Annotated in this window: 48 protein-coding genes and 1 pseudogene (1 of these 49 cut by a window edge); 33 read left to right on the forward strand and 16 right to left on the reverse strand. The window is 67.4% G+C overall.

Going from position 1 to position 57,523, the window contains the following annotated elements; all coding sequences use genetic code 11:
* The first annotated feature begins 259 nt into the window (after nt 1–259).
* The 7 genes and pseudogenes from DFQ59_RS17895 to DFQ59_RS17925 all read left to right on the forward strand — a co-directional run bounded on the left by DFQ59_RS17895 (nt 260) and on the right by DFQ59_RS17925 (nt 6,393).
* Nucleotides 260–886, forward strand: a complete 627-nt coding sequence (locus DFQ59_RS17895; protein ID WP_114281106.1) for an L-threonylcarbamoyladenylate synthase — start codon at nt 260–262, stop codon at nt 884–886.
* 51 nt (nt 887–937) lie between these two features.
* On the forward strand, nt 938–1,636 hold the full coding sequence (locus DFQ59_RS17900) for a site-2 protease family protein (protein ID WP_114281107.1): 699 nt from the start codon (nt 938–940) through the stop codon (nt 1,634–1,636).
* 16 nt (nt 1,637–1,652) lie between these two features.
* Nucleotides 1,653–2,882 (forward strand): tryptophan--tRNA ligase, encoded by a 1,230-nt coding sequence (locus DFQ59_RS17905; protein ID WP_425451047.1) that lies wholly within the window; start codon nt 1,653–1,655, stop codon nt 2,880–2,882.
* 284 nt (nt 2,883–3,166) lie between these two features.
* A complete protein-coding gene (locus DFQ59_RS17910; RefSeq protein ID WP_114281108.1) occupies nt 3,167–3,982 on the forward strand; it encodes a segregation and condensation protein A in 816 nt (271 codons plus the stop codon).
* Nucleotides 3,979–4,593 (forward strand): annotated as a pseudogene (scpB, locus tag DFQ59_RS20355) (SMC-Scp complex subunit ScpB); the annotation flags it as partial. The gene DFQ59_RS17910 and the pseudogene scpB, both read left to right, overlap by 4 nt.
* A gap of 236 nt (nt 4,594–4,829) precedes the next feature.
* Nucleotides 4,830–5,645: a 23S rRNA pseudouridine(2605) synthase RluB gene (gene rluB, locus DFQ59_RS17920; protein WP_114281110.1), complete on the forward strand. Its 816-nt coding sequence runs from the start codon at nt 4,830–4,832 to the stop codon at nt 5,643–5,645.
* Entirely contained in the window at nt 5,629–6,393 is a 765-nt protein-coding gene (locus DFQ59_RS17925) for an endonuclease III domain-containing protein (RefSeq protein ID WP_114281111.1), read from the forward strand. The genes rluB and DFQ59_RS17925 overlap by 17 nt, the downstream gene beginning before the upstream one ends.
* A gap of 78 nt (nt 6,394–6,471) precedes the next feature.
* Here the strand turns inward: DFQ59_RS17925 and DFQ59_RS17930 are convergent, their stop codons facing one another.
* Nucleotides 6,472–6,909 (reverse strand): hypothetical protein, encoded by a 438-nt coding sequence (locus DFQ59_RS17930; RefSeq protein ID WP_114281112.1) that lies wholly within the window; start codon nt 6,907–6,909, stop codon nt 6,472–6,474.
* A 480-nt stretch (nt 6,910–7,389) separates the two neighbouring features.
* Here DFQ59_RS17930 and DFQ59_RS17935 point away from each other — a divergent pair, with 480 nt between their 5' ends.
* Nucleotides 7,390–9,165: a GspE/PulE family protein gene (locus tag DFQ59_RS17935; RefSeq protein ID WP_114281113.1), complete on the forward strand. Its 1,776-nt coding sequence runs from the start codon at nt 7,390–7,392 to the stop codon at nt 9,163–9,165.
* Between the two features lie 133 nt (nt 9,166–9,298).
* Here DFQ59_RS17935 and DFQ59_RS17940 read toward each other — a convergent pair whose 3' ends face one another.
* Both DFQ59_RS17940 and DFQ59_RS17945 read right to left on the reverse strand, forming a co-directional pair.
* Nucleotides 9,299–10,057 (reverse strand): YciK family oxidoreductase, encoded by a 759-nt coding sequence (locus tag DFQ59_RS17940; protein WP_114281162.1) that lies wholly within the window; start codon nt 10,055–10,057, stop codon nt 9,299–9,301.
* A gap of 91 nt (nt 10,058–10,148) precedes the next feature.
* A complete protein-coding gene (locus DFQ59_RS17945; protein WP_170142215.1) occupies nt 10,149–10,997 on the reverse strand; it encodes a squalene/phytoene synthase family protein in 849 nt (282 codons plus the stop codon).
* Nucleotides 10,998–11,406: 409 nt separating this feature from the next.
* On the opposite strand from DFQ59_RS17945, the gene DFQ59_RS17950 reads away from it, so the two are divergent.
* The 12 genes from DFQ59_RS17950 (at nt 11,407) to DFQ59_RS18010 (ending at nt 28,397) form a co-directional block, all read left to right on the forward strand.
* A complete protein-coding gene (locus tag DFQ59_RS17950; protein WP_114281115.1) occupies nt 11,407–11,670 on the forward strand; it encodes an OadG family protein in 264 nt (87 codons plus the stop codon).
* Between the two features lie 51 nt (nt 11,671–11,721).
* Nucleotides 11,722–13,515 (forward strand): sodium-extruding oxaloacetate decarboxylase subunit alpha, encoded by a 1,794-nt coding sequence (gene oadA, locus DFQ59_RS17955; protein WP_114281116.1) that lies wholly within the window; start codon nt 11,722–11,724, stop codon nt 13,513–13,515.
* Nucleotides 13,516–13,525: 10 nt separating this feature from the next.
* The gene (locus DFQ59_RS17960; RefSeq protein WP_114281117.1) at nt 13,526–14,662 is read left to right on the forward strand and encodes a sodium ion-translocating decarboxylase subunit beta; all 1,137 of its coding nucleotides are present in this window, start codon (nt 13,526–13,528) and stop codon (nt 14,660–14,662) included.
* Nucleotides 14,663–14,763: 101 nt separating this feature from the next.
* Complete coding sequence (locus DFQ59_RS17965) at nt 14,764–16,284, forward strand: fumarate hydratase (protein ID WP_114281118.1); 1,521 nt, start codon at nt 14,764–14,766, stop codon at nt 16,282–16,284.
* Nucleotides 16,285–16,600: 316 nt separating this feature from the next.
* Nucleotides 16,601–17,533 (forward strand): AEC family transporter, encoded by a 933-nt coding sequence (locus DFQ59_RS17970; RefSeq protein WP_114281119.1) that lies wholly within the window; start codon nt 16,601–16,603, stop codon nt 17,531–17,533.
* 269 nt (nt 17,534–17,802) lie between these two features.
* Nucleotides 17,803–19,704 carry a propionyl-CoA synthetase gene (locus DFQ59_RS17975; RefSeq protein WP_114281120.1) on the forward strand — a complete coding sequence of 634 codons (1,902 nt, stop codon included), beginning with the start codon at nt 17,803–17,805 and terminating at the stop codon, nt 19,702–19,704.
* A 459-nt stretch (nt 19,705–20,163) separates the two neighbouring features.
* Nucleotides 20,164–22,311: a methylmalonyl-CoA mutase gene (gene scpA / locus DFQ59_RS17980; RefSeq protein WP_114281121.1), complete on the forward strand. Its 2,148-nt coding sequence runs from the start codon at nt 20,164–20,166 to the stop codon at nt 22,309–22,311.
* Nucleotides 22,312–22,329: 18 nt separating this feature from the next.
* Complete coding sequence (locus tag DFQ59_RS17985) at nt 22,330–23,862, forward strand: acyl-CoA carboxylase subunit beta (RefSeq protein ID WP_114281122.1); 1,533 nt, start codon at nt 22,330–22,332, stop codon at nt 23,860–23,862.
* Nucleotides 23,863–23,952: 90 nt separating this feature from the next.
* On the forward strand, nt 23,953–25,938 hold the full coding sequence (locus DFQ59_RS17990) for an acetyl-CoA carboxylase biotin carboxylase subunit (protein WP_114281123.1): 1,986 nt from the start codon (nt 23,953–23,955) through the stop codon (nt 25,936–25,938).
* Nucleotides 25,939–25,960: 22 nt separating this feature from the next.
* Complete coding sequence (gene meaB, locus DFQ59_RS17995) at nt 25,961–26,956, forward strand: methylmalonyl Co-A mutase-associated GTPase MeaB (protein ID WP_114281124.1); 996 nt, start codon at nt 25,961–25,963, stop codon at nt 26,954–26,956.
* Nucleotides 26,957–27,235: 279 nt separating this feature from the next.
* Nucleotides 27,236–27,640, forward strand: coding sequence for a methylmalonyl-CoA epimerase (gene mce / locus DFQ59_RS18005; RefSeq protein ID WP_114281125.1), 405 nt, complete (start codon nt 27,236–27,238; stop codon nt 27,638–27,640).
* A gap of 295 nt (nt 27,641–27,935) precedes the next feature.
* Nucleotides 27,936–28,397, forward strand: a complete 462-nt coding sequence (locus DFQ59_RS18010; RefSeq protein ID WP_114281126.1) for a YiiD C-terminal domain-containing protein — start codon at nt 27,936–27,938, stop codon at nt 28,395–28,397.
* 18 nt (nt 28,398–28,415) lie between these two features.
* Here DFQ59_RS18010 and DFQ59_RS18015 read toward each other — a convergent pair whose 3' ends face one another.
* The 3 genes from DFQ59_RS18015 to ppsR all read right to left on the reverse strand — a co-directional run bounded on the left by DFQ59_RS18015 (nt 28,416) and on the right by ppsR (nt 31,889).
* Nucleotides 28,416–29,546 (reverse strand): AI-2E family transporter, encoded by a 1,131-nt coding sequence (locus DFQ59_RS18015; protein WP_114281127.1) that lies wholly within the window; start codon nt 29,544–29,546, stop codon nt 28,416–28,418.
* Nucleotides 29,547–29,855: 309 nt separating this feature from the next.
* Nucleotides 29,856–30,845, reverse strand: a complete 990-nt coding sequence (locus tag DFQ59_RS18020) for an ACP S-malonyltransferase (RefSeq protein WP_114281128.1) — start codon at nt 30,843–30,845, stop codon at nt 29,856–29,858.
* A gap of 225 nt (nt 30,846–31,070) precedes the next feature.
* The gene (ppsR, locus tag DFQ59_RS18025) at nt 31,071–31,889 is read right to left on the reverse strand and encodes a posphoenolpyruvate synthetase regulatory kinase/phosphorylase PpsR (RefSeq protein WP_114281129.1); all 819 of its coding nucleotides are present in this window, start codon (nt 31,887–31,889) and stop codon (nt 31,071–31,073) included.
* A 70-nt stretch (nt 31,890–31,959) separates the two neighbouring features.
* Between ppsR and ppsA the strand changes: the two genes are divergently transcribed.
* Both ppsA and DFQ59_RS18035 read left to right on the forward strand, forming a co-directional pair.
* Nucleotides 31,960–34,338: a phosphoenolpyruvate synthase gene (ppsA, locus tag DFQ59_RS18030; protein ID WP_114281130.1), complete on the forward strand. Its 2,379-nt coding sequence runs from the start codon at nt 31,960–31,962 to the stop codon at nt 34,336–34,338.
* Between the two features lie 256 nt (nt 34,339–34,594).
* A complete protein-coding gene (locus tag DFQ59_RS18035; protein ID WP_114281131.1) occupies nt 34,595–35,938 on the forward strand; it encodes a class II 3-deoxy-7-phosphoheptulonate synthase in 1,344 nt (447 codons plus the stop codon).
* Between the two features lie 126 nt (nt 35,939–36,064).
* Here the strand turns inward: DFQ59_RS18035 and DFQ59_RS18040 are convergent, their stop codons facing one another.
* Nucleotides 36,065–36,430, reverse strand: a complete 366-nt coding sequence (locus tag DFQ59_RS18040) for a type 1 pili tip component (RefSeq protein WP_114281132.1) — start codon at nt 36,428–36,430, stop codon at nt 36,065–36,067.
* Nucleotides 36,431–36,452: 22 nt separating this feature from the next.
* Nucleotides 36,453–36,998 carry a DUF1269 domain-containing protein gene (locus DFQ59_RS18045; RefSeq protein WP_114281133.1) on the reverse strand — a complete coding sequence of 182 codons (546 nt, stop codon included), beginning with the start codon at nt 36,996–36,998 and terminating at the stop codon, nt 36,453–36,455.
* A 138-nt stretch (nt 36,999–37,136) separates the two neighbouring features.
* Here DFQ59_RS18045 and DFQ59_RS18050 point away from each other — a divergent pair, with 138 nt between their 5' ends.
* Entirely contained in the window at nt 37,137–37,811 is a 675-nt protein-coding gene (locus DFQ59_RS18050; protein ID WP_114281134.1) for an MBL fold metallo-hydrolase, read from the forward strand.
* A 121-nt stretch (nt 37,812–37,932) separates the two neighbouring features.
* The gene (locus DFQ59_RS18055) at nt 37,933–38,658 is read left to right on the forward strand and encodes a helix-turn-helix domain-containing protein (protein WP_114281135.1); all 726 of its coding nucleotides are present in this window, start codon (nt 37,933–37,935) and stop codon (nt 38,656–38,658) included.
* A gap of 140 nt (nt 38,659–38,798) precedes the next feature.
* Here the strand turns inward: DFQ59_RS18055 and DFQ59_RS18060 are convergent, their stop codons facing one another.
* From DFQ59_RS18060 to map, 8 genes are all read right to left on the reverse strand, one after another.
* Nucleotides 38,799–39,317, reverse strand: a complete 519-nt coding sequence (locus DFQ59_RS18060) for a GDSL-type esterase/lipase family protein (protein WP_245937317.1) — start codon at nt 39,315–39,317, stop codon at nt 38,799–38,801.
* A 136-nt stretch (nt 39,318–39,453) separates the two neighbouring features.
* Nucleotides 39,454–40,599 (reverse strand): succinyl-diaminopimelate desuccinylase, encoded by a 1,146-nt coding sequence (dapE, locus tag DFQ59_RS18065; RefSeq protein WP_114281137.1) that lies wholly within the window; start codon nt 40,597–40,599, stop codon nt 39,454–39,456.
* Nucleotides 40,596–40,940: an ArsC family reductase gene (locus tag DFQ59_RS18070; protein ID WP_114281138.1), complete on the reverse strand. Its 345-nt coding sequence runs from the start codon at nt 40,938–40,940 to the stop codon at nt 40,596–40,598. The genes dapE and DFQ59_RS18070 overlap by 4 nt, the downstream gene beginning before the upstream one ends.
* 207 nt (nt 40,941–41,147) lie before the next feature.
* The gene (gene dapD, locus DFQ59_RS18075) at nt 41,148–41,969 is read right to left on the reverse strand and encodes a 2,3,4,5-tetrahydropyridine-2,6-dicarboxylate N-succinyltransferase (RefSeq protein WP_114281139.1); all 822 of its coding nucleotides are present in this window, start codon (nt 41,967–41,969) and stop codon (nt 41,148–41,150) included.
* 181 nt (nt 41,970–42,150) lie between these two features.
* Nucleotides 42,151–43,341, reverse strand: a complete 1,191-nt coding sequence (gene dapC / locus DFQ59_RS18080; RefSeq protein ID WP_114281140.1) for a succinyldiaminopimelate transaminase — start codon at nt 43,339–43,341, stop codon at nt 42,151–42,153.
* Between the two features lie 173 nt (nt 43,342–43,514).
* Nucleotides 43,515–43,712, reverse strand: coding sequence for an Alvin_2107 family globule sulfur oxidation protein (locus tag DFQ59_RS18085; protein WP_114281164.1), 198 nt, complete (start codon nt 43,710–43,712; stop codon nt 43,515–43,517).
* Between the two features lie 304 nt (nt 43,713–44,016).
* On the reverse strand, nt 44,017–46,677 hold the full coding sequence (glnD, locus tag DFQ59_RS18090; protein WP_114281141.1) for a [protein-PII] uridylyltransferase: 2,661 nt from the start codon (nt 46,675–46,677) through the stop codon (nt 44,017–44,019).
* 8 nt (nt 46,678–46,685) lie between these two features.
* Nucleotides 46,686–47,453, reverse strand: a complete 768-nt coding sequence (gene map / locus DFQ59_RS18095) for a type I methionyl aminopeptidase (RefSeq protein ID WP_114281165.1) — start codon at nt 47,451–47,453, stop codon at nt 46,686–46,688.
* 240 nt (nt 47,454–47,693) lie between these two features.
* On the opposite strand from map, the gene rpsB reads away from it, so the two are divergent.
* The 9 genes from rpsB to bamA form a co-directional block, all read left to right on the forward strand.
* On the forward strand, nt 47,694–48,494 hold the full coding sequence (rpsB, locus tag DFQ59_RS18100; protein ID WP_114281142.1) for a 30S ribosomal protein S2: 801 nt from the start codon (nt 47,694–47,696) through the stop codon (nt 48,492–48,494).
* 145 nt (nt 48,495–48,639) lie between these two features.
* Nucleotides 48,640–49,524 (forward strand): translation elongation factor Ts, encoded by an 885-nt coding sequence (gene tsf / locus DFQ59_RS18105; protein WP_114281143.1) that lies wholly within the window; start codon nt 48,640–48,642, stop codon nt 49,522–49,524.
* Between the two features lie 4 nt (nt 49,525–49,528).
* Entirely contained in the window at nt 49,529–50,269 is a 741-nt protein-coding gene (gene pyrH, locus DFQ59_RS18110; protein WP_211314997.1) for a UMP kinase, read from the forward strand.
* Nucleotides 50,266–50,823 (forward strand): ribosome recycling factor, encoded by a 558-nt coding sequence (gene frr, locus DFQ59_RS18115; RefSeq protein ID WP_114281144.1) that lies wholly within the window; start codon nt 50,266–50,268, stop codon nt 50,821–50,823. Before pyrH ends, frr begins: the two co-directional genes overlap by 4 nt.
* A gap of 425 nt (nt 50,824–51,248) precedes the next feature.
* Nucleotides 51,249–52,010, forward strand: a complete 762-nt coding sequence (locus tag DFQ59_RS18120) for an undecaprenyl pyrophosphate synthase (protein WP_114281145.1) — start codon at nt 51,249–51,251, stop codon at nt 52,008–52,010.
* A 1-nt stretch (nt 52,011) separates the two neighbouring features.
* Nucleotides 52,012–52,827 (forward strand): phosphatidate cytidylyltransferase, encoded by an 816-nt coding sequence (locus DFQ59_RS18125; RefSeq protein ID WP_114281146.1) that lies wholly within the window; start codon nt 52,012–52,014, stop codon nt 52,825–52,827.
* Nucleotides 52,824–54,005, forward strand: a complete 1,182-nt coding sequence (gene ispC / locus DFQ59_RS18130) for a 1-deoxy-D-xylulose-5-phosphate reductoisomerase (RefSeq protein ID WP_114281147.1) — start codon at nt 52,824–52,826, stop codon at nt 54,003–54,005. The genes DFQ59_RS18125 and ispC overlap by 4 nt, the downstream gene beginning before the upstream one ends.
* 2 nt (nt 54,006–54,007) lie before the next feature.
* On the forward strand, nt 54,008–55,372 hold the full coding sequence (gene rseP, locus DFQ59_RS18135) for a sigma E protease regulator RseP (protein WP_114281148.1): 1,365 nt from the start codon (nt 54,008–54,010) through the stop codon (nt 55,370–55,372).
* Nucleotides 55,373–55,426: 54 nt separating this feature from the next.
* On the forward strand, nt 55,427–57,523 hold the 5' portion of the coding sequence (gene bamA / locus DFQ59_RS18140; protein ID WP_114281149.1) for an outer membrane protein assembly factor BamA. Its footprint extends 243 nt past the window's final position; the window shows 2,097 of its 2,340 coding nt (coding positions 1–2,097); its start codon is at nt 55,427–55,429; its stop codon lies off the right edge, out of view.

A 57,523-nucleotide genomic window follows, 5' to 3' on the forward strand; every position in this document is an offset into this window, starting at 1 on the left:
GAACAACCGCCCCCGCAAATGCCTTGGAATGAAAACGCCGAACCAGGTATTTTTCGGGATCAACCCACCGGTTGCACTAGTGAGTTGAATCCGCGCTCTTTTGAAGTCTTTATCGCCTTGCTGAGTATTCCACCCGGAACAGTGTGCAGGATGTCCCGGCAGGCGGTGGCGAGGCAGGCGGGGACAGACGCGCGGCGGGCTTTGGGTTAGAATTCCTCCCTTTCCTGGAACCGTAGCCGGCCGCCGCGCCGAAGCCGTCATGAGCCAGTATTTCCAGATCCACCCGATGAACCCCCAGGCGCGCCTGATCAACCAGGCGGTCGCCATCATCAACAACGGCGGTGTGATTGCCTATCCCACCGATTCCAGCTACGCCCTCGGCTGCCACATCGGCGACAAGGGCGCCATGGAGAAGATGCGCCGCATCCGCCAGGTGGACAAGGAGCACAACTTCACCCTGGTCTGCCGCGATCTCTCCGAGCTGGCCCTCTATGCCCGGGTGGACAACACGGCATTCCGCCTGCTCAAGGCCTTCACGCCTGGTCCCTACACCTTCATCCTGCGCGCCACCGGTGAAGTGCCGCGCCGGCTGCAGCACCCCAAGCGCAAGACCATCGGCCTGCGGGTGCCGGACAACGCCATCGTCCGGGCCCTGCTCGAGGCGCTGGGCGAGCCCATCATGAGCTCCACCCTGATCCTGCCCGGTTCCGATCGGCCGCAGACCGACCCGGAGGAGATACGGGAGCGCGTCGGCCACCAGCTCGATCTCATCATCGACGGCGGACCCTGTGACATGGAGCCCACCACCGTGGTGGACCTCACCGAGGATGTTCCCCAGGTGGTGCGGGTCGGGCGCGGCGATCCCTCGTTGTTTACCGTCCAATGAGCCGTCCGCAGCCGCCGCGGCCGGCATCCGTACTGCGGTTATAATCCCCTGATGCCTGATTTCAATTCGGTTCAACTGTTCGCGGTATGGGTGTTGCCCGTGCTCTTCGCCATCACGCTGCACGAAGCGGCGCACGGCTGGATGGCCCGGCGGTTGGGCGATCCCACCGCCGAGATGCTGGGCCGGCTGACGCTCAATCCGCTGAAGCACATCGATCCGGTGGGCACCATCCTGGTGCCGGGCATACTGCTGCTGCTGGGCAGCGGCGTCCTGTTCGGCTGGGCCAAGCCCGTTCCCGTCACGATGGAGAACCTGCGCAACCCGCGGCGCGACATGGCCTGGGTCGCGGCGGCCGGCCCCCTGGCGAACCTGCTCATGGCGGTGCTGTGGGCGTTCATCATCCACGTGGGGCTGTGGACCATCGAAATGTCGCCGGGGGTGGCCCGCCCGCTGGTGTTCATGGGAGTGGCGGGGGTGTTCATCAACACCATCCTGATGGTGCTGAACCTGGTGCCGATACCACCGCTGGACGGTGGGCGCGTGGCCATGAGCCTGTTGCCGGGCCCCTGGGCCTGGAAGCTGTCCCGGCTCGAGCCCTACGGCATCCTTGTCGTCCTCCTGCTGCTGGTGTCGGGAGTGCTCGGCATCGTGATATGGCCCGTCATCTCCGCGCTGCAGATGGGGCTGGGGGTCATCTCCGGCCTGCCCGCGGGGGACTTCTTCCGCCTCCTGTCCGCCCTTGTCAACTGAATTTGGAGATCCTGGCTTGGAAACCGTCGTGACCAACGTACCCACCCAGCACCAGCGCGTGCTCTCGGGCATGCGCCCCACCGGACGGCTGCACCTCGGCCACTACCATGGTGTGCTCAAGAACTGGGTCAAGCTCCAGCACGAGTTCGACTGCTTCCTCTTCGTGGCCGACTGGCATGCGCTGACCACCCACTACGAGGAGCCGGAGGTCATCGAGAAGAACGTCTGGGACATGGTCATCGACTGGCTGGCGGCGGGCATCAACCCCGGCTCGGCGAGGATCTTCATCCAGTCCCGGATACCCGAGCACGCCGAGCTGCATCTCCTGCTCTCCATGATCACGCCGCTGGGCTGGCTGGAACGGGTTCCCACCTACAAGGACCAGCAGGAGAAGCTCAAGGATCGGGACCTGGCCACCTACGGCTTTCTCGGCTACCCGGTGCTCATGAGCTCCGACATCCTCATGTACAAGGCCGGTCTGGTGCCGGTGGGCGAGGACCAGATCTCCCATCTCGAGGTGACCCGCGAACTGGCCCGCCGCTTCAACCATCTCTACGGCCGCGAGCCCGGCTTCGAGGAGAAGGCCGAGGCGGCCAGCGCCAAGATGGGCAAGAAGAACGCCAAGCTCTACCGCGAGCTGCGCCGACGCTACCAGGAGCAGGGCGACCAGGAGGCGCTGGAACGCGCCCACGCCCTGCTGGAGAGCCAGCAGAACATCACCCTGGGCGACCGGGAGCGGCTGTTCGGCTACCTCGAGGGGGGCGGGCGCATCATCCTGCCCGAGCCCCAGCCGCTGCTCACCAGGGCCTCCAAGATGCCGGGCCTGGACGGGCAGAAGATGTCCAAGTCCTACGGCAACACCATCGCCCTGCGCGAGGACCCGCAGGCGGTGGAGCAGAAGCTGCGCACCATGCCCACCGACCCGGCGCGGGTACGGCGCACCGATCCCGGCGACCCGGACAAGTGCCCGGTGTGGCAGTTCCACGAGATCTACACCGACGACGCCACCCGTGCCTGGGTGCGCGAGGGCTGCACCACCGCCGGTATCGGCTGCCTGGACTGCAAGCGGCCCGTCATCGACGCGGTGCTCGCCGAGCAGGCGCCCATCGCCGAGCGGGCGCGCGAGTTCGAGGCCGATCCCAAGCTGGTCCGCAACCTGGTGGCCGAGGGTTGCGAGGCGGCCCGCGACGTGGCCCGCGCCACCATCGAGGAGGTCCGGGCCGCCATGGGGCTGGCTTATCGATAGAAAAAGCGCGATCTATCCGCAGATTACGCAGATTACGCAGAAACAACATTAAGTCTGGAGTCGTGTCTTCTCATCCCGAGGCGATCAGTTGCGGAACGCGCTGGTTCCCGGTACGGCGGTCGCTCAGGGATGGAGTATGTGGCTGCGGGCCGGCCCCATACTCCGGGTCAATCGGTGTAATCCGTGTAATCTGTGGATAATCAAAGCATCAAGTCTTCTTTCGTGTCCTTCGTGTTGTTCGTGGTTCAATAGGACCTTTACAGGACCTTCGGGGTGGGTAAGCCATGAGCGAGGTGCCGGGTCAGCAGGCGCAGCAGGAGGAGATGCCCTTCGCCATCGTGCAGGGGACGCCCGTGATCAAGCTGCCCCAGGACCTCTACATCCCCCCGGATGCGCTGGAAGTGTTCCTGGAGGCCTTCGAGGGCCCCCTGGATCTGCTGCTCTACCTCATCAAGCGGCAGAACCTGGACATCCTCAACATACCCATCGCCGCGGTCACCCACCAGTACCTGCAGTACGTGGAGCTGATGCAGGGAATGCGCCTGGAGCTGGCGGCGGAGTACCTGGTGATGGCGGCCGTGCTGGCGGAGATCAAGTCGCGCATGCTCCTCCCGCGCCCGGCGGAGAGCGAGGAGGAGGGCGAGGATCCCCGCGCCGAGCTGGTGCGCCGGCTGCAGGAGTACGAGCGCTACAAGAAGGCGGGGGAGGACATCGACGAGATGCCGCGGCTGGGCCGCGACACCTGGACCGTGGTGGCCGAGCCGCCGGTCTACGAGTCGGCGCGGCGGCACCCCGATGTGGACATGCGCGAGCTGCTGCTCGCGTTCCGGGAGGTGCTCCACCGTGCCGAGATGTTCACCAGCCACCACATCCAGCGCGAGGCCCTGTCCGTGCGCGAGCGGATGTCGATCGTGCTGGAGCGGCTGAACAGCGACCAGTTCGCCGATTTCTCCTCCCTGTTCACCCTCGAGGAGGGACGAATGGGGGTGGTGGTCACCTTCCTGGCCATTCTCGAGCTCATCAAGGAGTCGCTCATCGAGATGATTCAGACCGATGCCTTCGGACCCATTCATGTGAAGGTGGTGGGGGCGCGCTCATGACCGGAGACCAGCTCAAGCCGATCCTGGAGGCGGCGCTGCTCGCCGCGGATCGTCCCCTCAGCCTGGATCACCTGCTGGCCCTGTTCGACGAGGCGGAACAGCCGGAGCGCAAGCTGCTGCGCGAGGTGCTGGATGCGCTGGCCGCGGATTGCGCGGGCCGCGGCGTCGAGCTCAGGGAGGTGGCCAGCGGTTGGCGCTACCAGGTGCGGCGCGACTACGCGCCGTGGGTCACGCGGCTGTGGGAGGATCGCCCGCCGCGCTACTCCCGGGCCCTGCTCGAGACCCTGGCGCTCATCGCCTATCGCCAGCCCATCACCCGCGCCGAGATCGAGGAGATCCGCGGCGTGAGCGTCAGTTCCAATATCGTCAAGACCCTGCTGGAGCGCGAATGGGTCCGGGTGGTCGGTCACCGGGATGTTCCCGGCCGGCCGGCCATGTATGCCACCACCCGCCAGTTCCTCGACTACTTCAACCTCAAGAGTCTCGAGGAGCTGCCGCCCCTGGCGGCGATCCGGGATCTCGATGTGATCAGCGCGGAGCTCGAGCTGCCGTTGTCCGGCGAGCCGCCGATGGCAGCCGGGGCCGACGACCTCGGGGACGAGGAGGAGGCGCCGCGCCGGGAGGAGCCGGAGGGCGGTGGGGAGGTCTGGGCGTCCGTCGCGCCCCCGGAGCCGGGAAGGGAGGGGGCGGAGGCAGCGGAGACGCCGGGTGGGGATGAAGGGGAAGCCACCGGCGTTGAGGAGGACTCTACCGCGGAAGTGTTCGAGCCGGCCGGGACGGACGAGCCGGGCGGCGGGGATGAGCAGGATCCGGTGGAAGACCAGGGCTTCCCGCGGCGGGGTGAGGCATGAGCGAGAAGCTGCAGAAGGTCCTGGCGCGGGCCGGATTCGGATCCCGGCGCCAGATGGAGACCTGGATCGAGGCCGGCCGGGTCACGGTCGACGGCAGCCCGGCCCGGTTGGGTGACCGGGTGGGGGACGAGGCCGACATACGGGTGGACGGTCAACCGGTATCGCTCCGGCAGCGGCAGGAGGACCGGACCCGGGTGCTCATCTACCACAAGCCCGAAGGCGAGGTCTGCAGCCGTTCCGACCCGGATGGCCGGCCCACGGTTTTTGATCGCCTCCCCCGGCTGGGCATCGGGCGCTGGATCAGCGTCGGGCGGCTGGACGTCAATACCAGCGGCCTGCTGCTGTTGACCAACGACGGGACGCTGGCCAACCGCATGATGCACCCCTCCACCGGGCTCGAGCGCGAGTACGCGGTGCGGGTGCTCGGCCTGCCGGGCCCGGAGGCGCTGCAGCAACTGGTGCAGGGGGTGGAGCTGGAGGACGGCAGCGCCCGTTTCGAACGCCTCATGGAGGCCGGCGGCAGCGGCGCCAACCGCTGGTACCACGTGGTTCTGACCGAGGGGCGCAAGCGCGAGGTCAGGCGCCTCTGGGAGGCGGTGGGTGCGACCGTCAGCCGTCTCATCCGCGTGCGTTACGGCGCCTTGAAACTGCCGCCGCGCCTGCGCCCCGGGCGTTGGGAGGAGCTGGACGCCCCGGCGGTGGCCGCCCTGCGGGCCCAGATCGGCATGGCCGCGGAAGCACCGGCCGCGCCGCCCCGCACCCCCAGGCGCCGCACCGGTCCCGCCCGCGGGCAGCATGTGCGGCGGCGCTGAACCCGGGGCCGGACCCGTTCCACCCGGAGCGTCCCCATCCACCGCACCCACCCTGGGGGAGCTGTACGACCGGCTCCTGGCCGCCTACGGTCCGCAGCACTGGTGGCCGGGAGACGGTCCCTTCGAGGTGCTGGTGGGCGCGGTGCTCACCCAGAACACGGCGTGGCGCAACGTGGAGCGGGCCCTGGAGGGCCTGCGCGCCGCCGGGGCCCTGAACCCCGGGGCCATCGCGGCGGCGTCGCCGGATCGGCTGGCGGCCTGGATTCGATCGGCGGGCACCCACAACGTCAAGGCCGCCCGCCTGCAGGGACTCTGCCGCTGGTTTCTCGACTCGGGCGGCTTCACGGCGCTCGCCCGGTTGCCCCTCCCGCAGCTGCGGGAGGCGCTGCTCTCGGTCAGGGGGGTGGGTCCGGAAACCGCCGACGACATCCTGCTCTACGCCTTCGGTCAGCCGGTATTCGTCATCGACGCCTATACCCGGCGGATCCTGGGTCGGCTGGGGCTGGCGCGGGGCGACGAGGGATACGAGCCGCTGAGGCGGTCGATGGAGTCCGGCCTGCCCGCGGATCCCGGCCTGCTCGGGGAGTACCACGCCCTGCTGGTGGCGCATGCCAAGGCCGTCTGCCGTCCGCGGCCGCTGTGCGGAGAGTGTTGCCTGCGTCTGCGCTGTCCGACGGGAGCATCAGTCGGGGAGGGGGGGACTCCCGCGAAGGCGCAAGGCTCGCGAAGAAAAAGGCGGACTGAGTGAGCCCGCGAACCCTGCGCTCCGGCGCGGGGCACATCCCGGCCGGGACGACCCCGGGTTCACGTCCGCCCGTTGCGGCGGTCAGGCGCCGCTGGTGAGGGCGGCCCGGGATATCTGGACGGCCAGTCCCCGCAGGCGGTTGGGCAGGTGGAGATTGCCGCCATAGAGGACGAGGACCCGGCGGGGCTCCGTTTCGTTGGTGGCGATGGCCTCTATCCGCTTCACGATGTCGGGCTGCTTCAGCTCCTTCCCGAGCTCGGGCAGCAGGAATACGCCGTACTGCCTGCGGTCGTGGATGTAGTCGAGGGCGTCACTGAGCCGGGACGTCTCCGGGATGGGAATGAATTCGGCGGTGAGACGCCGCAGACCCTGCTCCGGGAGCCACTGGTAGCTGGCCTTGCCGGTGCTGCGGTCCAGGTGCTCGAACAACTCGAGCAGAGCGCCGACGTCGGTCTCCTCGAACAGGATGAAGCGATGACCCGCATCCAGCAGGGTATCAAGCTGCACAATCTCGTTCATGACGCTGCCGTTCCCCCCCCTCCGTTTCACCGTCGCGGTGCCGGACAGCACCGCCGCCCACGCCCAGGACCAGCACTTCCGCTTTCGATGAGAATACCTCTTGACGGCTTTCGGGCCTAGCCCGGATAGTGCCGGGTATGAATCCCCGAGCCCGGCCCGGGCAAAGGCGCACCCCGCATCGCGCCTGGCCGGCGGGGTCCGGGGCGAAATCATCCATCGGCGCTGCGCCTTGGATCGGCCGCGCAGAGCATGAGGCCCGGTGTCTCGAGGCCCGGACGGTTTGGCCCGATTGCCGCGGCGTACCCATTGAACCGGTTACCCCGTGGAGTGCCCGGCACGGCTTTGCCAGGGTTTGGGGTAGTGTGCTTAACTCAGGTGAACGCCGAGCCTGGAGCAATCGAGGCGAACATGGAGAGTCATCCGGTTCGGCCCTATCCCGGCCCGGGGTCAATGGTGTCCTGAACGAGACCGGTGAGGAGCATGCAGCAGCCTACCCAGAACGCCACCAGCCGTACTCCCAAGACCTCGGCCATCACCAGCCTCGAGTCGCTCTTCAACGCCCTGCGCCAGGTGCGGAGGGCCCCCGAACTGCAACTGGGTGACATCCTCATCGACCAGGGACTGCTGAACCTGTCCCAGTTGCGCTCGGCGCTGGAGCGGCAGCGCATGGAGCCGGGCCGCCATCTCGGCTCCATCCTGGTGGAAATGGGCATGGTCTCCCGGGAGGACGTGCACTGGGCCCTGGCCCAGAAGTTCGGCATTCCCTACGTCGACCTGGAGAAGTTCGAGGTGCCCGAGAACGTGGCCCTGCGGCTGCCCGCCGACCTCGCGTTCCAGTACCGGGTGATCCCCATCGCCGAGGTGGACGGACGCCTGGTGGTGGCCATGGAGAACCCCATGGACTGGGAGGCGGTGGAGGTCATCCGCTTCAACACCAACCTCAATATCGAGGTGGTGATGGCCGCCGCGCCGGACATCTCCCGGCTCCAGCAGCGGCTCTATGCCCAGTTCGACGAAACCGAGGCGCTGGAGGACCTCAACCTGGTGGGGCCGGTCGGTCCCGCCCGGGGGGAGGAGTCCACCCAGCTGATGGAGCGCGAGGCGCAGAAGAAGCCGGTGGTCCGGCTGGTCAACGCCATCATTCTCCAGGCCATCAGCGCCAGGGCCTCGGACGTGAACATCCGCCCGGAGAAGTCCCGGGTGAACGTCTTCTACCGCGTGGACGGGAGGTTGCAGCTCATCCGCTCCCTGCACAAGACCCTGCTGCCGGCCGTGGTCAGCCGCATCAAGATCACCGGGCAGATGAACATCGCCGAGCGCCGGCTGCCCCAGGACGGCCATGCCCGCATGGTCCACCAGGGACGCACCATCGACCTGCGCATCTCCATCATCCCCACCATCATGGGGGAGAGCGTGGTCATCCGCATCCTGGACAAGGGGGTCGGGCTGCGGCCGCTGGACGAGGTGGGGTTCACGCCCCGGGACCTCGGCATCCTGCGCCAGATGATGGTGCGCAGCTACGGCATGTTCCTGGTCACCGGGCCCACGGGATCCGGCAAATCCACCACCCTGTACGCGATTCTCAACGAGGTGAAGCGGCGCGAGCCCCACATCCTCACCGTGGAGGACCCGGTGGAGTACGACATGGAGGGGGTGGAGCAGGTGCAGGTCCACCTGGCCGCCGGGTATACCTTCGCCGAGGCGCTGCGCCATTTCCTGCGCCACGATCCCGACGTCATCATGGTGGGGGAGATCCGCGATCTCGAGACCGCCCGCATCGCCAACAAGGCGGCGCTCACCGGCCACCTGGTGGTCAGTACCCTCCACACCAACGACGCGGTCAGCACCATCACCCGCCTCATCGACATGGGTATCGAGCCCTACCTGGTGAGCGCGGTGATCATGGGCGTCATGGCCCAGCGGCTGGTGCGCCTGATCTGCCCGGACTGCAGGACCGAGGCGGAGGTGGACCCGCTCATCCGCGCCTCCCTGGGGGTGGATGAGTCCGAGGTGTTCTATACCGGCAAGGGCTGCAGCAACTGCAACGGCTCCGGCTACCGCGGACGGAGCATGGTCTATGAGCTGCTGACCGTCTCTCCCGAGATTGTCGACCTCATCAACCACGAGCGTCCGGTCCAGGAGATCAAGGAGATGGCGGTCAGCCAGGGAATGGTCCCGCTGACCCAGTGCGCCCTCAACCTGGCCCGGGAAGGGCGCACTTCGCTGGACGAAGTGTTCGCCGTCCGCCTCGACTAGCCCCGCCCATCCACCAGCCCGTCACCGCGGCCGCAGGGAGCACCGGCGGGCACGCCCGGATTCGGTCTTCCCGGGATACTCTGTGGCGAGGGCGCCGGTTCAGGGTTGGCCGACAGCCGGCCCCGCGGGCGCATCAGCCGCCGGTCCGGGTCTCCCGCTGGGCGCGGAGCCTCTGGCCGTGCACCCCGTGTCCGTCCGGCCCCAGCAGGTAGAGATAGGGACCGACGATGGACTCCGGCAACGGCAGATGGGTCGGGTCCTCCGCCGGGTAGGCCTCCTCCCGCAGACCGGTGCGCACCGGGCCCGGATCGATGCTGTTGACCCGGATTGCCGTATTCTCCAGCTCGTCGGCCAGCACTTCGACCAGCCCCTCCACGCCCGCCAGCGAAGCCGCGTAGGCCCCCCAGTACGCACGACCCTGCCGACCCACCTCGGCGCTGGTGAACAGGACCGAGGCCTGTTCCGGACGACGCAGCAGCGGCAGGCAGGCGCGGGTGAGGAGGAACGGGGCGTTCAGGTTGACCTGGCAGACCTTGAGCCAGGTTTCGGGGTCGTAGTGATCGATGGGGGCGAGCCGGCCCAGGATGCCGGCGTTGTGCAGCAGCCCGTCGAGGCGTCCGAACTCCTGGTCCAGGGTGGCGGCGAGTTCCTCGTAGTCCTTCACGGTGGCCGTTTCCAGGTTCAGCGGCACCAGCGCCGGCCGCGGGTGCCCGGCCGCCTCGATGGCGTCATAGGCCTGCTCCAGGCGGGCCTGGCTGCGGCCCAGCAGGACCAGCGTGGCGCCGTGGGCGGCGGCGGCCAGGGCGACGGCACGACCGATGCCGGTGCCGGCGCCGGTGACGAGGATGACCCGATCCCGGAGAAGGTTTGCGGAAGGTTTGTAGTCGAGCATGTGGTTGTCCATCGTGCTTGCGGTCGAGGGTAGTCGCCGCGCCGGAAAAAGTGGATAGCCTACCGCGAAGGTGCGTCTGCGGGAATGCGAATTATCGTGCGCTGCGCCAGGCAATCCAGAGCTTGCGCAGGGGCGTCAGGCTGACCCGGCAGCCGAGGTCCCTGAATTCGTCCTGCTCCAGGGTGTCCACCAGCGCCAGGCGCAGGGCCGTGAGTACGCGCAGGTGTGTCAGAGCCGATCGCGACTCCGGTGCCAGGGACTCCAGGGTCCCGGTGTGCAGGCTGCGGATGCGCCCGGCCTGGCGGCCCAGGGCCAGGCGCAGGGCCGGGGTGGGCCGCCCATGGACCAGGTCCTCCGCGTTCGCGCCGGCGGCCTGGAGGGTCTCGGCCGGGAGGGGCAGGCGGCCGGCGCGGGCGCGCGGCATGGCGTCACGTAGCTGCCGGCCGAGCTGATCCACGGCGCCGAGCCGCCCCGCGGCCGCGAGTGTCGCCGGTTCGCGGCAGCCAAGGGTCCGCGCCAGCAGCCGGGCCAGGGAGCCGGAACCCTGCAGGGCGTTCTCCAGCTGCAGCGGGAAGTCGGGATAGCCGCCCCGGTCGAGCTCATCCCGGGTGGCCATGACGAGGCCCTGGAACTCCTCCCGCGGCAGCGACCACTGTTCCACCGCGGGCAGTAGGGCGCGGGTCAGGGGGTGGCGAGGCGTCCCGGCGAACAGGCGTTCAAGCTCCTCTTCCCACCACTGCAGCTTGAGCCGGGCAATGCCCGGTTCGCTGACCATGCCGGGAATCTCCTGCACCTCCCGGCCCAGCCGGTGCAGCTGATGCAGCCACGGCCGCGCCTCGGGCGGTGAGAAGCGCAATGCGTAGTAAAGAGTGCTGCCCCGTGGCGGCGCCGTCTCCTCCGGCACCCGGGGCAGGGTGGGGGACTGTTCGGTCTGTTGCATGGGCCCAGTGTATCCTATCGGTACCCGTGCCGGCGGCTGGAGCCGGCCGGTTGCAGGCAGCAACGATGGCCCCGGCGCCAGGGCGCCGGGGCCTGCCGTCGACCGGCCAGCGGGCCGGTAAACCAGGAACATCGTGGACTTGGTGTCCTCGCGCCCGGCGCCCTGCGCCGGGTCGCGATTCAGGGTCGGCCATGCCGCGGCAGGGCCGGAAGCGGCGTTTGCGCATTGCCGCAAATGTGGGGTAGATTAGGTGGGTTACAATAAAACAAACTTATAAGCGCATCGGGCCGAATAATCATCGCCCGCCGTCCCGAAACCTCGGTTCAACTCCCGACAGATCCCTGCGCCAGGTACAGGGGTGGGAGGCGTCCGGCCGGGAGGCAGCGCTGCAGGAAACCAGGAGTCAACGATGCCGGTATCCGAGTTGCTTTGGTCCGGGCTGGAACTGATGATCATGGGCATGGGGGTGGTCTTCATCCTGCTGGGCCTGCTGGTCTTCACCGTTCACGGTGTTTCCCGGCTCATCCAGCGGTTCGAGGCGCGCCAGCCGCAGCCCTCCCCGGGCGCCGGCCCGGCACCCTCCGCGTCCACGGCGCAGGGGAATACCGAACTGATGGCGGTGATCAGCACCGCCGTGCACCGTTTCCGTTCCCGCCGTCACACTCCCCGCTGAGCCAATCCGCCCCGAGCAGGCACACCGCCAACCCGAGGAGACTCACCGCCGATGACCAACCCGCTCGCCATCACCGACGTGGTCCTGCGTGACGCCCACCAGTCGCTCCTGGCGACCCGGATGCGCATCGAGGACATGCTGCCCATCGCCGCCAGGCTCGACCAGGTCGGCTACTGGTCGCTGGAGACCTGGGGGGGCGCGACCTTCGATGCCTGCATCCGCTACCTGGGCGAGGATCCCTGGGAACGGCTGCGGCGGCTGAAGGCGGCCATGCCCAATACCCGGCAGCAGATGCTCCTGCGGGGGCAGAACCTCCTGGGTTACCGGCATTACGCCGATGACGTGGTGGAGCGCTTCGTGGAACGGGCGGCGGAGAACGGCGTGGATGTGTTCCGCATCTTCGATGCCATGAACGACCTGCGCAATCTCGAGACCGCGGTCAAGGCCGCGATCCGGGTCGGCAGGCATGCCCAGGGCACCATGTCCTACACGGTGAGCCCGGTCCACACGGTGGACATGTGGGTGGAGATGGGCCGGCGCCTCGAGGAGATGGGGTGCCACTCCATCTGCATCAAGGACATGGCCGGCCTGCTGCGCCCCTACGTGGCCGAGGAACTCGTCACGCGCCTGAAGGAGAGCGTCTCGATACCCATCGCCATGCAGTGCCACGCCACCACCGGCCTGAGCACCGCCGCCATCGTCAAGGCGGCGGAGGCGGGCATCGACATGGTGGACACGGCCATCTCCTCCATGAGCATGACCTATGGCCATTCCGCCACCGAATCGGTGGTCTCCATCCTCCAGGGTACGGAGCGCGACACGGGGCTCGACCTGAAGCTGCTGGAGGAGATCGCCGCCTACTTCCGCGAGGTGCGCAAGAAGTACGCGAAGTTCGAGGGCAGCCTGAAGGGGGTGGATTCGCGGATCCTGGTGGCCCAGGTGCCCGGCGGCATGCTCACCAACATGGAAAACCAGCTCCGCGAGCAGAATGCCTCCGATCGCATCGACGAGGTGCTGAAGGAGATCCCCCGGGTGCGCGAGGACCTCGGCTTCATCCCCCTGGTGACCCCCACCTCCCAGATCGTGGGGTCCCAGGCGGTGCTCAACGTGCTCACCGGCGAGCGCTACAAGTCCATCACCAAGGAGACGGCCGGCGTCCTGAAGGGGGAATACGGCGCCACGCCCGCCCCGGTGAACAGTGAGCTTCGGACCCGGGTGCTGGAGGGCGGTGAGCCGATTACCTGCCGCCCCGCCGATCTCATCGAACCGGAGCTGGATCGGCTGACCGGCGAGCTGGAAGGGCTGGCCACGGAGAAGGGCATCGATCTGGCCGAAGCGGTGGTGGACGATGTCCTCATCTACGCGCTCTTCCCCCAGGTGGGTCTCAAGTTCCTGGAGAACCGTGCCAACCCCTCGGCGTTCGAACCGGCGCCGGGGAGCGAGCCCGAACCGGCCCCGCTGCCGGCTGCCGCAACCACGGCACCGGCCGGGCCGGAGCGCTACGCCATCACCGTCAACGGCACCACCTATGACGTGACGGTGGCCCCGGGGGGCGAGGTGACGGGGGTGGTTCCCGGCGCGGCGGCCGCTTCACCCGTCCCCGCGGCAGCCGGTGCGGTTCCGGCCGGCAGCGCGCTGCCGGTGGCCGCGCCCCTGGCCGGCACCATCTTCAAGCTGATGGCCCGGCCCGGCCAGGCGGTCGCCGCCGGCGAGGTGGTGGTGATCATGGAGGCCATGAAGATGGAGACCGAGGTCCGCGCTCCCCGCGCCGGCACCGTGACCGAAATCAGCGTGAAGGAAGGCGACGCGGTGCAGGTGGGCGACGCCCTCCTGCTCCTGGCCTGAGGCGCCGGTCATGGAGAACGGTCTGAAGCAACTCTGGCTCTCCACCGGCCTGGCCAACTTCGAGTGGGGCCAGCTGCTCATGATCGCCGTGGGCGGGCTGCTGCTCTATCTCGCCATCGCCCGGAAGTTCGAGCCCCTGCTGCTGGTGCCCATCGGCTTCGGCGCGGTGCTCACCAACATCCCGGTCGCCGGCCTGGCCGGCCCGGATGGCCTACTGCACTACATCTACGCGGTGGGCATCGAGACCGGCGTCTTTCCGCTGCTCATCTTCATGGGGGTGGGGGCGCTGACCGATTTCGGGGCGCTCATCGCCAATCCCAAGACGCTGATGCTGGGGGCGGCGGCCCAGTTCGGCATCTTCCTGACCCTGCTGGGCGCGCTGGCGCTAAACATGGTGCCCGGCTTCGACTTCAGCCTGGCCGACGCCGCCGCCATCGGCATCATCGGCGGCGCCGACGGCCCCACGGCCATCTTCCTCGCCTCGCGGCTGGCCCCGGACCTGCTCGGCGCCATCGCCGTGGCTGCCTACAGCTACATGGCCCTGGTGCCCATCATCCAGCCGCCCATCATGCGGGCGCTCACCACCGAGGCCGAGCGCAAGGTGGTCATGCAGCAGCTGCGGCCGGTGTCGAAGCTGGAGAAGATCATCTTTCCCCTCATCGTGCTGCTGATGACGGTGCTGTTCCTGCCCGCGGCGGTGCCACTGGTGGGAATGCTCACCTTCGGCAACCTGCTGCGCGAGTGCGGGGTGGTGGACCGGCTCTCCCGGACCGCCCAGAACGAGCTCATCAACATCGTCACCATCTTCCTCGGCCTGGCCGTGGGCTCGAAGCTCGACGCCCACAAGTTCCTCTCCGTCGAGACGCTGGGCATCCTGGTGCTCGGGGCGCTGGCCTTCTCGGTGGGAACCGCCGCCGGCCTGCTCATGGGCAAGCTCATGCACCGTCTCTCGGGGGGCAAGGTGAACCCCCTCATCGGCGCCGCCGGCGTCTCCGCGGTGCCCATGGCCGCCCGGGTGGTGAACAAGGTGGGGCTGGAGGCCGATCACCACAACTTCCTGCTGATGCACGCCATGGGTCCCAACGTGGCCGGTGTCATCGGCTCGGCGGTGGCCGCGGGCGTCCTGCTGGCCATCGTGGGCGGTTGAACCCCCGCGTCGCGGTGTTGCCCAAGCTACCAGTCGGACAATAGGTTTTGTCAGTTGACGGCCGGTCCCGCAGGGGGGCGGCCGCTGATCAGGAGCGCCCCATGACGGTGATCAAGAAGGCGGACTTCATCCACAGCGTCGCCGATGCCCTGCAGTACATCTCCTACTATCATCCCCTCGATTTCATCCGCGCCATGGGCGCGGCCTGGGAGCGGGAGCGCTCGCCGGCGGCGCGCGACGCCATCGCCCAGATCCTGGTCAACTCGCGCATGTCCGCCGAGGGACACCGGCCCATCTGCCAGGACACCGGCATCGTGGTGGCCTTCGTGAAGGTGGGCATGGACGTGCGCTGGGAGAGTGACCAGGGCCTGCAGGAGATGGTGGACGAGGGGGTGCGCCGCGCCTACACCAATCCCGCCAATCCGCTGCGCGCCTCGGTGGTGGCAGACCCGGCCGGCGAGCGCCGCAACACCCGCGACAACACCCCGGCCATCGTCTACACGGAGGTGGTGCCGGGCGACCGGGTGGAGGTGATCCTGGCGGCCAAGGGCGGCGGTTCGGAGAACAAGTCCAAGTTCGCCATCCTCAACCCCAGCGACAGCCTGGTGGACTGGGTGGTGAAGACGGTGCCCACCATGGGCGCCGGCTGGTGCCCGCCGGGCATCCTCGGCATCGGCATCGGCGGTACCGCCGAGAAGTCGATGCTGCTGGCCAAGGAGGCGCTCATGGAGCCGGTGGACCTGCACGAGCTGCGCGAGCGGGGACCTGCCAACCGCATCGAGGAGCTGCGCCTGGAGATCGCCGACAAGGTGAATGCGCTGGGCATCGGCGCCCAGGGGCTCGGCGGGCTGACCACCGTGCTGGACGTGAAGATCCGCGACTACCCCACCCATGCCGCCTCCCTGCCGGTGGCGCTGATCCCGAATTGCGCCGCCACCCGCCACGTGCACTTCCAGCTGGACGGTAGCGGCGTGGCGGAGTTGCCGGTGCCGCGCCTGGAGGACTGGCCGGCGGTCACCTGGGAGGTGGGACGGAACGTGCGCCGGGTGAACCTGGACACGGTCACCCCGGAGGAGGCGGCGGCCTGGAAGCCGGGCGAGACCCTGCTGCTCAACGGCAAGCTGCTCACCGGGCGCGATGCCGCCCACAAGCGCATCAATGATCTCTTCGCCCGGGGCGAGGGGCTGCCGGAGGGGGTCGACTTCCGCAACCGCTTCATCTACTACGTGGGTCCGGTGGACCCCGTGGGCGACGAGGTGGTGGGCCCCGCCGGTCCCACCACCTCCACCCGCATGGACAAGTTCACCGAGATGATGCTGGCGCGGACCGGGCTGCTCGGCATGGTGGGCAAGGCCGAACGCGGGCCGGTGGCCATCGAGGCCATCAGGAAACACCGGGCGGTCTACCTGATGGCCGTGGGCGGGGCCGCCTACCTGGTCTCCAAGGCCATCCGCGCCGCCCGGGTGGTGGCCTTCGAGGATCTCGGCATGGAGGCCATCTACGAGTTCGAGGTGCAGGACATGCCCGTCACCGTGGCCGTGGACAGCCGCGGCGAATCGGTGCACCAGACCGGCCCCGCCGAGTGGCGCATCCGCATCGAGGAGATGCACACCAGCGGGTGATTTTCACCACGAAGGCACGAAGGACACGAAGAAAAGCGAAAGGCACATGAACCGCAGATTACGCTGATTAACGCAGATTGAGCTGTACTGTGAGGCTGGCGCACCGGTGAGTCAGGCTCCATATGGAATCGGTGGGGCCTGCGGTCGGTCGTTCTGCACCGCGGCCGTGATTGTCGGGTGGCAATCCATCAATCGGCAATACATCTGCGTAAATCTGCGTAATCTGCGTATAAACAGCCTTTCTCTTCGTGTCCTTCGTGCCTTCGTGGTGAAATCTTGCTTATTTTCCTCCTGACAACCCGAGGTCCTCCCCAAGATGCCGACGCTGCTGACGGCGCTGGTGCCGGTGTTTCTGCTCATCCTGGCGGGGTGGGGGATGCGGCGCTGGGATTTTCCCGGTGATGCCTTCTGGCGGCCCGCGGAGCGGCTGACCTACTATGTGCTGTTTCCGGCGCTGCTGGTGCGCAGCCTCGCCGCGGCGCCCTTCGCCGAGCTGCCGATCGGGACCATGGCCGCGGCGCTGCTGGGCGGCCTGCTGGCGACCGCCGTCGCGGCGCTCGTCGGGGGCCGCCTGCTGCGGCTCGACGGGGGCGGCGTCGGGGCGCTGTTCCAGGGCAGCGTGCGCTTCAATACCTACCTGGGCCTGGCCGCCGCCGCGGGACTGTACGGCGCCCGGGGCGTGACCCTGGCGGGGCTCGCCATCGCGGTCCTGATCCCCCTCATCAACGTTCTCTGCGTGGCGGTCCTGTCGCGCTGCAATCCCGCCATCGAAGCCCACTGGGGACGGGTCGCGGGGGCGGTGGCGCGCAATCCCCTCATCCTGGCCTGCCTGGTGGGGCTGGGGTTGAATTTCGCCGGTCTGCGCCTGCCCGTCATGGTGGACGAGAGCCTCGCCATCCTCGCCCGCGCCGCCCTCCCGCTCGGCCTCCTGGCGGTGGGGGCGGGACTCGAACTGCGCGGCACCCCGGGCTCCCTGCCGGCCCTGATCACCGCCTCCGCCCTGAAGCTGCTGCTGTTCCCGCTGCTGTCACTGGGCATCTCGTTGTGGATCGGCCTCGACGCCTTGGCCGCGGGCGTGGTCGTGCTGTTCAGCGCCCTGCCCGGGGCCACCTCCGCCTACATTCTCGCCCGCCAGCTGGGCAGCGACTACCGGCTGACCGCGGCCATCCTGACCGTGGAAACGGGGCTCTCCCTGTTCACGCTGCCGCTCGCCCTGTGGCTCGCCGGACGACTCGCCCCCCTCTCCTGATGCCCCGGCAGAACCCCGGTTGCGGGAAAAATCCCGACTAAACTTGCATACGGATGCGAGTAAAGATAAATTTTTGCGAATAAATTCGGCTTATGGTGCAACACAACAAAACAGATACCCTGCGAGTGGCGGGGTATCGGGCCGGGTTTTCAACAAGATGACGCGCACCTTATCCGTTTTTCCGACCCTGACCGGGGGCGGGAAACGGGTGTTGCCACGGGCGGGCGGGGTGCAGACGGATAAATTCCAGCACGCAGGGGGATGTCTCCATGACAACGAAGTACGAGGAGGTCTACGGCCGCTCCATGAACGACCCGGAGGGTTTCTGGGCCGACGCGGCCGAGGAGCTCCATTGGGACCGGAAGTGGGACAAGGTGCTCGATGACACCAAGAAGCCCTTCTATCGCTGGTTTGCCGGCGGCCTCCTGAATACCTGCTACAACGCCGTCGATCGGCATGCCGACGGGCATCGCGGCGACCAGCCCGCCATCATCTACGACAGCCCCGTCACCGGGACGGTCCAGAGCATCACCTACCGCGAACTGCGTGACCACGTGGCCCGTTTCGCCGGCGTCCTGGTGCAGCACGGCGTGGAGAAGGGCGACCGGGTCATCATCTACATGCCCATGATTCCCGAGGCGGCCGTGGCCATGCTCGCCTGCGCCCGCATCGGCGCCATCCACTCGGTGGTGTTCGGCGGTTTCGCGGCCAAGGAGCTGGCCACCCGCATCGACGACGCCAAGCCCAAGGTCATCGTCTCCGCCTCCTGCGGCATCGAGGTGAAGCGGGTGGTGGAGTACAAGCCGCTGCTGGACGAGGCCATCGAGATGGCCGCATCCAAGCCGCGCCATACCGTCATTTACCAGCGCCCCCAGGCCAAGGCCGCCATGACCGAGGGCCGCGATCTGGACTGGGCGCAGTCCGTGGCCGCCGCCAAGCCGGTGGACTGCGTGCCGGTGGAGGCCACCCACCCCCTCTACATCCTCTATACCTCCGGCACCACCGGCATGCCCAAGGGCGTGGTGCGCGACAACGGCGGCCACGCGGTGGCCATGAAGTGGAGCATGAAGCATATCTACAACGTGGAGCCCGGGGAGGTCTACTGGGCCGCCTCCGACGTGGGCTGGGTGGTGGGCCACTCCTACATCGTCTACGGGCCCCTGCTGCAGGGCTGCACCACGGTCATCTACGAGGGCAAGCCGGTGGGCACCCCCGACGCGGGCGCCTTCTGGCGGGTCATCGAGCAGCACCGGGTGGAGACGCTGTTCACCGCGCCCACGGCCTTCCGCGCCATCAAGCGCGAGGACCCGGAGGGCGAGCAGCTGAAGAAGTACGACCTGTCCCACTTCCGGAACCTGTTCCTGGCCGGGGAGCGCTGCGACCCCGATACGCTGCTCTGGGCCGAGGCCCAGCTCGGCGTGCCGGTCATCGACCACTGGTGGCAGACCGAGACCGGCTGGGCCATCGCCGCCAATCCGATGGGCATCGAGCAGCTGCCGGTGAAGCCCGGCTCGCCCACCCGCGCGGTGCCCGGCTACGACGTGCAGGTGCTGGACGAGAACGGCAGGCAGATGGCGCCCGGCCAGATCGGCAGCATCGTCATCAAGCTGCCCATGCCGCCCGGCTGCCTGCCGACCCTGTGGGGCAACGACGAGCGCTATGTGAAGTCCTATCTCAGCGCCTACGACGGCTACTACCTGACCGGTGACGCCGGCTTCAAGGACGAGGACGGCTACCTGTGGATCATGAGCCGCATCGACGACATCATCAATGTGGCCGGCCACCGCCTCTCCACCGGCGCCATGGAGGAGGTCCTCGCCTCCCACCCCGATGTGGCCGAGTGCGCCGTCATCGGCGTGGCCGACACCCTGAAGGGTGAGCTTCCCCTCGGCTTCGTCTGCCTGAAGGCGGGCGTACGGCGGGAGGAGGACGCCATCAGGAAGGAGCTGGTGCAGCTGGTGCGCGAAAAAATCGGCCCCGTCGCCGCCTTCAAGACGGTGACCGTCGTCGATCGCCTGCCCAAGACCCGCTCGGGCAAGATCCTGCGTGGCACCATGAAGAAAATCGCCGACGGCGAGGAGTACAAGATGCCGGCCACCATCGACGATCCGTCCATCCTCGGCGAGATTTCCGCTGCCCTGAGCAGCATCGGCTACGCCAGGAAGCACTGAGGTTCAATCGCGCCGCCCCGCCGCCGGAAAAATGCCGGCGGCGGGGCGGTGTCCATGGTCCACTGACGAGCCCGGGCGCGGCGGCTCCACCCCGCGAACACAGCGGAAGAGGACGCCCGGGGCGCGCAGACGGTCTCCTTCATGTCCACGGATGGCGCCGGTGGACCTAGGAGCCTGTCGGACTTGAGCGATCGTAGCGAGCCGAGTGGGAGAGCGAGGACAGATGGGGCCGATTTTGAGGCGCATAGTGGGTCTATGTAATGAAAAATCGGCTTCATATGGACCGCTGTCCCGCCGGCGCAGTAGATCAGCCTCAAGTCCGACAGGCTCCTAGAGGGCCCGATTTTCAGCCCGGCAGGGCATGGGCGGCGCCCGTGCCCGGTGCATTCACGCCCTTGCCGGGCCGTTACCTGTTCAATGCTCGACCGCCCCCCCGGGGCCGGAACTGGAGAATGATGTATGGCGGAGTTTCCCGAACGCACCCTGGCAGACTGGCATACACAGGCGAACAAGGAGCTCAAGGGACGGTCAGCGGATGATCTGAACTGGAATACCCCCGAGGGCATCACCGTGAAGCCGCTCTACACGGCGGCCGACCTCGAGGGCATGGCGCACGCGGACACCCTGCCCGGGTTCGCTCCCTACGTGCGCGGCCCCCGCGCCACCATGTATGCCGGGCGGCCCTGGACCGTGCGCCAGTATGCCGGTTTCTCCACCGCCGAGGAGTCCAATGCCTTCTACCGCCGCAACCTGGCGGCGGGGCAGAAGGGCCTGTCGGTGGCCTTCGACCTGGCCACCCACCGGGGCTACGACTCCGATCATCCGCGGGTGGTGGGCGACGTGGGCAAGGCCGGTGTGGCCATCGACAGCGTGGAGGACATGAAAATCCTCTTCGACGGCATTCCGCTGGACCAGATGTCGGTCTCCATGACCATGAACGGCGCGGTGCTGCCGGTGATGGCCATGTACATCGTGGCCGCCGAGGAGCAGGGCGTCGCGCCCGCACTGCTCGCCGGCACCCTGCAGAACGACATCCTCAAGGAGTTCATGGTCCGCAACACCTACATCTACCCGCCCGAGCCCTCCATGCGCATCGTGGCCGACATCATCGGCTACACCGCGCAGCACATGCCGCGCTTCAACCCCATCTCCATCTCCGGCTACCACATGCAGGAGGCGGGGGCCACCTGCGTGCAGGAGCTGGCCTACACCCTTGCCGACGGACTGGAGTACGTGCGCGCTGCCATCCGGAGCGGGCTGGACGTGGACGCCTTCGCGCCGCGCCTCTCCTTCTTCTTCGCCATCGGCATGAACTTCTTCATGGAGGTGGCGAAGCTGCGGGCCGCCCGGCTGCTGTGGGCGGAGCTGATGCAGGAGCACTTCCAGCCCGGGCACCCCGGTTCGCTGATGCTGCGCACCCACTGCCAGACCTCGGGCGTCAGCCTCACCAGCCAGGATCCCTACAACAACGTGGTGCGCACCGCCGTGGAGGCGCTGGCCGCGGCGCTCGGCGGCACCCAGTCGCTGCACACCAACTCCTTCGACGAGGCGCTGGCGCTGCCCACCGACTTCTCGGCCCGCATCGCCCGCAACACCCAGCTCATCCTGCAGGAGGAGACCGGCATCACCAAGGTGGTGGACCCGCTGGCCGGCTCCTACTACGTGGAGCGGCTGACCCATGACCTGGCGGAGGCCGCCCGCGGGCTGATCCGCGAGGTGGAGGAGATGGGCGGCATGACCCAGGCGGTGGTGGCGGGTCTGCCGAAGCTGCGCATCGAGGAGGCCGCCGCCCGGCGCCAGGCCCGCATCGACCGCGGCGAGGAAGTGGTGGTGGGCGTCAACCGCTACCAGCCCGCCGAGGATACCCAGGTGGATATTCTCGATATCGACAACAGCGCCGTGCGCGAGTCCCAGATCCGACGCCTGCAGCAGGTGCGCGCCAGCCGCGACGATGCTGCCTGCCAGGCGGCGCTCGATAATCTCACCAAGGCCGCGACGGGCCGGGAGAACCTGCTGGCGCTGGCGGTGGAGGCGGCGCGCGCCCGGGCCACGGTGGGCGAGATCTCCGATGCCCTGGAGAAGGTGTTCACCCGCCACCGCGCCGTGGTGCGTTCCATTTCCGGGGTGTACGGTTCCGCCTACGAGGGGGACGAGGGTTTCATGAAGATCAAGCAGGAGGTGGAGGCGTTCGCCGAGGCCGAGGGGCGCCGCCCGCGCATGCTGGTGGTGAAGCTGGGCCAGGACGGGCACGACCGCGGCGCCAAGGTGATTGCCACGGCCTTCGCCGACATCGGCTTCGACGTGGACGTGGGACCGCTGTTCCAGACCCCGGAGGAGGCCGCGCGCCAGGCCATCGAGAACGACGTCCACGTGGTGGGCGTCTCATCCCAGGCCGCCGGCCACAAGACCCTCGTGCCCCAGCTCATCGAGGCGCTCAGGGCCGGGGGCGGCGAGGACATCCTGGTCATCTGCGGGGGCGTCATCCCGCCCCAGGACTACCAGCAGCTCCTCGACGCCGGTGTGGCCGCCGTCTACGGCCCCGGCAGCAACATACCGGTCGCTGCGAGCGAGGTCATCCGTCTCATCCGCGAACGCCGCGGCGTCTAACCAACGAAAGGTAAGGCAATGCACGACATCATCCGGCAACTCGAAGAAAAACGCGCCGCGGCCCGCATGGGTGGTGGTCAGCGCCGTATCGACGCGCAGCACGCCAAGGGCAAGCTGAGCGCCCGCGAGCGCATCGAACTGCTCCTCGACCCCGACAGCTTCGAGGAGTGGGACATGTTCGTGGAGCATCGCTGCACCGACTTCGGCATGGACAGGCAGTCCATCCCCGGGGACGGCGTCGTGACCGGCTACGGCACCATCAACGGCCGGCTGGTGTTCGTCTTCAGCCAGGATTTCACCGTCTTCGGCGGCTCGCTGTCCGGCTCCCACGCGGAAAAGATCTGCAAGATCATGGATCACGCCATGAAGGTGGGTGCGCCGGTGATCGGTCTGAACGACTCCGGCGGCGCGCGCATCCAGGAGGGCGTGGACTCGCTGGCCGGCTATGCCGACGTGTTCCAGCGCAACGTCATGGCCTCCGGGGTGGTGCCGCAGATCTCCATGATCATGGGTCCCTGCGCCGGCGGCGCGGTCTATTCGCCGGCCATGACCGATTTCATCTTCATGGTGAAGGATACCTCCTACATGTTCGTCACCGGCCCCGAGGTGGTGAAGACGGTCACCCACGAGGTGGTGACCCACGAGGAGCTGGGCGGCGCGGTAACCCACAACACCAAGTCCGGCGTCGCCGACCGGGCCTTCGAGAACGACGTGGAGGCGCTGCTCATGCTGCGCCAGTTCATGGACTTCCTGCCCGCCAACAACCGCGAGAAGCCACCCGTGCGGCCGACCGCCGATCCCGCCGATCGCATGGAAATGTCGCTGGACACCCTGGTCCCGGACAACCCCAACAAGCCCTATGACATGAAGGAGCTCATCGCCAAGGTGGTGGATGACGGCGACTTCTTCGAGATCCAGCCCGACTATGCCGGCAACATCATCACCGGTTTCGGGCGCATGGAGGGCTCGACGGTGGGCATCGTGGCCAACCAGCCCATGGTCCTGGCCGGCTGCCTGGATATCCGCTCCTCCATCAAGGCCGCCCGGTTCGTGCGCTTCTGCGACGCCTTCAACATCCCGGTGGTTACCTTCGTGGACGTGCCCGGCTTCCTGCCCGGCACCGCCCAGGAGTACGGCGGCATCATCAAGCACGGCGCCAAGCTCCTGTACGCCTTTGCCGAATGCACCGTGCCCAAGATCACCGTCATCACCCGCAAGGCCTACGGCGGCGCCTATGACGTGATGAGCTCCAAGCACCTGCGCGGCGATGTCAACCTGGCCTGGCCGTCGGCCGAGATCGCGGTGATGGGCCCGAAGGGGGCGGTGGAGATCATCTTCCGCCAGGATATCGGCGACAAGGAGAAGATCGAGGCGCGCACCGAGGAGTACCGGCAGAAGTTCGCCAACCCCTTCATCGCCGGCCACCGCGGCTTCATCGACGACGTCATCATGCCCCACGCGACGCGCAAGCGCATCTGCCGCTCCCTGGCGATGCTGAAGGACAAGAAGCTCGAGAACCCCTGGCGCAAGCACGGCAACATCCCTTTGTGAGTGAGGAGTGAAGGGTGAGGCGCGAGGGGTGACAGGAGGCTGTTTTGCCTCACCCCTAACACCTCACCCCTCACCGAGCGGAGCTCGTCAATGTTCAAGAAAATTCTGATTGCGAACCGCGGCGAGATCGCCTGCCGCGTCATCAAGACCGCCCGCCGGATGGGCATCCAGACCGTCGCCGTCTTCTCGGAGGCCGATCGGGACGCCCTGCACGTGGAGATGGCCGACGAGGCCGTCTGCATCGGGCCCCCGCCCACCGCCCAGAGCTACCTGGTGATGGATCGCATCATCCAGGCGTGCAGGGACACGGGCGCCGAGGCGGTCCACCCGGGCTACGGCTTCCTGTCCGAGAATGCCGCCTTCGCCGAGGCGCTGGACCGGGCCGGCATCGCCTTCATCGGCCCCAGGCGCCACGCCATCGTCAGCATGGGCGACAAGATCACCTCCAAGAAGCTGGCGGAGGAGGCCGGGGTCAACACCATCCCGGGCTACACCGGCGTGGTCCGGGACGCCGACCACGCGGTGGAGATCGCCGCCGGCATCGGCTACCCGGTGATGCTCAAGGCCTCCGCCGGCGGCGGCGGCAAGGGCATGCGCGTGGCCTGGAACGAGGCGGAGTGCCGCGAGGGGTTCGAGCGCGCCACCAGCGAGGCCCGGTCCAGCTTCGGCGACGACCGGGTGTTCATCGAGAAGTACATCGTCGAGCCGCGCCACATCGAGATCCAGGTGCTGGCCGACAGCCACGGCAACGTGATCTACCTGGGCGAACGCGAGTGCTCGCTCCAGCGCCGCCACCAGAAGGTGATCGAGGAGGCCCCGTCCTCCTTCATCGATCCGGAGACCCGCAAGGCCATGGGCGAGCAGGCCTGCACCCTGGCCCGGGCGGTGGACTACCAGTCCGCCGGCACGGTGGAGTTCATCGTCGACCGGGACAAGAACTTCTACTTCCTGGAGATGAACACCCGCCTGCAGGTGGAGCATCCCGTGACCGAGCTGGTCACCGGGCTGGACCTGGTGGAGCTCATGATCCGCGTCGCCGACGGTGAGCGGCTGCCGCTGGCCCAGGCCGATGTGACGCTCACCGGCTGGGCCATCGAGGCGCGTGTCTATGCCGAGGATCCGTTCCGCAACTTCCTGCCGTCCGTGGGCCGGCTGGTGCGCTACGCGCCGCCGCAGGAGGGCCCCCACGTGCGCGTGGACACCGGCGTCTACGAGGGCGGTGAGGTGTCCATGTTCTACGATCCGATGATCGCGAAGCTCGTCACCTACGGGTCCACCCGCGATCAGGCCATCGAGCACATGCGCACTGCCCTGGACGAATTCCTCATCCGCGGCGTGTCCCACAACATGAGCTTCCTCTCGGCGCTGATGATGCATCCGCGCTTCGTGGAAGGGCGCATTTCCACCAACATGATCGCCGAGGAGTACCCGGACGGCTTCCACCCGGCCGATGTGCCCCATGACGATCCGGCCCTGCTGGTGGCGGTCGCGGCCACCGTCCATCGCCGCTACATGGATCTCTACGCGTCCATCTCCGGCCAGCTCAAGGGGCTGGAGCGGAAGGTGCATGACGAGTGGGTGGTGGTCATGGGGGGTGAGGAGTTCCCCGTAGTCATCAAGCCGGTGGAGGACCGCTGCCTGGTCACTCACGACGGCGAGACCTACGAGGTGGTGAGCGACTGGCACTTCGGCCAGCCCCTGTTCCGCGGCAGCATCAACGGCCAGCTGATCTGCATGCAGGTGGAGCGGGACAACATCACCTACCGGCTCCTGCACCGGGGTTCGCAGGCCGAGGCCAAGGTGCTCACGTCCCTGACCGCCGAGCTTAATCGGCACATGATCGAGAAGGCGCCGCCGGACATGTCCCGGTTCCTGCTCTCGCCCATGCCCGGACTGCTGGTCAGGGTCTCGGTCGAGGAGGGGGACGATGTGAAGGCCGGCGAGGAGCTCGCGGTGGTGGAGGCCATGAAGATGGAGAATGTCCTGCGCGCCGCCCGCGACGGTGTGGTCAAGGCGGTGATGGCGGAGGCCGGCGCCAGTCTCGCCGTGGACCAGGCCATCATCGAGTTCGAGTAGACGACGGAGACCGGGACAGCGGATGCATATCACCGCGGCCGCCCTGGCGGAGGCAGTCCACGCGGGCGAGCGCCGGGCGCTCGCCCGCGCCATCACCCTCATCGAGTCCACCCGGGCGGATCACCGCGAACGGGCGGCGGAGCTGCTCGAGCGGCTCATGCCCCTGACGGGCCGTTCCATCCGCATCGGGATCTCGGGCGTGCCCGGCGTGGGCAAGTCCACCTTCATCGAGGCGCTGGGCATGCACGTCATCGACCGGGGCCACCGGGTGGCGGTGCTGGCGGTGGATCCCTCCTCGGCACTCTCCGGCGGTTCCATCCTCGGCGACAAGACCCGCATGGAGGAGCTCGCCCGCCGGCCCGAGGCCTTCATCCGGCCTTCTCCGGCGGGGGGCACCCTGGGCGGCGTGGCCCGGCGCACCCGCGAGGCGATGCTGGCCTGCGAGGCGGCCGGCTTTGACGTCATCATCGTCGAGACGGTGGGGGTGGGGCAGTCGGAGACCGCCGTGGCGGAGATGACCGACCTGTTCCTGCTGCTCCTGCTGCCCGCGGGCGGCGACGAGCTGCAGGGCATCAAGCGCGGCATCATGGAGCTGGCGGACCTGGTCCTGGTGAACAAGGCCGACGGTGATCTGGCCGGCGCCGCCCGCCGCACCGTGGCCGACTACCGCCACGCCCTGCACATGCTGCGCCCGCGCAGCCGGAACTGGACCGTGCCGGTCGAAGCCTGCTCCGCCCATACCGGCGCCGGGATCCCGGAAACCTGGGAGACCATCGGTCGCTACCGCGAGACGCTCGACGCCTCGGGCGAGCTGGCCGCGCGCCGCGCCGCCCAGGCCCGTACCTGGATGTGGAGCGAGACCACCGACAACCTGGTGGCCGCGCTCAGGGAGCACCCCGCCGTGCGCGAACGCCTGCCGGAGCTGGAGGCCGCGGTGACCGAGGGCCGCATCCCGCCCACCCTGGCCGCCCGCCGGCTCCTCGCCGCGTTCCTCGGCGAGGAGCCGGACTCGGAGTGACTTTTTTATATAGACAGGATTAACAGGATTGACAGGATTAATATGGTTTCAGGTTTAAGCTATGGGTAACTGGTAACTGGTAACTGGTAACTGGTAACTGGTAACTGGTAACTGGTAACTGGTAACTGGTAACTGGTAACTGGTAACTGGTAACTGGTAACTGGTAACTGGCTCTTGTCGACCAACCGTATTGTCCGTCGATGACAGATTGTTTCTTGAAATCCTGTCAATCCTGTAAATCCTGTCTATTCATTTATTAATATCATTCGGAGACTATCCATGATCGGTCGACTCAATCACGTGGCCATTGTCGTGCCGGACCTGCCGGCGGCGACGGCCACCTACCGCGACACGCTCGGTGCCCGGGTGTCTGAGCCGGTGGACCTGCCCGCGCACGGGGTCACCACCGTGTTCGTGGAACTGCCCAATACCAAGATCGAGCTGCTGCACCCGCTGGGCGAGGGCTCTCCCATCGCCCGGTTCCTGGAGAAGAACGCCAGTGGCGGCATTCACCACGTCTGCTACGAGGTGGACGACATCCTGGCGGCCCGGGATCGCCTCAAGGCCCAGGGTGCCCGGGTGCTGGGCGACGGCGAACCGAAGACCGGCGCCCACGGCAAGCCGGTCCTGTTCCTCCACCCCAAGGATTTCTGCGGCACCCTCGTGGAATTGGAACAGGCCTGATTCTGTTCACCACGGAGGCACGGAGGACACGAAGAAAAGACTTTTTATCCGCAGATTACGCAGATTACGCAGATGTTTTCGTGCAGTTGGATTGTTCTGTGCCTTTCCACCATGGAACAACACTTCCGCGGTCGGTATACGGCATCGCGGTCGTCACATCCACCAAGTCCGCCAGCAGAAAAACAAATCTGCGTAATCTGCGTAATCTGCGGATAGAGTATTTCGCCTTTTCTCCGTGTCCTCCGTGCCTCCGTGGTGAGCGCTTTTTCCGCAGTGGCAAGTACAAGGAGTGGCGATGACTGGGGAACGGGATGCGCGCTGCGCGGAGCTGGAGGCGACGCTGCACCGGGAGGTGCCGCTGTCGGGGCACATGGGCGTGGCGGTGGAGGCCTACGACGGGGAGTCGCTCGGGCTCAGCGCCGATTTCGAGCGCAATATCAACATCCACGGCACCGCCTTCGGCGGCAGCCTCTACTCCGCCTGCGCGCTGTGCGGGTGGGGCCTGCTGCACCTGAAGTTCGGGGAGTTGGGGCTGGCCGCCCAGATCGTCCTCTCGGCGGGCGAGATCCGCTACCTGCGGCCGGTGAAGCGCCATATCGAGGTGCGCTGCAGCCTGCCGGATGACTATCCGGGGTTTATCCAGCGGCTGCAGGAGCGGGGCAAGGCCCGCCTGGCCCTGCAGGCCGGGATCCTGGCCGACGGGGAGCCGGCGGTGGCGTTCAGGGGCGAGTACGCGGGGATCCTGAAGCGCCCCTAGTCTCCGGCCGCCCGCCGATCAAGGTTCCTCCGCTACGGCTTCCTCCGCGCCGCCATCCGCGTCCCCGCCATTCTCCCCGCCGTCCTGGAGCGTGGCGGGGGCGTGGCTCCCGAACTCCTCCACGAACATCTCCCAGGCCACCAGGAACAGGGCGGCGATGATGGGCCCGATGACGAAGCCGGATATGCCCAGCCCCGCCAGCCCCCCGAGGGTGGAGATCAGGATCAGGTAGTCCGGCATCTTGGTGTCGCGCCCCACCAGCAGCGGCCGCAGCAGGTTGTCCACCAGCCCGATCACCAGGGCGCCGAAGCCCACGATGACCAGCCCCTTCACCGGCTCTCCCGCCGCGAACATCCACAGCGCCGCGGGCGCCCAGACCAGGCCCGCGCCCACCGCCGGCAGCACCGACAGGACGGTCATCACCACGCCCCAGAACACCGCCGCCTCGATCCCCACCGCCCAGAACAGCAGACCGCCCAGGACGCCCTGCACCAGGCCCACCACCAGGGTGCCCTTGAGGGTGGCGCGCGAGACTTCGGCGAACTTGGCGAACAGGCGCCGCTCCCGTTCATCGCCGATGGGCAGCACGTGAATCAGCGACTCCACCAGCCGGGAGCCGTCGCGGAGGAAGAAGAACAGCAGATAGAGCATGACGAAGAACATCACCGTCAGGCGCAGGGCGTTCTGGCCGATGTTCACCGCCTGGGAGGCGAGGAAGCGGCTGCCCGTCACCGCCGCCGACGACAGCCCATCCTTGAGCCGCTGGGCGTCCACTCCGAGCCGCTCGAGGAAATCCCGCGCCGCCGGCAGGGTCTGCTCCACGTACCGGATCGGTTTCTGGATATCGATCTCGCCGCTGGTGATGCGCTGGTAGAACAGCGCCGATTCATGGGTGACCGCCAGCCCCACCAGGATCAGCGGCAGGATGACGATGAGCAGGATGAACAGCAGGGTCAATGCGGCGGTCAGCGACTCGCGCCCTCCCAGCGCCGGCAGCCAGCGCACGTAGAGCCGATGGAACAGGCTGGCGAGCAGCGCCGCCCAGAAGACCGGCTGGAGGAAGTCCTGCACCACCCCCAGGAACGCGGCGGTGACCAGCAGCAGCAGGGCCAGGAAAAAGGCATTCTCGAGGGACTGGAAGCGCATCATGTCGTCACATCCCCGAATGAGTCGAGCAGAGAGTCAACCGGCTGCCTTCGCGCAGCCCGAAGTCACCGGAAAAAGAAGATCGACCGCAGATTACGTTGATTTGCGCAGATTGTTCCTGCAATACCAACCTGCAATGTACAGGGCAAATCGTCGGATTACCTGCCCGGATGGGTCCCCGTAACCCCGGGGATAAATCACGACCGGGCTCGATGGGCCGCTATCCCCGACGCAAAAAAATCCACGCTAATCAACGTAATCTGCGGTGGAAAAGATGTTTTCTTTCCCGCCGCAGAGATCGTGGGGCCTCGCTCAGCCGCCCAGCGCCGCGGCGGTCTCGGCGAGGGTGGCGGTGTTGATGGCGGGGAAGTAGGCCGGGGCCTGTTCCATGCGCCGGGTCGCCTTCTTGAGGATGCTCTCCAGGTTGGGGCGCTTCTCGGCCGGCGTCTCGCCGGAGCCGATGCCGCCGCCGAACTCCACGAAGGCGGTGATGCCGTCACCGTCGGCCAGCGCCGTCTCCAGGCAGCCGATCCAGTTCACCGGGTGGAACAGCTGGAAGAACAGCCGGGCCTTGATGATGCCCGGATCCTCCTCGTGGAAGCCGCCGGTGTAGTTGGAGAGCACCCTGCACCCGGGGGTACCCATTTCCGCCTCGTCCAGGACCGGCCGGAAACGGCGCGCGGCCTCCACCATGTAGTAGGTGTGGAAGGCGCCTTCGGTCTTGAGGCGCACGGTGCGCTTGCGCGGGAAGAGCTCGGCCAGCTCCGCCTCCAGGGCGTCGAGATCGCTGCCGGCCCCGGCGGCCACCGTCTGGTCCGGCAGGTTGCGCCCGCCGATGCCGCAGAAGTGCTTGTCGGCCAGCGGCCGCACCGTCTCCACGTCCATGGGCACGGCCAGCATCTCCCCCTCGCCGTAGGTCCCCATCAGTTCGCCGCGCTGGCGCACCAGGCGCAGGGCGTCCTCGAAGGCCAGGCTGCCCGCGGCCACTAGGGCGGAGTATTCGCCGAGGCTGTGGCCGGCGGCGGCATGGGGCGTCACCCGCCCGTCGGTGAGGTCCTGGAACACCCGCAGGCAGGCGATGTGGTGGGTGAGCAGCACCGGCTGGGTGTTGCGGGTGAGGTTGATCTCGCCCTGGGGATCGCGGAAGGAGAGCTCCGCCATGTCGAAGCCCAGGATTTCGCTGGCCCGGTCGTAGACGCTCCGGGCCGTCGCATATTCCGCGTACAGGTCGCTGCCGATGCCGGGGTACTGGGATCCCTGGCCGGGGAAGATGAACATGACGCGGTCGGTGGGGGCGGACATGACGGTTTCTCCTCGACTTACGAAAGACCGGAAAGAATAGGTGGAACGACGGATCGGGGCAAGGGTGCCTCTGTGTGCTGGTTCTCTGCGTGCCCTTCGTGACTTCGTGGTGAGCCCTTTGGAGCGCCCGCCCGGGCCGGTGGCATCCGTCCTTGCATGATACTGATAGGATCGATAAATTCGGCTTATGTTGCGGTACAATATCCAGCCGGCGGGCGGGGCGTCTCAGAAATGCTGGCGCTGGATGCCGGTTTCGGCCATCACCGTGGTGGCGATCTCCTCGATGGAGCGGTTGGTGGTGTCGATGAAGGGCATCCGTTCGCTGCGGAACATCTGCTGGATGCGCCGCACCTCGTCCCGGCACTGCTGGGGCGAGGCGTAGCGGCTGTTGGGGCGGCGCTGTTCGCGGATCTGCTGCAGCCGCCGGGCATCGATGAGCAGGCCGAACAGTTTCTTTTTGTAGGGAATCAGCACGCTGGGCAGGGCGTCGCGATCCAGGTCCTCCTCGGTCAGCGGGTAGTTGGCCGCGCGCACCCCGAACTGCAGGGCCAGGTAGAGGCAGGTGGGCGTCTTGCCCGAGCGGGAGACGCCCAGCAGGATGATGTCCGCCGCGCCGTAGTGCTGGGTGCTGACGCCGTCGTCATGGGCCAGGGCGTAGTTGACCGCCTCGATGCGGGCGTTGTAGATGGCGAAATCGCCGACGCCGTGGGAGCGTCCGACCTTGTGGGTGGACTCCACCCCGAGTTCCTGCTCCAGGGGACCGATGAAGGTGTCGAAGAAGTCCAGCATGAGCGCCTGGCTACGGGAGACGATGACCCGGATTTCGTCATCCAGCAGGGTGCTGAAGACGATGGGGCGCTGGCCCTCGTGGGCATGGGCGTCCTCGATGAGGCGCACGAGCTTGCGGGCCTTCTCGGGCGTATCGAGATAGGGCAGCCGGACCAGGTTGAACTCGATGTTCTCGAACTGGGTCAGCAGGCTGTGGCCCAGGGTCTCGGACGTGATGCCGGTGCGGTCGGAAATGAAGAAGACGGTTCGTGCCACTGTCTGAAGTCTCGTCATCAGGGGACGGGTGGCTGAGTATTGATCAATTGAGGCAAGAGGGAGAAATCCGGTGCAAGACTACGTAGTGTGGTTCAACGAAGTCGGAATGGATGACGTTGAACGCGTGGGTGGCAAGAACGCCTCGCTGGGCGAGATGATCAGCAACCTCGCTTCCGCCGGGGTCCATGTCCCCGGCGGCTTCGCCACCACGGCCACCGCCTACCGCGAGTTTCTCGAAACCGGCGGCCTGGCGGAACGCATCCACGATGCACTGGATCGCCTCGACGTGGACGACGTGGAGACGCTGGCCGGCACCGGCGCCGAGATCCGCCAGTGGATCGTGGACGCGCCGTTCAAGCCCGAACTGGAGCAGGCCATCACCGGCGCCTTCCGGGAACTCGAGTCGCGCGAGGGGGAGGGCATCGCCGTGGCGGTACGCTCCTCCGCCACCGCCGAGGACCTGCCGGACGCCTCCTTCGCCGGGCAGCAGGAGACCTATCTCAACGTGCGCGGCCTGGACAGCGTGCTGCTGGCCGTGAAGCACGTCTTCGCCTCGCTGTTCAACGACCGCGCCATCGCCTACCGGGTGCACAAGTCGTTCGACCACCGCCAGGTGGCGCTGTCCGCCGGCATCCAGCGCATGGTGCGCAGCGAGAGCGGCGCCAGCGGCGTGATGTTCACCATGGATACCGAGTCGGGCTTCAACGACGTGGTGTTCATCACCGCCGCCTACGGACTGGGCGAGACCGTCGTCCAGGGCGCGGTGAACCCCGACGAGTTCTACGTCCACAAGCCGACCCTGTCCGCCGGGCGCCCGGCGGTGCTGCGCCGGAACCTGGGCGGCAAGGCCATCAAGATGATCTACACCGACGACACCGGGCATGGGCGCAGCGTGGCCACCGTGGACGTCGCGGACGCCGACCGGCGCCGGTTCTGCATCAACGACGCGGATGTGGAGGAACTCGGCCGGATGGCGCTCACCATCGAGCGGCACTACGGCCGGCCCATGGACGTGGAGTGGGCGAAGGACGGCGACGACGGCCGCCTCTACATCGTCCAGGCCCGTCCGGAGACGGTGAAGAGCCGCGACTCCGGCCGGGTCATCGAGCGCTATCACCTGAGCGGCAGCGGTCCGGTATTGGCGCAGGGCCGCGCCATCGGCCAGCGCATCGGCAAGGGCGCGGCGCGCATCCTCAACGACATCCGCGACATGCACAAGGTGCAGCCGGGCGACGTGCTGGTCACCGACATGACCGACCCCGACTGGGAGCCGATCATGAAGCGGGCCTCGGCCATCGTCACCAACCGCGGCGGGCGCACCTGTCATGCGGCCATCATCGCCCGTGAGCTCGGCATTCCCGCCGTGGTGGGCTGCGGCGACGCCACGGAAAAGGTGGCCGACGGGGCCGAGGTCACCGTCTCCTGCGCCGAGGGCGACACCGGCAACATCTACGCCGGCCTGCTCGATTTCAACATCAAGACCATCGAGCTGGACAAGATGCCGCCGCTGCCGTTCAAGATCATGATGAACGTGGGCAATCCGGATCGCGCCTTCGATTTCCAGTTCCTGCCCAACGCCGGCATCGGCCTGGCGCGGCTGGAATTCATCATCAACCGCATGATCGGCATTCACCCGAAGGCCCTGCTCAACTATGCCGACATGCCCGCCGACCTGAAGGCGACCATCGACGACTACACTTCCGGCTACGCGGACCCGGTGAGCTACTACGTGGATCGCCTGGCCGAGGGCATCAGCACCCTGGCCGCGGCGTTCCATCCGAAGCCGGTCATCGTGCGCATGTCCGACTTCAAGTCCAACGAGTACGCCAACCTCATCGGCGGCGACCAGTTCGAGCCCCACGAGGAGAATCCCATGCTGGGCTTCCGCGGCGCCTCGCGCTATGTCTCCGAGAGCTTCCGCGACTGCTTCGATCTCGAGTGCCGGGCGCTGAAGCGGGTGCGCGACGAGATGGGGCTCACCAACGTGGAGATCATGATCCCGTTCGTGCGCACCCCGGACGAGGCCGCCCAGGTGGTCGAGCTGCTGGCAGCCAACGGGCTGGAGCGCGGCGTGAACGGACTGCGCCTCATCATGATGTGCGAGATCCCGGCCAACGCGCTCATCCCCGACGAGTTCCTGAAGCATTTCGACGGCTTCTCCATCGGCTCCAACGACCTGACCCAGCTGACCCTGGGGCTGGACCGCGACTCGGGCCTCATCGCCCACCTGTTCGACGAGCGCAACCCGGCGGTGAAGGCGTTGCTGGGACGGGCCATCGAGGCCTGCCGCGCCCAGAACAAGTATGTGGGCATCTGCGGCCAGGGACCCTCGGATCACCCGGACCTGGCCAAGTGGCTCATGGAGCAGGGGATCGACAGCGTGTCCCTCAACCCCGACTCGGTTCTGGAGACCTGGATCTACCTGGCGGAGAACGTGTCCGCTGCCTGATGGCTGCCCGCGGCGGGAGGCGCTGATGCCTCCCGCCGCTGCGTGGCGGCCCGGCAAGGCTGTCGGTCCATGGCCCGCGCGGATTGCGCAGCTTGCCGGTCTCAACCCGCAGTTCCCGCCCGTCGGCAGGCCGGCCCGGGCTCCCGGCGTGGCGTCCGGGCATCAGTCAGTGCTGGTCATGAAATGTAACCCGCTGCATAATTGACAATTTTTCGGGATCGGCCAGTGGGCCGGCCCCCCTGGAAACCGTGACGTGATGAACGACTGGACACCCACATCCTGGCAGGCCAGGCCGGCCGCCCAGCAGGCCACCTATCCCTCGGAAGAGGCCCTCAACCGCATGGTGGCGCAGCTCTCCAACCTGCCGCCGCTGGTCACTTCCTGGGAAGTGGAGGCGCTGAAGTCGCAGCTGGCGGAAGCGGCCGAGGGGCGGCGTTTCGTGCTCCAGGGAGGGGACTGCGCGGAGAATTTCGACGACTGCTCCTCGCCCATCATCACCAACAAGCTCAAGATCCTGCTGCAGATGAGCCTGCTGCTGGTGCACGGGCTGCGCAAGCCAGTGACCCGGGTGGGCCGCATCGCCGGGCAGTTCGCCAAGCCCCGCTCGGCCGACCTGGAGACCCGCGACGGGGTCACCCTGCCGAGCTACCGGGGTGACCTGGTGAACGGCCCCGACTTCACCGAGGCCGACCGCACGCCCGATCCCGTCCGCCTGATGCGCGGCTACGGACGGGCGGCCATGACGCTGAACTTCATCCGCGCCCTGGTGGACTGCGGCTTCGCCGACCTGCATCACCCCGAGAACTGGAACCTGGAGTTCGTGAAGCACTCGCCGCTGGCCGACGACTACCAGCGGGTGGTGGACTCCCTGGGCGGCTCCCTGCGCTTCATGGAGACCCTGGCCGGCTCCCGCGTCGACGCCCTGGGGCGGGTCCAGTTCTTCACCAGCCACGAGGGCCTGCACCTGCACTACGAGCAGGCCCAGACCCGGCAGGTGCCCCATCGAACCGGCTGGTACAACCTCTCCACCCATCTGCCCTGGATCGGCCTGCGCACCGCGGACGTGGATGGCGCCCACGTCGAGTACTTCCGCGGCATCAGCAATCCCATCGGCGTGAAGGTGGGGTCGGGCATGTCCACGGAGTGGGTCCAGGCGCTGGTGGAGATCCTCAATCCCGACGATGAGCCCGGGCGCCTGATCCTGATTCACCGCTACGGCGCGGGCAAGATCGCCGACGGTCTGCCCGGCCTTATCGAGGCGGTCCGGGCCACGGGCAAGCGCGTGCTGTGGATGTGCGATCCCATGCACGGCAATACCGAGACCACCTCCAACGGCTACAAGACCCGCCGCTTCGAAAACATACTCTCGGAGCTGGAACAGTCCTTCGACATCCACGCCGAGCTCGGCAGCCACCTGGGTGGAGTGCACTTCGAGCTCACCGGGGATGATGTCACCGAGTGCGTGGGGGGAGCCCGGGGCCTGGGCGAGGCGGATCTGGTGCGTGCCTACCGGACCCAGGTGGATCCGCGCCTGAACTACGAGCAGGCACTGGAGATGGCCATGCGCATCGTGCGCAAGATGGGGCCCGGCGGCAACTAGTCGGGCAGCGAATCAGGCGACGGGGCAACTGCCAGGCGCCGGCGGGTTGTCCGGCTGGCGGCGATGGCCCGGGTCGGAGACCTGTCCGCCCGCGCATCGCTGCCGCGGCGGGACCGGTCCGGGCTCTCAGCCGGTGGACTCCTGGGGCGCCCCTTCCTCCGTCGCGTCACCGCTCAGCAGGGCTGAATACTTGCGGGTCAGATCGACGAAACGGCGGCTGGGGCCCAGGTCCTCGTAGATGGGATCGCCGAATTCGTCCTCGGCAACCACCCGTGGCCCCTGGAGATAGGGGAAACTCGCTTCCAGCTCGTCCAGGGCGGCCGACAGCAGTTCGGTGACGAGCTGGGCCTCGGATTTGCGCGGGTACATCTCCGCCAGCGCCGCCAGGCGGGCGGCGTCCTTCACCGGCAGCCGCACAGCGAATTCCCGCGCGGTCATGTCTCCGGCGGAATGCTCCTCCAGTTCCTTCAGCAGTCGCTTGATTGTCGTCATGGTCCCTCCGTGCAGGTGACCGTCAGGGTGTTTCCTCGTTCGATTCCACGCCGGCTGCCGGGTTCCCCGCGGCTGTCGGATGGCTGACGCCGATGTCGGCGTCGGGCTCCACCTCCCGGATCAGGGCGGTGATCTCCTCCAGGCGGGTGCGCGGCACCTCCACCAGCAGCAGCAGCCGGCCCGCGGCGATGGCCTCCTCGTACTCCGCGAGCTTGCGGTTCGGGATATCCTTCGCCACCAGGCCGGCCACCAGGGCCCCGGCTCCGGCGCCGGCGAGTGCCGCCGCCAGGATGGCTCCCCCGCCCAGCAGCAGGCCCGCGGGGGGGAAGGTCACCGCCAGCAGTCCGCCCAGCAGGCCGGCCGCGCCCCCGACCCCGAGTCCATATTCGACGCCGCGGGCGAATTCGCTGCGCTGCAGGAACGTGGCCTCGTGCAATCCTTCCAGGGGGGTCGTGTGATTGGCGATGACATGGAGATGGCGGTCGGGAATGTCGGCCCCGGACAGGGCCTCGACCACGGCCTTGCAGGTGTCGGTGTCCGGCAGCAGCAGGTGCAGGGTGCGCGTCATGATCCCCTCGGACGTAAAGCCGGTCTCACTGCTTAACAATAGACCACCGCTGTTGATTGCGGCAGTCCCCCGGTTGTGGGATCGTTACCGGGGGCGCGTTCCGGCGATTGACGCGGCAGACAGGCGGGAAGAGGGAATATGAACATCGAGTGCTTCACCGTGGGATTGTTCCAGGTCAACACCTACCTGGTCCGGGACGAAGCCAGCGGGGCGTGCGCCATCATCGATACCGGCGAGTCGGACGAGTTGGTGCGCCGGCTGGAGGCGCTCGATCCCCGCCCCGACGTGCGGGCGATCCTGCTGACCCACGGCCACGTGGATCACGCGGGCGCCCTGGTGACCCTGCAGCAGCACTTCGATGCGCCCACCTATCTTCCGGCGCTCGAGCGGCCCCTGTTCGAAGCGCTTCCCAGCCAGGGTGACTGGTTCGGCATGCCCCAGCTCAATCGCCGCTGCGGACGTATCGATCATGAGGTGGAAGACGGCGCCAGCGTCACCCTGGGCGAAACCACCCTGCATTTCCTCTCCACCCCGGGACACACCCCGGGGCAGGGCTGCTGGTATACCGACACGGACATCTTCGTGGGCGACACCGTATTCTCCGGCAGCATCGGCCGCACGGACTTCCCCATGAGCGACCCGGACCTGATGCACGAGAGCCTGCGCCGGCTGTTCAGGCTCCCGGGCCAGCTGCGCGTCCACTCCGGTCACGGTCCGGTGACGACCCTCGGGAGTGAGCTTCGCGACAACCCGTTCCTCGGTTTTCTGCGCCGGGAACTGGGGTTGCCGGAGGGACAGTCCTTCGCCTGGTGACGGGCCGGCCGGACAATGGCGGTGCATTCCGGCGGAACGCGTAAAAAACGGGCTGGATTCACGAACCGAGGCTGTTAGACTAGGTCTAATATTGTGTCAATGACTGCCCACCATAGCGACCATGGCCAAGAGCTCTGCAAATATCCGCCTCGTGCACGTCAAGCGCGCGTGCGAGGAGTGCGCCGTCCGGCGCCTGTGCCTGCCCACCAGCCTGGCCGAGTCCGATCTCGAATCCCTGAGCAGCCTGGTCCAGCGCCGCGGCCCCTTCCAGAAGGGTGACCTGATCTACCGTGCCGGGGAGGATTTCAATTCCCTGTTCGCCCTGCAGAGCGGCTCGGTGAAGACCTACGGCCTGACCCACGATGGCGAGGAGCAGATCACCGGTTTCCACCTGGTGGGCGAACTGCTGGGAATGGATGCCATCGGCAACGAGGTGCATCCCTGCAACGCCATCGCCCTGGAGACCACCTGGGTCTGCGAGATGCCCTACGCCAAGCTCTCCGAGCTGGCCGAGCTGGTGCCCGGACTGCAACGGGAGATGTTCCGCGTACTGGGCAAGGAGATTCGCCAGGACGAGCATGCCCTGATGCTGGTGCGGCGGTTGCGGGCCGAGCAGCGGGTGATGCGCTTCCTCAACAGCCTCTATCAGCGCATGCGTGAACGCTATGGCCTGATCGAGGAGATCCCGTTGCCCATGAGCCGCGAGGATATCGCCAACTACCTCGGCCTGGCTCCCGAGACCCTGAGCCGTGCGCTGACCAAGTTGCGCAACGACGGGGTCATCGATGTCACCACCCGCAGCGTCCGCTTCCTCGACATGGTGGCCGTCTGCCGGCTGGCGTGTTAGGACACGCGGCCCCGATTCTATCGCCACGGCGCACACGGAGAATGCCGGGGATCCGCCGAAGAAACCCCGGTCAGTGCAATTGTCTGCGGTAGGGTTGAAGAGGTATCCGGCCTTGCCGGGGCGTTGAAGGTCGGAGCGGACTATTCCGGCAGGGCGCCGCTCTTCCGCAGAAGCACTTCCACGGCCGCCGCCAGCGCCCCGTAGCCGGCGCCGTTCAGGTGCACGGCATCCGCCTTGAGCGTCTCCTCACCCTCCAGTTCCGCCAGCGCCTCCGCCTCCAGGGGCACCCCGGCCTGCTCCGCGACCTCCCGGTACAGCGTGGGCACCGAGAGCAGCAGCCCGGGCCTGGGCACCCCGATGAGCGCCACCGCCGCACCGCTTGCCTGCGCCAGCTTCACCATCCGCGACAGGTTGCGTTGCAGCGTCTTCCCGCTCTCCAACCGCAACAGATCGTTGCCGCCGTGGCAGATGAGCACCAGGGCGGGGCGATGGCGTTCCAGGAGCGCCGGCAGGCGTTCGACGCCCGCGCTGCTGAGCTCGCCGGGACGACCGGCGTTGATTACCCTCAGCCCGGTACGGCGGGCGAGCTGTTCCGGGTAGCCCAGTCCGGGGGCGGCGCCGGTGCCGTAGGTGAGGCTGTCGCCGAAGGCCAGCACCACGGCACCCGGCTCCAGGAGCGGCAGCCGGGTTGGCTCCGCACACCCGGAGAGAAGCAGGAGGAGAGCGAGTACTGGGAGCCGTGTCCGGCCGGACGCACAGGCGGAGGATGCCCCGCGTCCGCGACCGGGCACCGCGTCAGGAGGGGGCCAGCAGGCGTTCCAGGATGCCTTCATAGATCAGCGACAGGCGATCGAGATCCGCCCCGATCACGTGTTCGTCCACCTTGTGGATGGAGGCGTTCACCGGTCCGAGCTCCACCACCTGGGCGCCCGTGGGGGCGATGAAGCGTCCGTCGGAAGTGCCGCCGGCGGTGGAGAGGCGGGTCGGCTCGCCGGTGGTATCCGCCACCGCGGCGCAGGCCGCCTCCACCAGGGCGCCGGCGGGGGTCAGGAACGGATTGCCGCTCAGGTTCCAGCTGAGATCGTAGGTCAGCTTGTGGCGCTGGAGGATTGCTCCCACCCGTGCTTCCAGTTCCGTCTGGGTGACGGCGGTGGAGAAACGGAAGTTGAACTGCACCTCCAGATCTCCGGGAATCACGTTGGTGGCCCCGGTGCCGGCGTGGATGTTGGAGACCTGGAAGGTGGTGGGCGGGAAATCCCCGCTGCCCTCGTCCCAGGTGGTGGCGGCCAGTTCCGCCAGGGCCGGCGCGAAACGGTGGACCGGGTTGTCCGCCAGGTGCGGGTAGGCCACGTGCCCCTGCACGCCGTGCACCACGAGCCGGCCGCCGAGGGAGCCCCGCCGGCCGTTCTTGATGACGTCGCCGAGCCGCTCCTCGCTGGAGGGCTCTCCCACCAGGCACCAGTCCATCTTTTCGCCGCGGGCCTCCAGGTGCTCCACCACTCGCACCGTGCCGTCCACGGCGGGGCCCTCCTCGTCGGCGGTGATGAGGAAGGCGATGGCGCCGGCCGGTTCAGGGTGGCGGATGAGGAACCGTTCGACGGCGGTGACCATGGCGGCGATGCTGCCCTTCATGTCGGCCGCGCCGCGGCCGTAGAGAATGCCGTCGCGAATCTCGGGTGTGAAGGGGGGGGAGCTCCAGCGTGCCTCGGGACCGGGCGGCACCACGTCGGTATGACCGGCGAAGGCGAGAACCGGACCCTGTTCACCGCGCCGGGCCCAGAAATTCTCCACTGCGCCGAAACGCAGCCGCTCCGTGCGGAAGCCGAGCCGCTCCAGGCGCTCCAGGAGCAGGGCCTGGCACCCGGCGTCCTCGGGGGTGACCGATGGGCGCCGGATCAGCTCAAGCGCCAGTTCCAGGGTGGGGGAGAGGGCGCCGCTCACGGAAACAGCCTTCCGTAGGCATCCGCGGAAAACCCAACCTCGCGCCGCTCGCCGAGATCCAGCACGGGGCGCTTGATGATGGTGGGATTGGCCGCCATCAGCCGCACCAGTCCCGCGGCATCCAGCCCTGTGCGCTCCGCCTCGGGAATCTTGCGCCAGCTGGGTCCCCGGCGGTTGATGAGCCTGTCCTCGCCCACCTCCGCGAGCCAGGCGCGAAAGCGCTCCGGATCGGTGCCGTCCGCCCGGAAGTCGTGGAATTGGTACTCCACCCCGCGCGCGTCCAGCCACCGGCGCGCCTTGCGCACCGTATCGCAGTTCCTGATGCCGTAGAGGGTGATCATTTTTTAAACATTCGGAATAGACAGGATTGACAGGATTTACATGATTATTGAGTCGAGCTGTTATACCGGGCGGATAGGGAATGCTCTCGCCACCCCGGAAACATCCAGTCGGCAGGGAAAATCAGCATCAAGCCGCGCTCACGGTGCCATCGCACTGAAGGCAAAAGCCAATCCTGTTAATCCTGTGAATCCTGTCTATCCAAAAGATCAGATATCCCGGAGCAGTTCGTTGATGCCCACCTTGCTGCGGGTCCTCTCGTCCACCTGCTTGACGATTACCGCGCAGTAGAGGCTGTACTTGCCGTCCTTGGAGGGCAGGTTGCCGGAGACCACCACCGAGCCCGGGGGAATGCGGCCGTAGGTGATCTCGCCGGTCTCGCGGTTGTAGATGCGGGTGCTCTGGCCGATGTAGACGCCCATGGAGATGACCGAGCCCTCGCCCACGATGACCCCTTCCACCACCTCGGATCGGGCGCCGATGAAGCAGTTGTCCTCGATGATGGTGGGGGCCGCCTGCAGCGGCTCGAGCACGCCGCCGATGCCGACGCCGCCGGAGAGATGGACGTTCTTGCCGATCTGGGCGCAGGAACCGACAGTGGACCAGGTGTCCACCATGGTGCCGGAGTCGACATAGGCGCCGATGTTCACGAAGGAGGGCATCAGCACCACGCTGGGGGCGATGTAGGCGCCCCGGCGCACGGTTGCGTCGGGCACCACGCGCACGCCGTCGCGGCGGAACATCTCGTCGCTGTAGGCGGCGTACTTGGACGGCACCTTGTCGTGGAAGCGGGTATAGCCGGCCTCGATGGTCTGGTTGTCCTCGAGCCGGAAGGAGAGCAGTACGGCCTTCTTCAGCCACTGGTTCACCTGCCAGTCGCCGTCGCGCTTCTCCGCCACCCGCAGCGCGCCGCGGTCGAGCTGCGCCAGCGCTTCCTGGACGGCATCGCGCACGTCCGCCGGGGCGTTTGCCGGGGTGAAGCTGGCCCGGTCCTCAAAGGCCTGCTCGATGATGTCCTGAATGTTGCTCATGTCCTTCCTCCGAGACTGCGGCGGCGACCCCGGGTCGCGGCGTGGTAATTGATAGGTGAAATCCTGTTGCATTGATTATGTTGCGGGTTAAGTATCAAGCGTTTCATACGGGGTGCCGCAAAATCGACCTGATACCTGTCCCTTATTCCTTGTCCCGTAATCAATCCCGTCCATTTGAATTCTATCCGAGAAAATCCCGTATCCGCTGCGCCGCCTCCACGCAGTCCTCCAGCGGCGCCACCAGGGCGATGCGCACGCGGCGCTCACCCGGGTCGCGGCCGGCGACGGGACGGGAGAGGTAGCTGCCGGGCAGGACGGTGACGTTGGTGCGGGCAAAGAGCTCGCGGGTGAACTCGGTGTCGGACACCGGCGTCTCCGGCCACAGGAAGAAGCCGCCCTCGGGGCGGTCGAGGGGGAGGGCGTCGGCGAGAATCTCCAGCACCGCATCGAATTTCTGCCGGTAGAGCTGCCGGTTGGCGCGCACGTGCGCCTCGTCACCCCAGGCCTTGGTGCTGGCGGCCTGCACGTGCAGCGGCATGGCGGAGCCGTGGTAGGTGCGGTAGAGGAGGAAGCGTTCGATAAGCCGCTGGTCACCGGCGACGAAGCCGGAACGCAGGCCGGGCAGGCTGGAGCGCTTGGAGAGACTGTTGAATACCAGGCAGCGCTCGAAGCCGGGGCGACCCAGCCGCTCCGCCACCTCCAGCAGACCCGGCGGCGGGCGCTCCTCGTCCAGGTAGATCTCGGAATAGCATTCGTCGGCCGCCACGACGAAGTCGTGCCGGTCGGCCAGCTCCAGCACCCGGGTCAGGAACGACTCCGGCAGCACGGCCCCGGTGGGGTTGCCGGGGTTGCACAGGTAGAGCAGCTGGCAGCGCGACCAGGTGCTCTCCGGGATCGAATCCAGGTCGGGCAGGAAGCCGGTTTCCGGCGGCGTGGCCAGGTAGCAGGGCTCCGCGCCGGCGAGCAGGGCCGCACCTTCGTATATCTGGTAGAAGGGGTTGGGCATGGCCACCAGCGGCTGGCGGGAGCGATCCACCAGCGCCTGGGCGACGGCGAACAGGGCCTCGCGGGTGCCGTTCACCGGCAGGATGTGGCGTTCGGGATCCACCCGTCCCGGCGCCAGCCCGTAGCGCCGGGTGAGCCACTCGGCCACGGCACCGCGCAACGCGGGCGTTCCCCGGGTGGCGGGATAGGCGGATACCCCGTGCAGGTGGGTGATCAGCTCCTCGAGGACGAAGCCCGGCGCGGCATGTTTCGGTTCGCCGATGGACAGCGGAATGGGGCCCAGTCCCGCAGGCGGCGTCACGCCGGCCTTCAACCGGGTCAGCTTCTCGAAGGGGTAGGGATGGAGTCGGTCGAGGTCGGGATTCATCTATCCGCACGGCGTGCCAAAACCCGAAGTATACGGGCTCGGAGCGGAGGGACCAATAATTGTGGGTGATGGGATAAGGAATTAAGGGATAAGGGGCGCGCCGTCCTGGATTCTCTGCCCGTCGCTCCGGGACCGCACCGCGGGGGCCGGTACCGGCCCCCGCGGTGCCGGGCTCAGCCCTTGATCCAGTTCTTGAAGTTGTCGAGGTTGTTCTCGCGACCGTCGGCGTAGCCCGCCTGGTAGGCGTCGGTGTCGGTCTGCTCCTCGCGCCCGGGGTTGTGCAGGAACCCGCTGGACCAGCCGGCGATGTATTCCGGGTCGACTTTCGCCTTCTCGAGCTGATCGACCGCTTCGTAATAGGTGTTGCTCATGGTCATTCCTCCGTTGGTTGTTATGGAATCGGGTCCAGCCGCGATTCCTCGTGCCGGATAACCCGAAAAGACCGACTAAAATGGTAAAGATATAATAACCAACGAATCCGCTCTGTCAATCTCTAGCAGCCTGTCGAACTTGAGCGATCGTAGCGAGCCGAGTGGGAGAGCGAGGACAGATGGGGCCGATTTTGAGGCGCATAGTGGGTCTATGTAACGAAAAATCGGTCCCATATGGGCCGCTGTCCCGCCGGCGCAGTAGATCAGCCTCAAGTCCGAGAGGCTGCTAGGTGGCGGCTGCGGTTCAGCTGTCCAGCTGGGTGCGGATGGCGGTGGCCAGGTGGCCCAGGCGATCGGCGTCCTGGAAGGGCAGGCCCTGGGGATCGGTGATGAAGAAGATGTCCTCCACCCGCTCCCCGAGGGTGGTGATCTTGGCGGTCTGCAGGCGCACGCCGTGTTCCATGAAGGCCCGGCCCACATGGGCCAGGAGCCCCGGCCGGTCGCCGGCGATGAGCTCCAGCACCGTGCGATGGTTGGTGGCGTCGGTGTAGAAGTTCACCTCGGTCCGGGTCCGGAAGTGGCGCAGATGGCGGTGGATCTGCCGGCTGACCTCCAGGGCCATGTCACCGGGGGAGGAAAGCACGTGCTCCAGCGCGGCGACGATCTCCGCGGCCCGCATGTCGCTCTGGATGGGCTGGCCGTCCTCTTCCAGGACGATGTAGGCATCCAGGGTGAAACCGGAGATTGAGGTGATGATGCGTGCGTCCACCACGTTGAGTCCCAGGCGCTCCAGGGCCGATGTGGTGGCGGCGAAGAGCTCTTCGCGGTGGTGGGTATAGATGAAGATTTCCGAGCCGCCGCGCCGGGTCTGGCGCCGGGCCAGCACCAGCGGTGTCCGGTCGCGCCCCCGTTCGAGGATGCTCTGGGTGTGGCGGGCGATCTCGTCGGCGGAGTAGCGCAGGAAGTAGTCCTCGCCCTGGTCGTTCCAGAAGGTGCGCACCTCCTCCGGATCCAGTCCGCTGCCCAGCAGCTGTCCGCGGGCGTCCTCCTGGACTTCGCGAATGCGATCGCTCTTGTCGATGGGGTTCTCCAGGCCGCGCCGCAGGGCCCGCTTGGTGGCCATGTAGAGCTCGTAGAGCAGGGACTCCTTCCAGCTGTTCCACAGGGTCGGATTGGTGCCCCGTATATCCGCCACGGTGAGCAGGTAGAGATAGTCCAGGTGCACCTGGTCGCGAACCTTGGCTGCGAAGGCGTTGATGACGTCCGGATCGGAGATGTCCTGGCGCTGGGCGGTCACCGACAGGACGAGGTGGTGCTGTACCAGCCAGGCCACAAGGCGGGCATCGTAGTTGCTCAGGCCATGGTGCAGGCAGAAGGTTTCGGCCTCTTCGGCTCCGATCTCGGAGTGGTCTCCGCCGCGGCCCTTGGCGATGTCGTGGAACAGGGCCCCGAGGTAGAGGAGCTCCAGCTTCGGGATGCGCCGGATCAGCTCGCTGCAGAGGGGAAACTCGTGGGTGAACTCCTCCACGCACAACCGGCGCAGGTTGCGCAGCACGAACAGGGTGTGCTCGTCCACCGTGTAGACGTGGAACAGGTCGTACTGCATCTGGCCGATGATGCGTCCGAACGCCGGGATGTAGACGCCGAGGACGCCGTAGCTGTTCATCCGCCGCAGCGCATGGGTGATTCCCTGGGGCTGGCGCAGCAGCTCCATGAACAGGCTGCGACTGGCGAGGTTGGCGCGGAAGTCGTCGTCGATGAGGTGGAGGTGGTCGCGGATGAGGCGGATGGTGGCCGCCCGCACCCCCTTGATCTCGGGATGCTGGGCCATGAGCAGGAAGATCTCCAGCAGCGCGGCGGGGCGGCGCCGGAAGACCCGGGGGCTGCTGGCCTCGATGAAGCCCTTGCGGAGCTGGAAACGGGCATTCAGCGGCTGGGGCCGCTCCTGGTCATCGGGATAGAGGATCGCCTCCTGGAACAGCTGCAGCAGCAGCTCGTTGAGCAGGCGCAGTTCCCGCACCGTGCGGTAGTAGCGCTTCATGAACTGCTCCACCGCCAGGTTGTGGTCGGCGTCGCGGTAGCCGAACTGTTCGGCGAGGGTGCGCTGGTGGTCGAACAGCAGGCGATCCTCGCGGCGACCGGTGACCAGGTGCAGGCCGAAGCGCACCCGCCACAGGAAGGCCTGCCCGTCGGACAGGGTGCGGTACTCCGCCTCGCTCAGAAAGCCGTGCTCCACCAGGCCGTAGAGCGTGTCGGCACCGAAGTGGCGCTTCGCCACCCAGCCGATCATGTGGATGTCCCGCAGGCCGCCGGGACTGCCCTTGACGTTGGGTTCCAGGTTGTAGCCGGTGTCGTGATACTTCCGGTGGCGCTGGATCTGCTCCTCCCGCTTGGCCTCGAAGAACTTCCGGCTGGGCCAGATGTGGTTCGGTCCGGCCCCGGCCCGCATGGCCCGGTAGAGGGGTTCGGGGCCGGCCAGGAGCCGGGCCTCCATCAGCGAGGTGGCGATGGTGATGTCCCGTTCCGCCTCGCGGGTGCAGTCCTGCAGGCTGCGGACGCTGTGGCCCACCTCCAGGCCGATGTCCCAGAGCAGGCGCAGAAAGCTCTCGATGGGGTCGCGCCAGGCGTCGTGATCATCGCCCCGCAGCAGGATCAGCAGATCCACGTCGGAGCAGGGAAAGAGCTCGCCGCGGCCGTAGCCGCCCACCGCCACCAGGGCCACCTCGGGGGAGTCCGCCAGCGCCAGGTGCCGCCAGGCGCGCACCACGAGGGTATCCACGAGGGCGGTCTGCTGGGTCACGAGCTCGCTGGCGTGGCAGCCATCCAGGTAACGCCGGCGCAGAACCTCCCGGCCGCTCTTCAGGGCGCCACGGAATGCCGTGACCGGGCTGCCGCCGCCGGTGAGCCGGGATTCCAGTCCCTCGCGGTCGAACAGTTCGCTGTCGGTGAGGGCGGTGGCTTCCATGGGCGCGCTCAGAGGGCCTCGTCCGGCCGCAGGGTGAGCACCTCGACCCCGTCGGGGGTGACCAGGAGGGTGTGCTCCCACTGCGCCGAGAGGCTGTGATCCTTGGTGACCACGGTCCAGCCGTCGCGCAGCATGCGGATCTGGCGCTTGCCGGCGTTGATCATCGGCTCGATGGTGAAGGTCATGCCCTCCCGCAGCACCATGCCCGTGCCCGGTTCGCCGTAATGCAGCACCTGGGGTTCCTCGTGGAATTTCTGGCCGATGCCGTGTCCGCAGTACTCCCGCACCACCGAGCAGTTGCTGGCTTCGGCATGCCGCTGGATGGCATTTCCGATATCCCCCAGGCGTACCCCCGGCTTCACCATCCGGATGCCCAGGTAGAGGCACTCCTGGCTCACCCGGCTGACCCGCTCGGCGATGATGGAGGGCTTTCCCACGAAGAACATGCGGCTGGTGTCGCCGTGATAGCCGTCCTTGATGACGGTGATGTCGATGTTGAGGATATCGCCGTTCTTGAGCACCCGCTCGCCGGGGATGCCGTGGCAGACCTGGTGGTTCAGCGAGGTGCAGATGGACTTGGGGAAACCGTGGTAGTTGAGCGGGGCGGGGATGGCGCCCTGCACGTTCACGATGTAGTCGTGACAGATGCGGTCGAGCTCCTCGGTGGTCACGCCGGCGTTGACGTGTGGTTCGATCATCACCAGCACCTCGGCGGCCAGGCGGCCCGCCACGCGCATCTTCTCGATTTCTTCCGGAGTCTTGATGGTAACGGTCATGTCGTTGAACTTATTGGTGATTCTGTGCGTTCGCAGGGGATCGCCGGGCGTGTGGAAACAGCCCCGCATTGTTGTGGGAAGCGAGCTATGGTATAAAGCGCGCCCTTGAATGGCAAACGAGTCCGGCACGCGCCGGGCCCAATCCACACACGCACCGGCACATGTGTCGGGGTGCCCGCCGCGGCGGGTCGGCCCATGGGGTGCGTGGAGGCTCAACCCGAAACACGAGGAAATCCACAGATGGCAGACATCACCATGCGACAGATGCTGGAGGCCGGCGCTCACTTCGGTCACCAGACCCGCTACTGGTGCCCGAAGATGGCCCCCTATATCTTCGGTCACCGGAACAAGATTCACATCATCAACCTGGAGCATACCCTCCCGTTGCTCCAGGACGCCATGAACTTCATGGGCAAGCTGGCCTCCAAGAAGGGCAAGATTCTCTTCGTCGGCACCAAGCGCGCCGCTTCCGAGAGCATCCGCCAGGAAGCCCAGCGCTGCGGCATGCCCTATGTCGACCATCGCTGGCTCGGCGGCATGCTCACCAACTTCCGCACCGTGAAGCAGTCCATCCGCCGTCTCAAGGAACTCGAGACGATGGCCGGCGACGGCACCTTCGATCGCCTGGGCAAGAAAGAGGTGCTGATGCTGACCCGCGAGCGCGACAAGCTCGAAAAGAGCCTGGGCGGAATCAAGGACATGCCCGGCCTGCCCGATGCCCTGTTCGTGGTGGATGTGGGCCACGAGAAAATCGCCATCAGCGAGGCGGCGAAGCTGGGGATCCCGGTGGTCGGTGTCGTTGACACCAACAACTCCCCCGACAACGTCGATTACGTGATTCCCGGCAACGATGACGCCATCCGCGCGGTGCAGCTCTACGTGCGCGCCGCCGCCGACGCCATCGTCGAGGCCCGCGCCCTGTCCATCAATGCCGGCGCGTCCGAGGACGATTTCGTCGAGGTCGAGGACGAGAACATCGTCGCCGAGGCGATGGAGAGCGGGGAAGAAGAGGCCAAGGCCGAGTCCGAAGCCGAGGCCTGATGCGATTGCCCACGGCCGGGCGGGGTGACCCGCCCGGCCGTTCGTGCATTGGTTTCAGGCCCGGGGGGCGGGTCGTCGCCGGGCCGAACCCCGGGCCTTGTAGTGTCTTATTTCTGAATTCGAACAGTTGACTGAGGGCGAGCAAATGGCAATTACTGCGGCACTTGTCAAGGAACTCCGCGAGCGTACCGGGGCCGGCATGATGGAATGCAAGAAGGCCCTGACGGAAACCAACGGCGACATCGAGGCCGCCATCGAGCTGATGCGCAAGTCCGGTGCGGCCAAGGCCGACAAGAAGGCCGGGCGCATCGCAGCGGAGGGACTGATTGTCATCCAGCAGTCCGACGACGCCCGCAGCGCCGCCGTGGTCGAGATCAACTGCGAAACCGACTTCGTGGCCAAGAACGAGGATTTCCAGGCCTTTGCCAATGCGGTCTGCGCCCGGGTGCTGGCCGCCGACCCGGCCGACCTGGATGCGCTGCTCGCCATGCCCCTGAACGAAGGGGACGCCACCACCGTGGAAGAGGCCCGCAAGGCGCTGATCGCCAAGCTGGGCGAGAACATGAACGTGCGCCGCTTCGCCCGCATCGAGACCCAGGGCGTCCTCGGCAGCTACCTGCACGGCACCCGCATCGGCGTGGTGGTGGATGTGGCCGGTGGCGATGTCGAACTGGCGCGGGACCTGGCCATGCATGTCGCCGCCAGCCGTCCCCTGTGCGTGAGGCCCGACCAGGTGCCGGCCGACGAAGTGGCCAAGGAGCGTGACGTTGCCGAGGCCCAGGCCGCCGCCAGCGGCAAGCCCGCCAACATCATCGAGAAGATGGTCGAGGGCCGGATCCGCAAGTACCTCGAGGAGGTCACCCTGCTGGGCCAGCCGTTCGTGAAGGACCCCAACACCAAGGTGGATGCGCTGCTCAAGGGCAAGGGCGCCGAGGTGGCCGGCTTCATCCGGTTCGAGGTGGGCGAGGGCATCGAGAAGAAGACCGAGAACTTCGCCGAAGAGGTGATGAGCCAGGTTCGCGGAGGCTGAGGCCTTGGTTGAATCCGACACAGGCACAGCCGCCCGCCGCATCCTGCTCAAGCTGAGCGGGGAGGCGCTGATGGGCGGCGCCGACCATGGCATCGACCCGGCCGTCCTCGGCCGGGTCGCCGACGAGGTGGCGGAGCTTGCCGCCGCTGGCGTGCAGGTCGGGCTGGTCATCGGCGGGGGCAACATCTTCCGCGGCGCGGCCCTGGCCGCCGCCGGCATGGACCGGGTCACCGGTGACCACATGGGCATGCTCGCCACGGTCATCAACGCCCTGGCCATGCGCGACGCCCTCAGTGCGCGCGGCCTCGAGGCCGGCGTCATGTCCGCCGTCCCGATGAGCCCCTTCAGCGAGGGGTTCGACCGCCTCCGCGCCATCCGGCGCCTGGAGCGGGGCGGCGTGGTCATCTTTGCCGCCGGAACCGGCAATCCTTTCTTCACCACCGACTCGGCGGCCTGTCTGCGGGGCATCGAGATCCGGGCCGACCTGGTGCTCAAGGCCACCAAGGTGGATGGTGTCTATACCGCCGATCCGGTCAAGGACCCCTCCGCCCGGCGCTACACCCGCCTGACCTACGACGAGGTTCTCGCCCGGGAGCTGGGGGTGATGGATCTGACGGCGATCCTGCTCTGCCGGGACCACGGCATGCCCATCCGGGTCTTCAACATGAACAAGCCCGGCGCCCTGCAGCGCGCGGTGGCCGGAGAGGATGAAGGGACACTGGTCGAACAGGGGGTAGAGGCATGATCGAGGAAATCCGCAAAGATGCCGAGGCCCGCATGGGCAAGAGTATTGAGGCGCTCCGGCATGAACTCGCCAAGCTCCGCACCGGACGGGCCCATCCGAGCCTGCTGGAACACATCCGCGTGGACTACTACGGCAGCGAGATGCCCATCAGTCAGGTCGCCAACGTCTCCGTGGGCGACGCCAGGACGCTGATCGTCACGCCGTGGGAGAAGAACATGGTCCAGGTGGTGGAGAAGGCCATCCTCACCTCCGACCTGGGACTCAACCCGGCTACGGCCGGCACCACGATCCGCATCCCGCTGCCACCGCTCACCGAGGAGCGGCGCCGCGATCTCATCAAGGTGGTACGCCACGAAGGCGAAAACACCAAGGTGGCCATCCGCAACATCCGCCGCGACGCCAACCAGCACTTCAAGGAGCTGGTGAAGGAGAAGGAGATCAGCGAGGACCAGGAGCGCCAGGCCCAGGAACAGGTCCAGAAGCTGACCGACAAGTACACGGCCGAGGTGGACGTGGTCCTTGCGGAGAAGGAAAAGGACCTGATGGAGATGTAGGCGGCGCCGGCCGCCACGTGTCTGCCGCCCGGCGCAGGCAGCAGCATGCCGCGCCGGCGCGGACCGGCACGGCGCGACGGCGCAGGTGCCGTGGCGGTCGCCATCCTCCGGTACGCAGGTTGTCAGCCCCCAAGCCGTGGCTGGAGCCGGCTGTTCGACGCCGCAATCGATGGTCGGGGTCGCCCCCGTACGTCCCGTTCCCGGCCCAGCCCCATGCAGGGATCCGCCACTGCCGTTCCGGTTCCCGGACGATGTTGCCGGCGCTTGCGGTAGAATGGCGGCACCGGCGCGCCCACAGGTGGTCGTGACCGTCGTGACCATGGCCGAGGGATGTTTCAGCGGGTCCATGATCGATCGACCGACCACCGCGCCCGGTTCCGCCGCCACCAGGCACCGATAATGGCGAAGCAGGACACTTGAGAAAGATGGCCAGGGAAAAACACGCCGACTCGGGCGGTGTGGCGCGTGCAGCTGTCCCGCGCCATGTCGCCATCATCATGGATGGCAACGGGCGCTGGGCCCGGCGGCGGCATCTGCCGCGAATCGCCGGCCACCGGGCCGGGATGGAGGCGGTGCGCAAGGTGGTGCGCAGCTGCGGTCGCAACGGGGTTGAGGTGTTGACCCTGTTCGCTTTCAGCAGCGAGAACTGGCGCCGGCCGGCCGATGAGGTGGGCATGCTCATGGAGCTGTTCCTGACCGCCCTGCAGCGCGAGGTGAGGCGGCTGCACGAGAACAAGGTCCGCCTGCGCATCATCGGTGACCGGAGCCGCTTCGACGCGCGGCTGCAGGAACACATCGAAAAGGCCGAGACGCTGACCGCCGGAAACACCGGCCTCATGCTCAACATCGCCGCCAACTACGGTGGCCGCTGGGACATCACCGAGGCGGCCCGGGCCCTGGCGAGGGAGGTCCGGCGCGGCGAACTGGACCCCGAGGCCATAACGCCCGACCAGTTGCAGGCGCACCTGAACCTGGCCGATCTACCGGAGCCGGATCTGTTCATCCGTACCGGCGGCGAGCAGCGCATCAGCAACTTTCTCCTCTGGCAGCTCGCCTACACCGAACTTTACTTCACCGATATCCTGTGGCCCGACTTCGGCTCCGAGGCCTTCGCCGCGGCACTGGATTCCTTCGCCGGGCGTGAACGCCGCTTCGGCCGCACCAGCGAGCAGCTTGAACGGGGGTAGGGTGCTCAGACAACGGCTCCTGACGGCCATCGTCCTGGTGGCCCTGGCTCTCTGGGCCATCCTCGGATGGCCGGGGGAGGCCTTCGCCATCGGCTTCGCCGGGGTCGCGACGCTGGCGGCCTGGGAGTGGAGCGCGCTGGCGGGAGTGGGCGCGCTGCCGGCCCGGCTGGCCTACGCGGCGCTCGTGGCGGCCCTGCTGCTGGGCGTGGCCATCACCCCGGTGGGCGCCGGTCCGACCCTGCTCTGGGCGGCCGTCCCCTGGTGGGTGCTGGCGGCCGTGGCCGTGCTGCGCTACCCCGCCGGAGACCGGTTCTGGGCGCGGCGCGCGCCCCGTCTCGCCGCGGGCGTGCTGGTGCTGGTCCCGGCCTGGACGGCCCTGGTGGGGCTGCGTGGCGACGGCTCCGGGGCGGTCCTGGTCCTGTACCTGATGGGACTCATCTGGATGGCCGATACGGCGGCCTATTTCTGCGGCCGCCGCTGGGGGCGCCGCAAGCTGGCCCCGGGGGTCAGCCCGGGCAAGACCTGGGCGGGCTTCTATGGCGCCCTGGCCGGCGGAGCGGCGCTGGCGGCCGCCTGCGCGGTGCCGCTGGGCTACGGTGGCCACCAGTTGCCGGGTTTTCTCCTGCTGGCCCTGGCGACCGTGGTAAGCTCGGTGCTGGGCGACCTGTTCGAAAGCCTGGTCAAGCGGGTGGCGGGAATCAAGGACAGCGGCGCCATCCTGCCGGGGCACGGAGGCATCATGGACCGCATCGACAGCCTCACCGCCGGCGCGCCCATCTTCGTCGTCGGCCTCGGACTGCTGGGATCTCCTGCATGATTGGTGTGACCATCCTGGGCGCTACCGGCTCCATCGGCGTCAGTACCCTGGACGTGCTGGCACGGCACCCCGACCGCTTCCGCGTCGTGGCGCTGGCGGCCAACCGTCGTGCCGACCGCCTCTACGAACAGTGCCTGCGGCATCGTCCCCGCTACGCGGTCCTGCGCGATCCGGCCGCCGCGGCGGAGCTGCGTTCGCGGCTGCGCAGCGATGCGCCGGAGGTGGAGGTGCTGGAGGGCGCCGCAGCCCTGGAGCAGGTGGCCGCCCTGCCGGAGGTGGACCAGGTGATGGCCGCCATCGTGGGCGCCGCCGGCCTGCTGCCCACGCTGGCCGCCGCGCGGGCCGGCAAGCGGGTGCTGCTGGCGAACAAGGAGGCGCTGGTGATGTCCGGCGCCCTGTTCATGGAGGAGGTCCGCCGCCATGGCGCCGAGTTGCTGCCCATCGACAGCGAGCACAACGCGGTGTTCCAGTGCATGCCTGCGGATTTCCGTCGCGGCCTGGCCCCGGTGGGGGTCCGCCGGATCCTGCTCACCGCCTCCGGCGGACCTTTCCGCGACACCCCGGTGGACGCGCTGGAGTCGGTGACCCCGGAGCAGGCCTGCGCCCATCCCAACTGGTCCATGGGGCGCAAGATCTCCGTCGACTCGGCCACCATGATGAACAAGGGCCTGGAGGTCATCGAGGCCTGCTGGCTGTTCGACGCCGGAGCCGACCAGGTGGAGGTGCTGATCCAGCCCCAGAGCATCATCCACTCCATGGTGGCCTACAGCGACGGTTCGGTGCTGGCCCAGCTCGGCAATCCCGACATGCGCACGCCCATCGCCCATGCCCTGGCCTGGCCGGAACGGCTGGAGTCGGGGGTGGATGCACTGGACATGCTGCGGGTCGGGCAGCTCGATTTCCGTCCGGTGGACCGGACGCGCTACCCCTGTCTCGAACTGGCCTACCAGGCCCTGGACGAGGGCGGGACGGCGACCGCCATCCTCAACGCCGCCAACGAGATGGCGGTCGATGCGTTTCTCGACCGGCGCCTGGGCTATATGCGCATCGCTCCGGTCATCGCCGAGACCATGGCGGCGGTTCCGGCACGTTCCGCGGGGAGCCTCGATGAGGTGTTCGAGGCCGACGCCGCGGCACGGCGTGCGGCGCAAGCCGCCATCCGGCGCCTGGCGGGCTGAGCATGCCGGGTTTCCTCTCCACCATCCTCGCCTTCATCGTCGCCATCGGGGTGCTGGTGACGGTGCACGAGTTCGGCCATTTCTGGGTGGCGCGGCGGCTGGGGGTGAAGGTGCTGCGCTTCTCGGTGGGCTTCGGGCGGCCGCTCTGGCGCCGTGAGGCGGCCGACGGAACCGAGTACATGCTGGCAGCGATACCCCTCGGCGGCTATGTGAAGATGCTCGACGAACGGGAGGGGGAGGTGCCCGCCGCCGATCTCCACCGCGCCTTCAACCGCAAGCCCGTGGCCAGCCGGATTGCCATCGTCGCCGCCGGACCGGTGTTCAACTTCCTGTTCGCCATCCTGGCCTACTGGCTCATCTTCATCATCGGCGTCACCGGCCTGCGCCCCCTGGTGGGGCAGGTGCTGCCAGGAACCCCCGCTGCCCATGCCGGGCTGCACGGCGGCGACGAGATTCGGGTGGTTGAAGGGCGATCCACGCCCACCTGGGACGCGGCCAGGACCGCGCTGCTGAAGGGGAGCCTCGGCGGGGGGAGCATCGAGCTGGAAGTGGCCGGCAGCGACGGGGCGACGCGTCTCGTGGCGCTCGACCTGGCCGGTCTGCCCCTGGATCTCGAAGGCGGCGATCTCCTCCCGGGGCTGGGTATCGAGCCGTGGCGGCCTTCCATCCCGGCGGTCATAGGCGAGGTGGTGCCCGGGGAACCGGCCGAGCAGGCCGGTCTGCGGCCCGGCGATCGCATCCTGAGCGCGGACGGCCGACCGATTCCCGACTGGAATGGCTGGGTGGAGTATGTCCGCGCCCATCCGGGAACGGAGCTGGAAGTGACCGTGGAGCGCGACGGTGCCGAACTGGCGCTGACGCTCAAACCGGCCAGCGTGGCGGAAGGCCAGCGGGAGGTGGGCCGCATCGGGGCGGCGGTGGACATGTCCCGGGCCCCGGACCTGGAGCGCTACCAGGCCGTCCAGGACTATCCGCCGCTGGAGGCGCTGGGCGCCGCCGCGGTCCGGACCTGGGACATGACCAGCCTGACGCTGCAGGTCCTGGGCCGGCTGTTCACCGGGCGGGCTTCGCTGGAGAGCGTCAGCGGCCCCATCACCATCGCCCAGTACGCCGGTGAGACCGCCCGTATCGGGGTGGTTCCCTTCCTGGCGTTTCTGGCCGTGGTCAGTATCAGCCTGGGAATTCTTAACCTCCTGCCGGTTCCGATACTGGATGGGGGGCATCTGTTGTATTACCTTATAGAGCTTGTCAAGGGCAGCCCCCTTTCCGAGGAGGCGCAACAGCTCGGGCAGCGGTTGGGTATAGTGCTGCTGCTGGGCCTGATGGCCCTCGCCTTCTACAATGACTTCTCGCGCCTGCTGGGCTAACCCGGCGCGACGGGCAGGTCTGCGTGCAGCGCGGGCTAGGCAACACACCGGCCGATGGATCGTAACTCTGTGAAAAAACTAAAGAAGATAGCACTCTCCATGGCGTTGGGCGGACTCCTGAGCAGTGCGGTGTCCGCCGAGACATTCGTTGTCCGGGACATCCGCATCGAAGGGCTGCAGCGCATATCCGCCGGGACCGTGTTCAACTACCTGCCCATCCGGGTCGGCGACAGTGTCGATGAGCAGGCCACCGCCGACGCCGTGCGCACCCTCTACCGGACCGGCTTCTTCCGCGATGTCCGCATGGAGCGGGACAACGGCGTGCTGGTGGTGGCGGTGCAGGAGCGGCCGGCGATCACCAGCATCAAGATCGACGGCAACAAGGATATCGACTCCGAACAGCTGCTCGACGCCCTGAAGCAGGTGGGCTTCGCCGAGGGCCGGGTCTATGACCAGTCGGTGCTGGACAAGGTGGAGAACGAGCTCAAGCAGCTCTACTACAGCCGTGGCAAGTACGCGGTGCGCATCGAGACCACCGTCACGCCGCTGCCGCGCAACCGCGTGGCCATCGACCTGAACATCTCCGAGGGGCGGGTCGCCAAGATCAAGCGCATCAACATCGTCGGCAACGAGGCATTCGAGGACGACGAACTGCTGGATCAGTTCGAGCTCGAAACCAGCGGCTGGACCTCGTTCATCTCCAAGAACGACCAGTACTCGAAGCAGAAGCTGGGCGCCGACCTTGAGCGTCTGCGCTCCTGGTACCTTGACCGCGGCTACATCAATTTCAACATCACCTCCGCCCAGGTCTCCCTTACCCCCGACAAGCAGGACGTCTACATCACCATCAATGTGGACGAGGGGGATGTCTACACCATCAAGGAAGTGAAGCTCGCCGGCGAGCTCATCGTCCCGGCCGACGACCTGGGCGAGCTGGTCACCCTGCGCGAGGGCGACGTCTTCTCCCGCAAGGCGGTGACCCAGAGCACCTCCGCGCTGACCGAGCGCCTGGGCGCGGAGGGTTACGCCTTCGCGAACGTCAACGCGATTCCGGACATCGACAGCGAAAACCGCCAGGTCACCCTGACCCTGTTCGTGGACCCGGGCAAGCGTGCCTATGTCCGGCGCATCAACATGGCGGGCAACACCAAGACCGCCGACGAGGTGCTCCGCCGCGAGATGCGGCAGATGGAAGGCGCCTGGATCGACACCGAGAAGGTGAAGCGCTCGCGTACCCGGCTGGAGCGCCTCGGCTATTTCCAGAGCGTGGCGGTGGAGACGCCCCCCGTGGCCGGAACCACCGACCAGGTGGACGTCAACTTCACCGTCGAGGAGCAGCCCTCGGGCAACCTGATGGCCGGCGTCGGCTACTCCCAGTCCCAGGGCTTCATCCTCAGCTCCAGCGTGAGCCAGGACAACTTCCTCGGCACCGGCAAGCGGGTCAGCTTCGAGTTCAACAACTCCAGCTCCAACACGGTCTACAGCTTCGGCTATACCAATCCCTACTACACCATCGACGGGGTCAGCCGCGGCTTCAACCTCTACTACCGCGAGACCGACGCGGGCGAGGCCAACGTTTCCGACTACACCACCGACGCCTTCGGCGGCGGGGTCACCTTCGGGGTGCCCATCAACGAGTTCGACACGGTGCGGCTCGGCGCCAACCTGCGCAACCTCACCCTGAAGCTGGCCGAGGACGCCCAGGATCACCAGATCCTGTTCGTCAATCCCGACTGGGACGGTATGGCGACGGATTACAACGACAGCGAGTCCTACCTCAGCGCCACCCTCACCGCCAGCTGGGCCCACGACACCCGCAACCGGGCCCTGTTCCCCGATCGGGGCGTGCTGCAGCGGTTCACCGCCGAGCTGGCCGTGCCGGGACTGGACCTGGAGTACTACACGGTCGGCTATCGCCACGAGTGGTACCGGCCCCTGTTCATCAAGGACTGGACGCTGCTGCTCCAGGGCGACGTGGCCTACGGCGACGGCTACGGGGATACCCAGGAGCTGCCCTTCTTCGAGAACTTCTATGCCGGCGGCCCGGCCACCGTGCACGGTTACGAGGACAACAGCCTGGGGCCGCGCTCGACGCCGGACAACGACCCCATCGGCGGCAACTTCAAGCTGGTGGGCAGCGCGAACGTGATC

It is taken from the genome of Thioalbus denitrificans (genome assembly GCF_003337735.1).
In the GTDB taxonomy this organism is placed as follows: Bacteria; Pseudomonadota; Gammaproteobacteria; order DSM-26407; family DSM-26407; genus Thioalbus; species Thioalbus denitrificans.

Bases quoted from the DNA above. Each gene is read 5' to 3' on its own strand.
- DFQ59_RS17895 (WP_114281106.1), top strand. From the start codon at position 260: ATGAGCCAGTATTTCCAGATCCACCCGATGAACCCCCAGGCGCGCCTG.
- DFQ59_RS17900 (WP_114281107.1), top strand. From the start codon at position 938: ATGCCTGATTTCAATTCGGTTCAACTGTTCGCGGTATGGGTGTTGCCC.
- DFQ59_RS17910 (WP_114281108.1), top strand. From the start codon at position 3,167: ATGAGCGAGGTGCCGGGTCAGCAGGCGCAGCAGGAGGAGATGCCCTTC.
- rluB (WP_114281110.1), top strand. From the start codon at position 4,830: ATGAGCGAGAAGCTGCAGAAGGTCCTGGCGCGGGCCGGATTCGGATCC.
- DFQ59_RS17925 (WP_114281111.1), top strand. From the start codon at position 5,629: ATGTGCGGCGGCGCTGAACCCGGGGCCGGACCCGTTCCACCCGGAGCG.
- DFQ59_RS17930 (WP_114281112.1), bottom strand. From the start codon at position 6,909: ATGAACGAGATTGTGCAGCTTGATACCCTGCTGGATGCGGGTCATCGC.
- DFQ59_RS17935 (WP_114281113.1), top strand. From the start codon at position 7,390: ATGCAGCAGCCTACCCAGAACGCCACCAGCCGTACTCCCAAGACCTCG.
- DFQ59_RS17940 (WP_114281162.1), bottom strand. From the start codon at position 10,057: ATGCTCGACTACAAACCTTCCGCAAACCTTCTCCGGGATCGGGTCATC.
- DFQ59_RS17945 (WP_170142215.1), bottom strand. From the start codon at position 10,997: ATGCAACAGACCGAACAGTCCCCCACCCTGCCCCGGGTGCCGGAGGAG.
- DFQ59_RS17950 (WP_114281115.1), top strand. From the start codon at position 11,407: ATGCCGGTATCCGAGTTGCTTTGGTCCGGGCTGGAACTGATGATCATG.
- oadA (WP_114281116.1), top strand. From the start codon at position 11,722: ATGACCAACCCGCTCGCCATCACCGACGTGGTCCTGCGTGACGCCCAC.
- DFQ59_RS17960 (WP_114281117.1), top strand. From the start codon at position 13,526: ATGGAGAACGGTCTGAAGCAACTCTGGCTCTCCACCGGCCTGGCCAAC.
- DFQ59_RS17965 (WP_114281118.1), top strand. From the start codon at position 14,764: ATGACGGTGATCAAGAAGGCGGACTTCATCCACAGCGTCGCCGATGCC.
- DFQ59_RS17970 (WP_114281119.1), top strand. From the start codon at position 16,601: ATGCCGACGCTGCTGACGGCGCTGGTGCCGGTGTTTCTGCTCATCCTG.
- DFQ59_RS17975 (WP_114281120.1), top strand. From the start codon at position 17,803: ATGACAACGAAGTACGAGGAGGTCTACGGCCGCTCCATGAACGACCCG.
- scpA (WP_114281121.1), top strand. From the start codon at position 20,164: ATGGCGGAGTTTCCCGAACGCACCCTGGCAGACTGGCATACACAGGCG.
- DFQ59_RS17985 (WP_114281122.1), top strand. From the start codon at position 22,330: ATGCACGACATCATCCGGCAACTCGAAGAAAAACGCGCCGCGGCCCGC.
- DFQ59_RS17990 (WP_114281123.1), top strand. From the start codon at position 23,953: ATGTTCAAGAAAATTCTGATTGCGAACCGCGGCGAGATCGCCTGCCGC.
- meaB (WP_114281124.1), top strand. From the start codon at position 25,961: ATGCATATCACCGCGGCCGCCCTGGCGGAGGCAGTCCACGCGGGCGAG.
- mce (WP_114281125.1), top strand. From the start codon at position 27,236: ATGATCGGTCGACTCAATCACGTGGCCATTGTCGTGCCGGACCTGCCG.
- DFQ59_RS18010 (WP_114281126.1), top strand. From the start codon at position 27,936: ATGACTGGGGAACGGGATGCGCGCTGCGCGGAGCTGGAGGCGACGCTG.
- DFQ59_RS18015 (WP_114281127.1), bottom strand. From the start codon at position 29,546: ATGATGCGCTTCCAGTCCCTCGAGAATGCCTTTTTCCTGGCCCTGCTG.
- DFQ59_RS18020 (WP_114281128.1), bottom strand. From the start codon at position 30,845: ATGTCCGCCCCCACCGACCGCGTCATGTTCATCTTCCCCGGCCAGGGA.
- DFQ59_RS18035 (WP_114281131.1), top strand. From the start codon at position 34,595: ATGAACGACTGGACACCCACATCCTGGCAGGCCAGGCCGGCCGCCCAG.
- DFQ59_RS18040 (WP_114281132.1), bottom strand. From the start codon at position 36,430: ATGACGACAATCAAGCGACTGCTGAAGGAACTGGAGGAGCATTCCGCC.
- DFQ59_RS18045 (WP_114281133.1), bottom strand. From the start codon at position 36,998: ATGACGCGCACCCTGCACCTGCTGCTGCCGGACACCGACACCTGCAAG.
- DFQ59_RS18050 (WP_114281134.1), top strand. From the start codon at position 37,137: ATGAACATCGAGTGCTTCACCGTGGGATTGTTCCAGGTCAACACCTAC.
- DFQ59_RS18055 (WP_114281135.1), top strand. From the start codon at position 37,933: ATGGCCAAGAGCTCTGCAAATATCCGCCTCGTGCACGTCAAGCGCGCG.
- DFQ59_RS18070 (WP_114281138.1), bottom strand. From the start codon at position 40,940: ATGATCACCCTCTACGGCATCAGGAACTGCGATACGGTGCGCAAGGCG.
- dapD (WP_114281139.1), bottom strand. From the start codon at position 41,969: ATGAGCAACATTCAGGACATCATCGAGCAGGCCTTTGAGGACCGGGCC.
- dapC (WP_114281140.1), bottom strand. From the start codon at position 43,341: ATGAATCCCGACCTCGACCGACTCCATCCCTACCCCTTCGAGAAGCTG.
- DFQ59_RS18085 (WP_114281164.1), bottom strand. From the start codon at position 43,712: ATGAGCAACACCTATTACGAAGCGGTCGATCAGCTCGAGAAGGCGAAA.
- glnD (WP_114281141.1), bottom strand. From the start codon at position 46,677: ATGGAAGCCACCGCCCTCACCGACAGCGAACTGTTCGACCGCGAGGGA.
- map (WP_114281165.1), bottom strand. From the start codon at position 47,453: ATGACCGTTACCATCAAGACTCCGGAAGAAATCGAGAAGATGCGCGTG.
- rpsB (WP_114281142.1), top strand. From the start codon at position 47,694: ATGGCAGACATCACCATGCGACAGATGCTGGAGGCCGGCGCTCACTTC.
- tsf (WP_114281143.1), top strand. From the start codon at position 48,640: ATGGCAATTACTGCGGCACTTGTCAAGGAACTCCGCGAGCGTACCGGG.
- frr (WP_114281144.1), top strand. From the start codon at position 50,266: ATGATCGAGGAAATCCGCAAAGATGCCGAGGCCCGCATGGGCAAGAGT.
- DFQ59_RS18120 (WP_114281145.1), top strand. From the start codon at position 51,249: ATGGCCAGGGAAAAACACGCCGACTCGGGCGGTGTGGCGCGTGCAGCT.
- ispC (WP_114281147.1), top strand. From the start codon at position 52,824: ATGATTGGTGTGACCATCCTGGGCGCTACCGGCTCCATCGGCGTCAGT.
- rseP (WP_114281148.1), top strand. From the start codon at position 54,008: ATGCCGGGTTTCCTCTCCACCATCCTCGCCTTCATCGTCGCCATCGGG.